52 protein-coding genes (1 of these 52 only partly in view) are annotated in these 57,671 nt (G+C 44.7%); all 52 read right to left on the bottom strand.

What is annotated here, in order from left to right:
- Nucleotides 1-1,096: the 5' portion of a preprotein translocase subunit SecA gene (gene secA, locus KQI79_RS03075; protein ID WP_216536756.1), read on the bottom strand. 1,415 nt of this gene lie to the left of the window's left edge; the window shows 1,096 of its 2,511 coding nt (coding positions 1-1,096); its start codon is at nt 1,094-1,096; its stop codon lies beyond the left edge, outside the window.
- A 325-nt stretch (nt 1,097-1,421) separates the two neighbouring features.
- Nucleotides 1,422-1,970 carry a ribosome hibernation-promoting factor, HPF/YfiA family gene (hpf, locus tag KQI79_RS03070; protein WP_216536755.1) on the bottom strand — a complete coding sequence of 183 codons (549 nt, stop codon included), beginning with the start codon at nt 1,968-1,970 and terminating at the stop codon, nt 1,422-1,424.
- Nucleotides 1,971-2,129: 159 nt separating this feature from the next.
- Nucleotides 2,130-2,327: a cold shock domain-containing protein gene (locus KQI79_RS03065; protein ID WP_216536754.1), complete on the bottom strand. Its 198-nt coding sequence runs from the start codon at nt 2,325-2,327 to the stop codon at nt 2,130-2,132.
- A gap of 138 nt (nt 2,328-2,465) precedes the next feature.
- Nucleotides 2,466-3,692, bottom strand: a complete 1,227-nt coding sequence (fliB, locus tag KQI79_RS03060) for a flagellin lysine-N-methylase (RefSeq protein WP_216536753.1) — start codon at nt 3,690-3,692, stop codon at nt 2,466-2,468.
- Nucleotides 3,693-3,716: 24 nt separating this feature from the next.
- Nucleotides 3,717-4,910, bottom strand: a complete 1,194-nt coding sequence (pseC, locus tag KQI79_RS03055) for a UDP-4-amino-4,6-dideoxy-N-acetyl-beta-L-altrosamine transaminase (protein WP_216536752.1) — start codon at nt 4,908-4,910, stop codon at nt 3,717-3,719.
- 33 nt (nt 4,911-4,943) lie between these two features.
- Nucleotides 4,944-5,891, bottom strand: a complete 948-nt coding sequence (locus KQI79_RS03050) for a dTDP-glucose 4,6-dehydratase (RefSeq protein WP_216536751.1) — start codon at nt 5,889-5,891, stop codon at nt 4,944-4,946.
- Nucleotides 5,892-5,910: 19 nt separating this feature from the next.
- A complete protein-coding gene (gene pseI, locus KQI79_RS03045) occupies nt 5,911-6,963 on the bottom strand; it encodes a pseudaminic acid synthase (RefSeq protein WP_216536750.1) in 1,053 nt (350 codons plus the stop codon).
- Entirely contained in the window at nt 6,960-8,039 is a 1,080-nt protein-coding gene (gene pseG / locus KQI79_RS03040) for a UDP-2,4-diacetamido-2,4,6-trideoxy-beta-L-altropyranose hydrolase (RefSeq protein WP_216536810.1), read from the bottom strand. Before pseG ends, pseI begins: the two co-directional genes overlap by 4 nt.
- Before the next feature lie 2 nt (nt 8,040-8,041).
- Nucleotides 8,042-8,767 (bottom strand): cytidylyltransferase domain-containing protein, encoded by a 726-nt coding sequence (locus KQI79_RS03035; RefSeq protein WP_216536749.1) that lies wholly within the window; start codon nt 8,765-8,767, stop codon nt 8,042-8,044.
- A gap of 24 nt (nt 8,768-8,791) precedes the next feature.
- Nucleotides 8,792-10,051, bottom strand: a complete 1,260-nt coding sequence (locus KQI79_RS03030) for an acyl-CoA reductase (RefSeq protein WP_216536748.1) — start codon at nt 10,049-10,051, stop codon at nt 8,792-8,794.
- Nucleotides 10,045-10,845, bottom strand: coding sequence for a hypothetical protein (locus tag KQI79_RS03025; protein ID WP_216536747.1), 801 nt, complete (start codon nt 10,843-10,845; stop codon nt 10,045-10,047). The genes KQI79_RS03030 and KQI79_RS03025 overlap by 7 nt, the downstream gene beginning before the upstream one ends.
- Nucleotides 10,842-11,954 carry a LuxE/PaaK family acyltransferase gene (locus KQI79_RS03020; RefSeq protein WP_216536746.1) on the bottom strand — a complete coding sequence of 371 codons (1,113 nt, stop codon included), beginning with the start codon at nt 11,952-11,954 and terminating at the stop codon, nt 10,842-10,844. Before KQI79_RS03020 ends, KQI79_RS03025 begins: the two co-directional genes overlap by 4 nt.
- Nucleotides 11,941-13,026, bottom strand: a complete 1,086-nt coding sequence (locus KQI79_RS03015) for an iron-containing alcohol dehydrogenase (RefSeq protein ID WP_216536745.1) — start codon at nt 13,024-13,026, stop codon at nt 11,941-11,943. The genes KQI79_RS03020 and KQI79_RS03015 overlap by 14 nt, the downstream gene beginning before the upstream one ends.
- Complete coding sequence (locus tag KQI79_RS03010; protein ID WP_216536744.1) at nt 13,023-14,483, bottom strand: class I adenylate-forming enzyme family protein; 1,461 nt, start codon at nt 14,481-14,483, stop codon at nt 13,023-13,025. Before KQI79_RS03010 ends, KQI79_RS03015 begins: the two co-directional genes overlap by 4 nt.
- A complete protein-coding gene (locus KQI79_RS03005; protein WP_216536743.1) occupies nt 14,483-14,737 on the bottom strand; it encodes an acyl carrier protein in 255 nt (84 codons plus the stop codon). Before KQI79_RS03005 ends, KQI79_RS03010 begins: the two co-directional genes overlap by 1 nt.
- A gap of 26 nt (nt 14,738-14,763) precedes the next feature.
- Nucleotides 14,764-15,303 (bottom strand): UDP-4-amino-4,6-dideoxy-N-acetyl-beta-L-altrosamine N-acetyltransferase, encoded by a 540-nt coding sequence (gene pseH, locus KQI79_RS03000; RefSeq protein WP_216536742.1) that lies wholly within the window; start codon nt 15,301-15,303, stop codon nt 14,764-14,766.
- 28 nt (nt 15,304-15,331) lie between these two features.
- Nucleotides 15,332-16,495 (bottom strand): glycosyltransferase, encoded by a 1,164-nt coding sequence (locus KQI79_RS02995; RefSeq protein WP_216536741.1) that lies wholly within the window; start codon nt 16,493-16,495, stop codon nt 15,332-15,334.
- Nucleotides 16,496-16,507: 12 nt separating this feature from the next.
- The gene (locus tag KQI79_RS02990) at nt 16,508-17,815 is read right to left on the bottom strand and encodes a glycosyltransferase (RefSeq protein ID WP_216536740.1); all 1,308 of its coding nucleotides are present in this window, start codon (nt 17,813-17,815) and stop codon (nt 16,508-16,510) included.
- Nucleotides 17,812-19,386, bottom strand: a complete 1,575-nt coding sequence (locus tag KQI79_RS02985) for a glycosyltransferase (RefSeq protein ID WP_216536739.1) — start codon at nt 19,384-19,386, stop codon at nt 17,812-17,814. Before KQI79_RS02985 ends, KQI79_RS02990 begins: the two co-directional genes overlap by 4 nt.
- Before the next feature lie 18 nt (nt 19,387-19,404).
- Nucleotides 19,405-20,454, bottom strand: a complete 1,050-nt coding sequence (locus KQI79_RS02980; RefSeq protein WP_216536738.1) for a glycosyltransferase — start codon at nt 20,452-20,454, stop codon at nt 19,405-19,407.
- Nucleotides 20,455-20,470: 16 nt separating this feature from the next.
- Nucleotides 20,471-21,565 carry a UDP-N-acetylglucosamine 2-epimerase gene (locus KQI79_RS02975; protein WP_216536737.1) on the bottom strand — a complete coding sequence of 365 codons (1,095 nt, stop codon included), beginning with the start codon at nt 21,563-21,565 and terminating at the stop codon, nt 20,471-20,473.
- Nucleotides 21,562-23,910: a methyltransferase domain-containing protein gene (locus KQI79_RS02970; protein ID WP_216536736.1), complete on the bottom strand. Its 2,349-nt coding sequence runs from the start codon at nt 23,908-23,910 to the stop codon at nt 21,562-21,564. Before KQI79_RS02970 ends, KQI79_RS02975 begins: the two co-directional genes overlap by 4 nt.
- Nucleotides 23,907-25,076 (bottom strand): acylneuraminate cytidylyltransferase, encoded by a 1,170-nt coding sequence (locus KQI79_RS02965; RefSeq protein ID WP_216536735.1) that lies wholly within the window; start codon nt 25,074-25,076, stop codon nt 23,907-23,909. Before KQI79_RS02965 ends, KQI79_RS02970 begins: the two co-directional genes overlap by 4 nt.
- Before the next feature lie 2 nt (nt 25,077-25,078).
- The gene (locus KQI79_RS02960) at nt 25,079-25,942 is read right to left on the bottom strand and encodes an N-acetylneuraminate synthase family protein (protein WP_216536734.1); all 864 of its coding nucleotides are present in this window, start codon (nt 25,940-25,942) and stop codon (nt 25,079-25,081) included.
- Nucleotides 25,943-25,962: 20 nt separating this feature from the next.
- The gene (locus KQI79_RS02955) at nt 25,963-26,973 is read right to left on the bottom strand and encodes a UDP-N-acetylglucosamine 4,6-dehydratase family protein (RefSeq protein WP_216536733.1); all 1,011 of its coding nucleotides are present in this window, start codon (nt 26,971-26,973) and stop codon (nt 25,963-25,965) included.
- Nucleotides 26,974-26,988: 15 nt separating this feature from the next.
- A complete protein-coding gene (locus KQI79_RS02950; RefSeq protein ID WP_216536732.1) occupies nt 26,989-28,848 on the bottom strand; it encodes a motility associated factor glycosyltransferase family protein in 1,860 nt (619 codons plus the stop codon).
- 13 nt (nt 28,849-28,861) lie between these two features.
- Complete coding sequence (locus tag KQI79_RS02945) at nt 28,862-29,446, bottom strand: DUF8042 domain-containing protein (protein WP_216536731.1); 585 nt, start codon at nt 29,444-29,446, stop codon at nt 28,862-28,864.
- A gap of 113 nt (nt 29,447-29,559) precedes the next feature.
- The gene (locus KQI79_RS02940) at nt 29,560-30,378 is read right to left on the bottom strand and encodes a flagellin N-terminal helical domain-containing protein (RefSeq protein WP_301287854.1); all 819 of its coding nucleotides are present in this window, start codon (nt 30,376-30,378) and stop codon (nt 29,560-29,562) included.
- Nucleotides 30,379-30,479: 101 nt separating this feature from the next.
- Nucleotides 30,480-30,899, bottom strand: coding sequence for a flagellar protein FliT (locus tag KQI79_RS02935; protein WP_216536730.1), 420 nt, complete (start codon nt 30,897-30,899; stop codon nt 30,480-30,482).
- Nucleotides 30,871-31,275 carry a flagellar export chaperone FliS gene (gene fliS, locus KQI79_RS02930; protein ID WP_253297928.1) on the bottom strand — a complete coding sequence of 135 codons (405 nt, stop codon included), beginning with the start codon at nt 31,273-31,275 and terminating at the stop codon, nt 30,871-30,873. Before fliS ends, KQI79_RS02935 begins: the two co-directional genes overlap by 29 nt.
- Before the next feature lie 37 nt (nt 31,276-31,312).
- Complete coding sequence (gene fliD, locus KQI79_RS02925) at nt 31,313-32,722, bottom strand: flagellar filament capping protein FliD (RefSeq protein ID WP_216536729.1); 1,410 nt, start codon at nt 32,720-32,722, stop codon at nt 31,313-31,315.
- Nucleotides 32,723-32,739: 17 nt separating this feature from the next.
- Nucleotides 32,740-33,105, bottom strand: coding sequence for a flagellar protein FlaG (locus tag KQI79_RS02920; RefSeq protein WP_216536728.1), 366 nt, complete (start codon nt 33,103-33,105; stop codon nt 32,740-32,742).
- A 22-nt stretch (nt 33,106-33,127) separates the two neighbouring features.
- Nucleotides 33,128-33,358, bottom strand: coding sequence for a carbon storage regulator CsrA (csrA, locus tag KQI79_RS02915; RefSeq protein ID WP_216536727.1), 231 nt, complete (start codon nt 33,356-33,358; stop codon nt 33,128-33,130).
- On the bottom strand, nt 33,358-33,804 hold the full coding sequence (fliW, locus tag KQI79_RS02910) for a flagellar assembly protein FliW (RefSeq protein WP_216536726.1): 447 nt from the start codon (nt 33,802-33,804) through the stop codon (nt 33,358-33,360). The genes csrA and fliW overlap by 1 nt, the downstream gene beginning before the upstream one ends.
- Complete coding sequence (locus KQI79_RS02905; RefSeq protein WP_216536725.1) at nt 33,801-34,256, bottom strand: DUF6470 family protein; 456 nt, start codon at nt 34,254-34,256, stop codon at nt 33,801-33,803. The genes fliW and KQI79_RS02905 overlap by 4 nt, the downstream gene beginning before the upstream one ends.
- Before the next feature lie 36 nt (nt 34,257-34,292).
- Nucleotides 34,293-35,198 (bottom strand): flagellar hook-associated protein FlgL, encoded by a 906-nt coding sequence (gene flgL / locus KQI79_RS02900; RefSeq protein ID WP_216536724.1) that lies wholly within the window; start codon nt 35,196-35,198, stop codon nt 34,293-34,295.
- 78 nt (nt 35,199-35,276) lie between these two features.
- Entirely contained in the window at nt 35,277-36,857 is a 1,581-nt protein-coding gene (gene flgK, locus KQI79_RS02895) for a flagellar hook-associated protein FlgK (protein WP_216536723.1), read from the bottom strand.
- 63 nt (nt 36,858-36,920) lie between these two features.
- Complete coding sequence (locus KQI79_RS02890) at nt 36,921-37,421, bottom strand: flagellar protein FlgN (RefSeq protein WP_216536722.1); 501 nt, start codon at nt 37,419-37,421, stop codon at nt 36,921-36,923.
- A gap of 9 nt (nt 37,422-37,430) precedes the next feature.
- Nucleotides 37,431-37,715 carry a flagellar biosynthesis anti-sigma factor FlgM gene (gene flgM / locus KQI79_RS02885; RefSeq protein ID WP_216536721.1) on the bottom strand — a complete coding sequence of 95 codons (285 nt, stop codon included), beginning with the start codon at nt 37,713-37,715 and terminating at the stop codon, nt 37,431-37,433.
- 78 nt (nt 37,716-37,793) lie between these two features.
- On the bottom strand, nt 37,794-38,210 hold the full coding sequence (locus tag KQI79_RS02880) for a TIGR03826 family flagellar region protein (protein WP_216536720.1): 417 nt from the start codon (nt 38,208-38,210) through the stop codon (nt 37,794-37,796).
- A 172-nt stretch (nt 38,211-38,382) separates the two neighbouring features.
- Nucleotides 38,383-39,198: a ComF family protein gene (locus KQI79_RS02875; protein ID WP_216536719.1), complete on the bottom strand. Its 816-nt coding sequence runs from the start codon at nt 39,196-39,198 to the stop codon at nt 38,383-38,385.
- Nucleotides 39,195-41,204, bottom strand: a complete 2,010-nt coding sequence (locus tag KQI79_RS02870) for an ATP-dependent helicase ComFA (protein ID WP_216536718.1) — start codon at nt 41,202-41,204, stop codon at nt 39,195-39,197. Before KQI79_RS02870 ends, KQI79_RS02875 begins: the two co-directional genes overlap by 4 nt.
- Complete coding sequence (locus KQI79_RS02865) at nt 41,201-41,467, bottom strand: helix-turn-helix domain-containing protein (protein WP_216536717.1); 267 nt, start codon at nt 41,465-41,467, stop codon at nt 41,201-41,203. Before KQI79_RS02865 ends, KQI79_RS02870 begins: the two co-directional genes overlap by 4 nt.
- Nucleotides 41,468-42,371: 904 nt before the next feature.
- A complete protein-coding gene (locus tag KQI79_RS02860; RefSeq protein ID WP_216536716.1) occupies nt 42,372-42,767 on the bottom strand; it encodes a hypothetical protein in 396 nt (131 codons plus the stop codon).
- Nucleotides 42,768-43,039: 272 nt separating this feature from the next.
- Complete coding sequence (locus KQI79_RS02855) at nt 43,040-43,765, bottom strand: response regulator (RefSeq protein ID WP_216536715.1); 726 nt, start codon at nt 43,763-43,765, stop codon at nt 43,040-43,042.
- A complete protein-coding gene (locus tag KQI79_RS02850) occupies nt 43,755-44,921 on the bottom strand; it encodes a sensor histidine kinase (protein WP_216536714.1) in 1,167 nt (388 codons plus the stop codon). Before KQI79_RS02850 ends, KQI79_RS02855 begins: the two co-directional genes overlap by 11 nt.
- Before the next feature lie 100 nt (nt 44,922-45,021).
- Nucleotides 45,022-47,757, bottom strand: a complete 2,736-nt coding sequence (locus KQI79_RS02845; RefSeq protein WP_483311363.1) for a phosphodiester glycosidase family protein — start codon at nt 47,755-47,757, stop codon at nt 45,022-45,024.
- Nucleotides 47,758-48,400: 643 nt separating this feature from the next.
- The gene (locus KQI79_RS02840) at nt 48,401-49,471 is read right to left on the bottom strand and encodes an efflux RND transporter periplasmic adaptor subunit (protein WP_216536713.1); all 1,071 of its coding nucleotides are present in this window, start codon (nt 49,469-49,471) and stop codon (nt 48,401-48,403) included.
- On the bottom strand, nt 49,464-52,577 hold the full coding sequence (locus KQI79_RS02835; protein WP_216536712.1) for an efflux RND transporter permease subunit: 3,114 nt from the start codon (nt 52,575-52,577) through the stop codon (nt 49,464-49,466). The genes KQI79_RS02840 and KQI79_RS02835 overlap by 8 nt, the downstream gene beginning before the upstream one ends.
- A gap of 275 nt (nt 52,578-52,852) precedes the next feature.
- Nucleotides 52,853-54,223 (bottom strand): HAMP domain-containing sensor histidine kinase, encoded by a 1,371-nt coding sequence (locus tag KQI79_RS27440; RefSeq protein WP_216536711.1) that lies wholly within the window; start codon nt 54,221-54,223, stop codon nt 52,853-52,855.
- Nucleotides 54,220-54,903: a response regulator transcription factor gene (locus KQI79_RS02825; protein WP_216536710.1), complete on the bottom strand. Its 684-nt coding sequence runs from the start codon at nt 54,901-54,903 to the stop codon at nt 54,220-54,222. The genes KQI79_RS27440 and KQI79_RS02825 overlap by 4 nt, the downstream gene beginning before the upstream one ends.
- A gap of 28 nt (nt 54,904-54,931) precedes the next feature.
- Nucleotides 54,932-57,475: a hypothetical protein gene (locus KQI79_RS02820; RefSeq protein WP_216536709.1), complete on the bottom strand. Its 2,544-nt coding sequence runs from the start codon at nt 57,473-57,475 to the stop codon at nt 54,932-54,934.
- Between the last annotated feature and the right edge of the window lie 196 nt (nt 57,476-57,671).

Genomic DNA, 57,671 nt, shown 5'->3' with positions numbered 1-57,671 from the left:
GGTACATGCGGAAGTAGTTCTGGAACGTAATCGTCGCGAGCGTCATGCTCTCGTTCTGCACATCGAGCTTTTCCTTCGCTTCAATCGCTTGATGCAGTCCGTCGCTGTACCGGCGGCCTTGCATAATCCGTCCGGTGAACTCGTCGACGATCAATACTTCGCCGTCCTGCACGACGTAATCGACGTCGCGTTTCATAATGACATGCGCCTTGAGCGCTTGCGTCACATGATGGTTCAACGTGACATGCGCGTGATCGAACAAGTTCTCGATCCCGAAGGCGCGCTCCGCTTTCGCAACGCCGGCTTCCGTCAGCGCAACGGATTTCACTTTAATGTCAACCGTATAATCCTCTTCCGGCTGCAATCGGCTGACGAAACGATCGGCCGCAAAATACAGCTCGGTCGATTTGGCCGCTTGGCCGGAAATGATGAGCGGCGTCCGCGCTTCGTCGACGAGAATGGAGTCGACCTCGTCGATTATGGCGAAATAAAGCGGCCGCTGCACCATCTGTTCCAAATACAATACCATGTTGTCGCGCAAATAATCGAAGCCGAATTCATTGTTCGTTCCGTACGTAATATCGCAAGCGTATGCCGCTTGTTTATCTTCATGAGACATGCCGTTCAGGTTTACCCCAACGGTCATGCCGAGAAATTCGTAAATTTGTCCCATCATTTGGCTATCCCGCTGAGCGAGGTAATCGTTGACGGTGACGACATGTACCCCTTTGCCAAGCAATGCGTTCAAATAAACCGGAAGCGTTCCGACAAGCGTCTTCCCTTCCCCGGTTTTCATCTCGGCAATTTTCCCTTCATGGAGCACCATACCGCCGATCAACTGTACGTCAAAGTGACGCATGCCGAGCGTCCGTTTCGACGCTTCGCGCACGACCGCAAACGCCTCAGGAAGCAAGTCGTCCAGCGTCTCCCCTTTGTCCAGACGCGCCCGGAACTCTTCCGTCTTCGCTTTCAGTTGTTCGTCCGAGAGCGCTTGAAATGTCGGTTCCATATCGTTGATCTGATCCACCGTCTTCATCAGACGCTTCACTTCGCGCTCGTTGGCGTCGCCGAAAATCTTTTTCACAATTCCTAGCATGGGTGTACCCCTTTCATGTTTCGTGCAAAAAAAGATGGTTTGCAATAAATTGTAACAGTTTATAAGGGTTGTCGCAACAACATCCCTCTATCACTAGCAGTCGATACATCCTATTATACGCTGAAAATGCGTGAAACGTTGCAGGAACTCACTGCCATTTCATATATACTTGACATCTATACGCGGAATCGGTTCAATGGGCTGTCAGATCATGCGAGGAGGAGACGTCGGTAGTTGCGGGAAAGCCCCTATTGCCCCCGAAAGCCGAAAAAAGCCCGGCCCCTTGCGGAGCCAAGCTTTGTAAGTATTATTTGCTTCTTCTTATTTAACCTTGTTCAATCAATCCGTATTTGCCGTCGTTGCGCTTGTAGACAACATTTACCTCTTGGGTATCGATGTTGGAAAATACGAAGAAGTTATGTCCGATCATGTTCATTTGCAAAATCGCTTCTTCCACATCCATCGGTTTAAAGTCGAATCGTTTCGTCCGGACGACCTCCAGACTGTCCTCTTCTTCTTCATACTGTACGGCGACGGAGCCTTCGTCACGGAAGAGCGTTTTCAAACCTCCGTCTTGTCTGAACTTGCGGTTCACTTTCGTTTTGTGTTTGCGGATTTGCCGTTCGAGCTTGTCAATCACAGCATCCATGGAAGCGTACATATCGTCGCTTTTCTCTTCGGCGCGGAGTATCACGCCTGGCAAAGGAATCGTTACTTCGACGCTATGCAGATCGCGAATTACGCTAAGCGTAACGTAAGCGTCAGAGGTAGGGGGCACTTCAAAATACTTATCCAGTCGGCTCAGCTTCTTGTCGACGTACTCTCTCAAAGCTTCTGTCACTTGGATGTGTTGTCCTCGAATACTGTATTTCATATGGCACTCCTCCTTTGGTACATCCATTATACCACACTCCGAGGAGCACTTTCAAAAGCAAAAAAATAAACCCCAAGAGTCGCTCCCAGGGTTCATGCTACCGAATCTGTTATGTTAACCATCGTACCATATTATGTAGGTCGGCGATTGCCGGGATGATTAGAGTTTGATTACGTTAGCGGCTTGTGGTCCGCGAGCGCCTTCAACGATATCGAACTCAACGGATTGGCCCTCTTCCAAAGTTTTGAATCCTTCGGATTGGATTGCAGAGAAATGTACGAATACGTCTCCGCCTTCAGCCGTTTCGATAAAACCGTAGCCTTTTTCTGCATTGAACCATTTAACTTTACCTTGCATGTAACACATTCCCTTCGTCTTCAAATGAAAGCAGGCCTTGGCCCACAGATTGAATATAACACCGCTTGTAAACGATGTCAATGACTTTGGCGGGAATTTTGTAAGGGGTTTCATGGATATGGCGTTATTTTGTATTTTCTAGCCTTTAATCAGTATAGACATCGTCGCCATCGAATCCAACCGATTCTCTTTCAAGTAATTCCGGTTCGTTTCAATATAATCTCTTGAATGCTCCACCGTTTTGGCAAGGGATTGAATTAACTTCACGCATATATCAAGGGTTAATCCTCGATGGTACCCCGCCATGCCTGCCAAGTGCATTTTTATTAAGGAAATGTTGACCACTAGTATAATGTAATCTTCAAATACAGAGCGTCCCGGCGAATAAGGGAATGTATTTTTAAACATGTAATTGACCGTATAGTTCTCAAGAATATATTCATGTTCTTGCATAAAAGGCTCGTAAAACCGCGTATATGCCTCTCCGTATTTTTGTTTTAACGATTCAATGTCCGAATCCTCTTTATAACCGATTCCTTCGAGCATTTCGTCTAGACATTCCTTATATCTCTGACCCGTACGCGAAGCTAGCCGCTTCTCATGCATGGCCAAAAACATCTTGATCTGCACATCGTGATGAACCGGGATTTGGGCGAACAGAGAATCGAATACGCCTTGTTGCAAGTAGTTCGAATAAGTTTGTATCAGCGATAAAATATGATCTGCACGATTTTGATCGAGGTATTCTTGTACTTTCTGCAAAAACAATCCAAGAATCCAAAATCGTTGTTCAAATGGATATTTTCTTGTTTGGATCAGTTCGATCGCAAATGACCGCAGCTTCGAAAAATACCCGATATGCTCCAGTTTCTTACCTCTAGCGTCAAAGTTGTCTACATAATTGTTATCGGCTATTTCGGTTTCATGATATATAAAACGTATGCCTTCCTTGTTTAGAAGCGCCAATCGTGCCGCCTCCGGGCAAGATAGCGTGGTGGAGATCTCCAAATTTCGATTGACAATATTTAAAGTACGGGGATATGTAGCGCATGTCTTTGATAAATACTGATCCCCCAGTTGACGGTGGATCGAACAAAGACCGCTATTTTCCAGAAACGGGCAACCTCCGTTATCTTCGTTAAGCTTGATCGTAGCATACGATCCGTCGAATCCGTTCTCTTGATTAACAATGTGTTGCTCCATTTTTTCAGAGAAATCGCCGTCTTTCAAATTCTTGTATAAATCATAGGTTGGACGATCCACAATAATCTTCCAAGAATAACAGCAAGAATCTTCGCAATCCTGACCGATACATCGGAAATCCTCGAAATATTCCGGTATCAGGGCTGTAAAAGTTTCTTTCATGATGGCTCCCCTTCCTTCAATTGACTAAAGTGCAATTTTAAACCGTGAATGAATCTTTAGTACCCCGTTAATAACATCTTCAACATCCTGCAATGACATTTTAGGAAAGAGAGGCAATGTTATCGCACTCTCATAATACTCTTCAGCTTTAGGGCATAATCCGCCCTCATATCCAAGCCTTTGATAATACGGTTGCAGGTACACTGGAATGTAGTGTACATGGACTCCGATGTTCTCCGCCTGTAAAGCTTGGAATATTTGTCTTCGATCTACTGTGAACCGTTCCGGCAACCATCGAAGCATATATAAATGCCAGCTTGATTCGGCCTCAGGATGTTGGAAAGGAACTACAAGACCTTCAAGTTTCGAGAATGCCTCATTATATTGCGCTGCGATTTCCCGTCTACGTTGTACAAAATTCTCCAACTTCGTCATTTGCGAAATTCCGAGAGCCGCCTGTAAATCAGTCATTCGATAATTATAACCCAATTCATGCATTTCGTAATACCACGGTCCGTCATCTTTGACCATCCTATCTGGATCCTTTGTCACTCCATGACTTCTGAACAGGAGCAGTTTTTTGTATAAATCTTCCCGATTCGTTACAATCATGCCCCCTTCCCCTGTTGTGATATGCTTTACAGGGTGAAAACTGAACATTGTCATATCCGCCAAGGTCCCTACTTTTCTCTTTCCGAAGCTTGCACCCAAGGAATGGGCGGCATCTTCGATAACGATCAAGTTATGTTCTTTCGCTAACATTTGAATACGGTCCATCTCTGCGGGCTGTCCTGCAAAATCAACCGCAATGATCGCTTTCGTGAGTTCCGTTATTTTTCCGGCAATTTCATCAGGATCAATGTTATACGTATTAGGATTAATATCCGCAAAGACTGGAGTGCCACCTTGATATAGTACACAGTTACTGCTCGCCAAAAACGTAAGGGGGGAAGTGATTACTTCATCACCAGCTTCTATACCAGCCGTATAACAAGCGCCATGAAGGGCGGCCGTTCCATTGCAGAAAGCGACGGCATACTTGGCACCTACGTAGGAGGCTATTTTTTGTTCGAATTCATGAATTTTAGGCCCTTGGGTAATATAGTCTCCCCGTAAAACTTCTACTACTGCAGCAATATCATCATCGTCAATCCATTGTTGACCATAAGCTAGTAGTTTCTCACGAATCGGTGAATTTCTTTGATGGGATATCGCCATAGTCAATCTCTCGCTTTCATGCGTTTTTGTGCGTTAAAGCAAGTTACTCTCTCTAATCCAGGATTCCGTACGATGAATTCCTTCTTCTAAAGTGACTTCCGGCTTCCAGCCGAGCAACTTTTGAGCTTTTTTGTAATTGCATAGCAGCTTCTGTATTTCACTTTGCGGGTGAATGTGCGTCACATGTTGAATACGCGAGACATCCTCAACAATAAGCTTTGCAAGCTCATTTATAGATATATCCCGTCCCAAGCCCGCATTCACGATCTGCCCGTTAACCTGATCGGAATAACCTGATTCAACCACAAAACGTGCGCAATCTTCGACATATAACAGATCGCGGGTTTGCGTTCCGTCTCCATAAATGTGGAGTTTTTTTCCGCTTATTTTATTTTTTATGAAAATCGCTACGACGCCGCCTTCCCCGCCCGTTTTTTGAAACGGTCCATACGTATTGAAAGGACGAATAACAACGGTAGGCAATCCATAAGCATGGTAATAGGACATGACCATGTTTTCCGCAGCAATTTTCGCTCCAGCGTAAGGGGATGCCGGTTTGGTCGGATGTTCTTCCGTGATGCCTTTCTCATCCGAGCAGCGGTCGTAGACCATACAAGTGCTCATAAACACCATTTTCGTCCGATGCTTCCGACACTGTTCCAATATATAAAAGGTTCCGATCGTATCGTTGTTAAATGTGGTTCGCGGGTCGTCGATCGAATCCTGTACATTAATGGACGCTCCCAGATGATAGCAAATGTCAAAACGATGCTGCGTGAATATGTCGGAAAGTAGAGCTTCGTCCAATATGGTTCCTTTTATAAACTGCATAAATCCGAGATGGCCGCGAAATTCCTCGAGATTGGTCTCACTACCGTTCGACAAGTCATCCAGAATCCAAATTTGATGCCCGTCGTCAAGCAACCGTTTGGCCACCCAACGGCCGATAAAGCCAGCTCCGCCAGTTAGTAATACCTTCATATTGAATATTTCCTTCCCTTTAAATTAAGTCCCAAGACAATGGAGTCCCTTTCTTTACATCTTGTTTGACGCGTTTTCCCAATATGTCATTGACATACTTCGTCGGCAAGCCAAGACCAGGACGAATGGATCGAACGTTCTGTTCCGTAAAAACATCCCCTGCCTTCATATCATGCGAAACGTATAAAGACCTGCGATGCTTCATCGACTCGCTCTCCGATTGCGTTGCACCGTATGTAATCTGTCCAATGGACAACCATGCCCGTTCCGTTTCTTCGACCAACATTTTCATTTCAGCCGGTTCCATTGAAAAGGCGGAGTCTACACCGCCATCTGCGCGGGCCAAAGTAAAATGCTTTTCAATGACGGTTGCCCCTAACGCAACGCTGGCCACAGCTGTCCCAACGCCCATCGTATGGTCGGAGAGACCGATTTGGCATTGAAACAGCGCTTGAATATGCGGGATTGTGGCAAGATTCGTATTTTCCGGAGAAGCAGGGTATGTGCTTGTACATTTTAAGAGAACTAAATCTTTACAGCCCGCATCTCTTGCCGCTCGAACGGTTTCATCCAATTCCGCGACGGAAGCCATTCCTGTTGAAATGATAACAGGTTTCCCTGTCGCAGCCACTTTACGAATTAACGGAATATCCGTATTCTCGAACGAAGCGATTTTATAGGCGGGAACATCCAGGGATTCAAGGAAATCTACCGCACTGGCATCAAAAGGGGTGCTGAAAGCAATGATCCCCAATTCCTTGCACCGGTCGAAAATCGGCTTATGCCATTCCCAAGGGGTGTAAGCTTCCTGATAAAGTCTATATAGGGAAGTACCCTTCCACAAACTGTTTGGATCCTCGATATAGAAATCCCCGTCGTGAATGTCCAGCGTCATCGTATCTGCCGTATAAGTTTGCAGTTTCAAGGCGTCAACGCCCGCTGCAGCCGCAGCTTCCACGATCGCTAACGCTCTTTCAAGCGAATGATTATGGTTACCTGACATTTCGGCTATTATGAAAGGACGGTGACCAGCCCCAACAATTCTAGCGCCTATTTGAATGTTAGGAATCAAGCTCGACTCCTCCTTATCAATTCTTCTACTACGCGATTCCTTTGTCTATCATTATCATTGTCCATAAGGTGCAAAGCCTTTTTACTCATTTCTATTAATTCTTGTGGCGATCGGATTGCTCTATTTATCATATCGGCCAGATGTTGTTCAGTAACATTAGCGTGCCATCCCATATTCCACAACGCTCCCATGGCGGCAACCGCAGAAGTAGAATCGCTTTGATTGTCTGCAACAACGGTCGCAATCGTAGGAACCCCCAAATAACAACGTTCCCACATCGTTATGCCGCCTGCTCCGAGTGAAAGATCCGAGTGGGCCATAAACCATGCCATATTGTCGATCTGACAATGATAATGGAAATTAGGAACATCATTGCATATACGGCGGATTTCATTTTTATGTGTGTTGGCTTGTCCGACGATAAAATCAACTTGGATCGAGGACAATGGTAACTCTTGTACTGCTCTTAATGCCTTCATGGTTTCATCCGTCGGGTCGCTGCCACCATAAAATATCATGATTTGACGTATAGTCCCGTCTCTTGGTTTCAGTCGCCTTTTTTCTGCAATAAATTCCTTTCGCAATAAGAGATAACGAGGTCCCAACAATTTGATGCAGGTTTCGGGCACTAGAGAAGCATAACGCATTTCCGGCTCGACATGAAAATTTTGATCCAACAATATATCGCACTCATGCCGTCGATTAGCCAAATCGTCAATGACCATTAATCGATTGACCCTTGGCCTTATCCTGCTCTCCCAGTCTTCATCTAACGAGTAATGATCGACTATAAGCCAATCGATTTCTGCATCTATTTCATTGATTATATTTAATGTGGCTTCCGCATCCGCTTTCTGCAAATCGAAGTTCGGATCATTATGGGGTATCTCATGACGAATCATTTTTACCGGATAACCCTTGTTTTCAATAAACCTGCGTAAGTTGCCCGCTTCTTCGCGACAAATAAAGATTATATTACCCCCGACCTCGCGCAGCTCCTCCGCCAGCATGAGACACCTCATGACATGACCTGAGCCTATTTGTACGGAAGCGTCCGTTCTTATTACAATATTCATCATCACAACACCGGTTTTTGCTCAATATGTGCATTAATTGCAGCGATTGCGGGATGTTGCAATAAAAATTCGATAACCTGTTGGGAAGGAACCAACAGATTATCCGGGAATTGGTTCGCTATCTTCTGGCACAATTGATAATCTTCTTCCGTATCTAATGTAATTCGAAGTCGGGGATATTGTTTGTTCGTCGGGACCTGCAGCTCCGTACTACTAAAATATTGAGGGAACTCATATGCATAATAGGTAACATGTTCACGATGCCGAGGCTCCTGCCCATCCACATACATTTTCTCCAACGCGGCAAAGGAAACCAGTTCGACCGCAAGACCGCGCGGCAGTTCCCCTTTCAAAACCACAATGTCCGAGGAATTCCGCAACATCGCCTCGACGGTTGCATTCGCCAAATCGATATCCACAAAGGGACAATCGGCCGTAACTCGCATGACATAGTTCGTAGAAAAACTGCGGGCACATTCGTAGTAGCGGGATAACACATCCTCCTCGGAACCTCGGTAGCACGGAACGTTTCGTTCCAAACACCATTCATAGATCTCGTCATCTTGTTCTGAACTAGAGGTAGCCACAATGACTTCAACCACGGATTTTATCGTCTGGCATCTTGATACAACGTAATCCAATACGACGGAAGACCCAAGAGGCAATAATACTTTTCCAGGAAGACGAGTCGAGCCCATGCGCGCTTGAATGATTGCAATGATCTTCATTTGCATACCTCTTTTCTTAATCGGCTATTCGTCAACGCGAATCCAACGCACTAATCGGTCTAGTACAAGCATTCCGTCCCAAGGAATATCGTATTGATGAGATTCGCCTATATGAACAAACCTGGAAACTCCGCTAAACCGTGATGCAAATACTAGGTTTTTCAGTTCGGCGGAAGGTAATTTATGTGATATCGTCTGAATCGAGTCTGGTAGAAACGGAACAATATCTTCCTCCCTTTCATAAGGAATCAGGCTAATTATTTTCATCCCGTGTCCCTTAACAGGTTCTAGGCGGTCATACAAATGCAATGTCCATTCCGTACCTTCTGAACAGACAATCTTCTCTCCACGTAATCGGGCGGCGGTGCGATAATGCAACACTTTGCTTGCCTCTCCCGTATCGAGCGGTTCAAAATATGATCGTTGGGCTATCTTACACATAGCTCTCTCTAAACCTTTTACCGCAAACTCCATGTGGCCATTCTTCACAAATACCGCATGCGGAGAGGTACAAGCAAGTTGGTTGAACAAGACGATATCTTGAGCCAGCTTATCCCAATCTACTAATTTCATTAGGTTGGTGTCAACAACCGAAGTACTTAACCTCGGCCCGAAAATGATCGTCTCGGAGTCCCATTTCCCTTGCAAGCCCGCTACCGACTCAACCGCTTCCTGACTCCCCCAAGCGATACGTACATCGCAATGCACTGCAATTTGTTCGTTGACCTCTTTCCATTCCCCGGGATAAGACAAGACGACGACGGATTCGGCCATCGTTTTCCCTACATCGCCGCACTTCGACAAATAATGTAAAAAAGGGGTGATCCAATCTTCCTGTTTACTGCTCAATTTCACGACTGAACCGTTCTTTGTTAAGATGGCCTGAAGCACAGAGATAATGCTTAGTATGGGAACATTCCCGGCGACCCAGTGGCCAACAACGCCTTTAGGCACGGCGATTCCTTGAAATCCCCCTAGATCGGCAATCTCGTCGAATGCACTTTCATGGCGCAGCCCGCGATGCAAAAATTGCCGCAAAGCATCGGAGCGAATAAAACTTAGCAGATAGGCCAGGCCGACGTAACGATATTTGGAGTACATCGGATGAGAAGGCATTGCCCAACTGCGATAAAGCTTGTCCATTGTACTCAACATATTGGCCGTACTGATAGTCTGCAACGAATTGGACCGATCAGTGAGAGTCAGTAGGAGTTCTTCCAATCGAGTGGCCGTAATTTCTTGAGGTTTCCCCAACTCCGAATAGTCATGTAATTTGATTACCATCCTAACGTCACACCTTCTACTGTTTCTAAAGGCCACCGAACGGGCCATTTCCATTCCCGCTCTTCGCTTAGCGGATAATAAAGCGGCTCGAGGGAATCCGGATTGGCGTTCTTATCGGCATAACCTTGGAGTACATCCCCAACTTCAACCGTTAAGTACCAAAAACTGTAGCCCTCCTCAATCTGAGCGCATGCTGACGGTTCCTCCCAGAGTATCATTTGAAAGTCTTCAGTGGAAAATAAAGCAATAATTTGTCCTTTCATTTGAATGCAATTATAAACCCGAGGACATAGATCCCAACGCCAATGTTGATAAACTTCCGAATAGCGGACATCTTCCTGATGAATTACACGAAACGGATAAGCACCAGATCTTTCCGTTACAGGTTTTTTTCCGGAAGATTTTTTCCAACAGTACCTACCGATCGTTTTCCAACCTAAAAACTTTTTAACCGTTCCCATCTTCTCGTTCGCAAAACTGACAATAACATCAAGTCCGGCCTGCCGAACCTCATGCAAAGCATGATTCAGCATTTGCGAAATTGGCGCAATTTGCCCATGCGATTTGGCGAAGATACCATCTACCGCAAAACCGGTACGTGCTGACGGTAATAACGGCATTTCAATAATGGAATAGTGAGCGACGATTTTCCCCTCTGTTTCGCCAATCCAAGAATAGCTGTCTGGAGCAAGCTTTTTCCATTGAAACATCTCTCTATCAAAAGCGAGTTTCCTTTCCATATACAATGCTTGTACTCCTGGCAAGTCCTGAGGTATATAAGGCCGGATATTCATCGTTTATTCTCCTCAACGTAAACGTCGCCGCATCCGCGCACCTCCACTTTTGGCGCACGTCCGACAAACTGAAACGCTTTACCTCGGCGACCGCAAGGACATTCATCAATACTTACGATTTTCCCGATGTCATCGGTAATAATGGAGTGATTCGGCGCTGATCGCGGAATAAGCGACATGAGTTGAATCAGTCCCGGTTCTCCTAGAGGTTGGGGGCTCAATGTATGCGGATTGCGAATGATAATCTCGGCATAGTACGGAACATGTTTATATCCCCATGGACAATCCGGATAAATAACTCCCGATTGTTCTACTAGTCCGTAAAAATCAATGACTTGTTGAGACGAGATCCCCCAAATAGTCGCAATCGTCTTGTTTAATTTTTGCTTATCAACGGCAATGTTATGTAATCTTTTCCACCCTCCGCTATGAATGAGAAAAGTACGGTTATCGAAATCAGGAAACTGGAAGCCCTTCTTACTCAATTGCTCGTGCGCCTGATACAAAATATATGTAAAACCGTAAGCGATAAAGTGTCCTTCTTCCTTGGCGCAACGAATTGCTTCTTGTAGCCTTTCTTCATTCAAGACTAACGCACCATCTACTAAATCCATAACGAAGAAGAAACGGCTGGCATATCCCATTAACGATAAAATAGCAGCGCCGCGTGCAGAAAGAGTTCGTTTTCCCCGCGCTGTCTCCATAGCATCGAATATAATGTACGGGCGTCGTTCAACACCGAGGAAGCTGTCAAAGATTATCTGTGCCGATTTTTTTTGCCTCGTAGCCGTATCTTCATCTACAAAAATTTGCGAAGGTATTCCTGATGACGTACTACTGGATTGAATCGCCTTTAGTTTGGCATCATCCGAAGCCTTCGTCTTTAATTCAAACTCCTTAAAAATCGATGTGGGAATATACGGGATATCCTCCAAATTTGAATACGGCGGGCGTAGACTAGTTCCATTTAGCAATTGGTCGTATTCTTTACAATATTGCTTATGCCAACGGGTTAGTTCGTTCATTTGGTCAAGCAAGAAGGTCTCTTTATCCGGTTGGCTAAGTTCGTAAGGATTCAATTCGTCTCTAAAAAAATTAAGATGCGACATAAAACCACCGTCCTAGCCAATCAGTCAATTCTCGACGAGAAATATATGCACAATTCGTACGGAAACAAGGATCCTTCATCATGTTCGCAATCAACAAGGACAACTCTCCTTCGTTAGCAGCAAACGGTTCCCACTCTCCTACTGTTTCTCGAACTCGTACCGTTATCCAGTCAACAAAGTCATCCTTATCGGCAAAACCCATTTCTTGCAACATTGTGTCATATTTAACCATCGCTTTATCCATATTAAGCGCAATAACGTGAGGTAAAACTTGAGCGCAAGCTTCCCCATGCCATAATTGAGAACTCTCCACCTGATGCGCCAATGCATGCGCGATACCGACCGAGGCGACGCTCTGCGCTTTTCCGGCTAAAATATTATTATAGAGCGCCTCATTAGCTAGCAGTTCATCTATTTCCTCATTTTTGGTTAGAAAATCTATTAATTTGACGGAACTTCGAAGCGAGTCTAAAGAAAGGCGTCGAGTCCATGGCGTGGCTAACGGGGAAACAGCGCTCTCCAACGCATGAACGAATGAATCCCATAAACCGTTCCACAAAACGCGAATCGGAGCATGCTGCAACGGTTCTGTATCCAACAGTACTTCATCCGGTAACAAGGAAGCATGAGCGAACGGGACTTTGTGGCCGGCAATGGTAAGAACCGCGATTTCACTAACCTCGCTGCCCGATCCCGCTGTTGAAGGAATAGACGTAAGTTTTGTATTGCTTAACGGATAGCCTTTTTCTTGTGGGATCCACTTTCTTTTTGAGAGTTCTGTTATTGCATTCTCATCCAGTTTTCCCAGACGTACAGCAAGTTTTGCGATATCTATTGTCTTTCCGCCGCCGAAAGCATATACATTTGAAGGTTGTTCCTGTGCCAAGATACCTTTTAGTTGAAGCAATGTATCCAGATCCGCCTTTTGTACTAAAAAATGCTTTCGTTCGGCTACCTGAGGATACTTGTGCAACAATGAAGGCGAGATAACCCAAAAAGGTTCGGGAAGGGACAGTTTTTTCGCTATCACTCCTCGTTCCATGCGTATTTGAGGCCACAAAACCATGCTCATAGTTTCTCTCCCTTCTCCCACAATGCCTTTGCTTGCTGACGTTTGAGCTTCCCGGTATCTGTGCGGGGTACCGCCGTCCATTGCTGAATCATTCGCGGAATTTTATAAAATTCCAATTCGTGTTTGCACATGCGTTTGATCTCTCCGGAAAGCGCAAAGTCTAACGTATACCCTTCCCTACAAACGACGACTGCTACAACTTTCTCGAATGTAAGCATATCCGATACGCCAAAAACGGCGCAATCTTCAACGGCTATATGTTTACGAATCACATTTTCCACTTCCGCTGGGTTGATCTTTAGTCCGTCAACATTAATTTGCTCTTTCAATCTTCCTTCAATATATAAAAAACCTTCCTCGTCAAACCGTCCGATGTCGCCTGTACCAAACCATCCATCCGGCAGGAAACTGTCCTGGTGATTTAAGTACCCAAGCATAACATTATTTCCGCGAATTTGAATTTCCCTGTTGCCCGGGTCAAGCCGAACTTCAACACCTTGCGGAGGTCGGCCGACGCTAGCCAATTTATCGAGATGCTTGCGATAAGCTATATAAGTGCTTCGGCTCGCTTCCGTCAAGCCATAGTACATATAGATTCGCGTCCTCGGCAATAGTTCCAACAACTGATACAACAAATTGACATCAATCGGCGCAGTATTAATTACAATATAATGTAACTGATCCTGAAGTTTTATTAGATCATTTCGATAGTACTCTACCAACATTCGAATAAGCGCCGGCGTAGCTGGCATACCGGTAACCCGATATTTATTCATGTATTCAAATAAACGCTGAGGCTCTCTGACAGAGTCAATCAGAACAAGCTCAGCGCCAAGCATTACATAACAATGGACATGTCCCAGACCAAAGGAATGAGTGAGTCGCAATGCAGTAAGCTCGCGGTCTGTTGACGCCATGTCCGCCCACTCAATAATTCGGCGGGTTGTGAACATTATATTTCCATGCGACAAAACTACGCCTTTAGGCATCGCTGTAGTTCCGCTAGTATACATAATCAATGCCGGCATTGAAGAGGAGAGCTTCCAATCCTCTTGTAAGGTCCGATTCATATAATCCGTTGGGTTAGGAAATGGTAGAATAGGAACCGATTCGCAAATCTCATCAAAAGATCTTTGTCGATTATGTATAAAAAGCGCCGGTTCGGCATCTTGTAAAATCTGTCGCAGGAAATGTCCTTTGCAATCGAAATCAACTGGCACCACAATCGCTTCAAGCATCCATACGGCAAAATACGCTACAAGATAATCCGCTTCATTCGGAAAGCATAAAACGATTCTTTGCCCCGGCTGCACATGATATATTTCTCGTAAATAACCTGCAAAACTTGCAGAGCATCGATAAAACTCTTTATAGGAATAGACTCGATCATCCGTGGTAAGAAAAGTTCGTCCTGGTTTGTACTCGGTTTGACGCTTCAACTCGTCCAAGATCGTCATTACAATTCTACACCTTTGAATCGCAAATACTTTATAATGTCGCCGATATTTTTGATTTCCGCAACCTCTTCTATTGTCATATGATGTCCGAATTCCTGATGGATAGCTACAGCCATGGATACTGTGGCTAAACTATCCCACCCTTCGATTTCATTAGGACCGTTGTCATCAATAAATTCTTCCTCTTCCATGACAAAGATGTCTATGAGCAAGTTTTTTAATTTCAATAAATTATCAGATGAAGTTTGAGTCATTGGAAATCCTCCGTTTCAGATTAAGGTTATTCTTCAAAGCAGCCTTTATAAGCACCAAAGCGTTCCTTTTGTACTCTCCAATCCCTGTCTAACAACTCGTATAAATAAACATCATGGTATCTGTCATTTTTATAAACATGCTCTTTATAAACGCCTACTTCACGACAGCCATGGAATTCATGCATTTTTCTTATATTAATATTTCCCTCCATCACCATACCTGTTATTTTCTTCAAACCAAGCTGATCGAACACATAATTATAGATATATGGAGCTATCATGCCTCCGATCATTCTATAGCTGCTCTCTCCGATGTAATATCCCCAACTGCAACGTTTATTCCGAAGATCAATCTCATTTAATGAGACTAAACCAATATGCACGCCATTTAAGGCTGCAATCCAATATTTACTCGTTTGATCGTTAGAGATACTTTGAAACCATTGTAATTGCTTCTTTATATTATATTCGATATCTGTAAACATATATTGTGTTACTTCCGGCCTTGTACGCCAAGTTAGCACTTGTTCAAGATGTTCCTCTTTAAATTTAATAAAATGTAACATGCGGGCTCTCCGTAGGATATGTGTTCTACTATATTCCTGTAATATTAAAGGTGTGTAATAAAGTATCTCGTAAAAGTCTTTCCGTAAATACTGTCTTAACAGGTTTAGAATTTATCAGATCTAAATTCCTTTTTGCGTCTATATATTCGTTATTTAATTCCGAAGCTATTCTAAACCATTTTTCAGCTTCGTCGTAACATCCATTCAACGATTCCAGGACACCAATGTTATTAGCTACAGCAGGATTAAGTCTGTCTATTCGGGATGCAGCTAGAAAACAGTGAAAGGAATCCTCATATTTTTCCATTTTATAACAATAAACTCCTTGATAGAAAGCGAATTCTAATTGACTATGTACTGGGACATGATCGTCCACATACTTTTCCGCTTCCTGAAGGTACATCCCGGCCAGGCGCAGATGTCCTTTAAACAAAGAAAAAATACTCAAAGTCAAGGCAACATCGAAATTCCCGTATCCTTTTTCCAATAACAAAGGATAAAGTTCCAATTCGTTGTACTGCTCCAATACATCCAATGCATTTCTGCGAATGGCCGTATAATTTGCAGACGTATTGGATTGATGAACTCTATATTCTATTAAACATGAAGAAATATAGGTGAATTTATAATCATTCATGAGCATTTTTAATGCAATATCATAATCTGTAGTCCCACCGCTGATCGGGTTAAGATTAAAATCTTTTTTATAGCGAAAAGCCATTGCGGAACCAAGAAAGTAGTTTCTTTTCAATGACTCGAGCAAAATATTACTCTCGTCAATATGTAATGGCAACACCATTTTCTTTCCAATTGGATTTCCGTTTACGTCTATCATTTCATATGACGACATGATCAATTCTGATCCATTTTTGAAAGCATGTACAGTTTCCATTAGCCGATGTGGAGAGGCTCTATCATCCTGATCCATCAAAACAACATATTGACTTTGGGCTTGCTCCAAGCCGGAAGCAATCGCTTGAGATATTCCACCATGCTGCCGAACGATTAATTTCAGTCTAGGGTCTTTTGCAACATACTCCTGAATCATTTTTACAGATTCATCAGTGCTTCCGTCATCGATAAATATGAGCTCGAAAGACGGATAGGTTTGTACGAACCAACTTTGAATATTATCTTTCAAAAACTTAGCCCCGTTATAGACTGGTGTGATGATACTTATCAATTCATTCATTATTCTCTTATCCTATATTGCACGACTTAATATAAAATCTCTTTCCTGTAAAAAACCGTGCTTAATTAATTCTTCAATAATCTCATTCTTGTATGAAGATCCGATAATGATAAATGGAATATTATTCCCCCCATTTTCAAAAATAGAGGTGGGGTGGATCACTTCTATCCCATCTAATTGACTTCCTGTTTTATATAAATCATTGTCAATGAATTTATCAATTGTTACCCCAAGTTTTTCGTAATATTGTTTCGTCTTTTTCCCTCCATCTCCAGCACCCCAAATATATATATTTCTTTCAATATGATCAATAGGAAGAACATATTCAAAATAAGAATTACTCTTTAGAAATGGATTTGTGCTAAAAGCGCCATTAGCTCTATAATTTACCCTTGCTCTCTTCGTAATTTTTTCACCCGAATTATAGTACCCGTAACTCCAAAGAATATGACCAAGAATAGTCTGTCCATGTAAATTTAATTCTTCAATATATTCATTTTTCATCCGGTAAATAATATGAGTGGAATCGGGTACGTATTTTTTTGTCATTGTCTCATTCGCTCCCGAGTCAAACCCGGAGAAATGATAAAAATATAGCGGACAATTATTTACTGTAATTTTATCCCCTTCTTGTACAACGGCTCTCCTTGATAAATTCCAAGGTGCAACATTATATCCTGGGTGTCTTAAAATGTACACATCAAAAAAACAAGGAGCCAGGTCAATCCATTTCTGATCTGTAAACTGTCCTTTATCTTTCATATCATCGTAACAGAATAAAGCTAAACGTTTAGCCCACCATTCGATAAAGTTATAAGAAATTTCATTCCTTCTGATCGCAAGAAAACCTAAATTAAACACTCCATGTTGTAAGGAATTCATTTCATTATCCATTATCGCATCTACATTATCATTTTCCTCGTGATCAATCATATGAGGGGTGAGCACAATTGGATGTTCTGTGAGTATTGAGAGTAACTCCTCCAAGCTATTGTAAACTTTTATGTCAGGGTCTAGGTATATAAAATTTTGTTCCAATTTATACTTATCCAATAAGTATTTAAACATTTGGCCTTTGACGGCTGTAGCCGCCTCTACAACATCGTACTTAAAGATATATTTATCAAAATCCTCAAAACCCATTTCTTTTGCCAATATAACCTCATCAAAATGATTTAAAAAAGGAAGCATTTCCGACGTTATTTCTCTTTCCACCAGAAAAACAATAAAAGTAGCGTTTGAATTATAATTCTTTACTGATTTTGCAAGAACAGAAGCTTTTGGAATATAATTACCACATATTGAAGTGCAAATAATCATAATAAGTCTCCTTTTAAGGCTATCCTCGTTAGTTCTTCTGCCTTAAGATATATTCTATGTCTGTTACCTTGTAATTCTTTTAATAAATCAAGAATCTCCTTAGCTGAACCAGCCTGAAGAATCCAACCTCCTCCATTCTTTCTTAACCTTTCCGCAGGGGCGCCAATATTAAATGTTATTATTGGGTAGCCTGCTGCCATGATTTCAGAAGTAGTATAATTAAAGGTTTCTGGGCACACAGATGGAATTATCACCAAAGAGACCTTGTATTTCTGTAATAGTTCTCCCATCACTTCTCTTTTATATTCTCCATGAACAAAAAGTTTTTTATCAGGACTTTCGTACGTCACGTTATGCAGTTGAGTTGTACCTATCACCCTAATGTTAATAGGAAGATTTTCATTTAAAATATAGTTGTATAATTCATACAAGATTTCGCTTCCTTTGGAGGGGCCGATACTTCCTACAAATCCGATATTTAACTCTTTTGAATCGGCGTATTGCTTTTGGTATGAATATGGAATTTTAATTCCTAATTCATGTTCTTTAACTGTAATGGGTAGCATTGGGTAGTATTTCTTAACAATTTCTTTGGCAGTTTCACTCGGTGCAATGATCTCATCCGCCGACTGGAGAAATCCGAAGAACTTTTGACGCCATGATTCTATATGAATCTCCAGTGAAGAAATATTAATCACCTCTTCACTAATTAAACCCTGTGATATACACTGCTTGCATCTAATAATATCTGTTTCCGCATTACAATATTTATGTTCATAATTTAAAAGGTTATAACTAGGACAAACGCAAAAATAATCGTGAATAAAGAATGTATATTTAACCTTCGAATCAATTATTAGATCCATAAAATACTGTGGAAAAGAAACTAATTGATTAATGTACATCATATCAATTTGTAAAAACATCAGCGCTTGGTTAAAAATCCCTTGATCTAGTTTACTGATATGAATTATCCATGCCTTATTTTCGTTACAATTAAAAATTACAATATAATTTAGAAAAATATTAAGAGTATACACCCGTTTATTCTCAAATTTTAATCGTTTTATTAAATGATCTTGATAAACCTGCGTTCCCCCACCAAATAAATGGTTTATTAATAAAAAACCTTGTCTCGTGTCCTTCTTAGTGCTATCGCCAAAATGTTCCTGAAGCATTTTTATTTTAGTCGAGCTATTCAATTCTTTAATATTTTGACTTAGCAATTTATTAATTGAAAATATTCGATTTTCAAATATATCAACTGAAGTACCAAAATTTTGTATCGAAACAGGTTCAAAAAAGGATATAATTTTTCTTTCGGGCACATGTAATGATATAAGTTGTTTTTTAATTTTCTTATAGTATTGACTAGCAATTATAAGAAAGTCATAGTCGTCAATTAGATCAGGGATTTGGGATGGCGATACAATTGGAACATTATCAATATAGCTTCCAACGATTGATCTATTGTTATCGACAAAACAACCTATAGTAACAGAACTTTCATTTAAAACCGCTCTAACCTTCCGAGATCCACTACCAACACCAAATATCATTAGTTTATACATATGTCCCACATCCACTTTTCAATAAAATAACCGCAGAAAGTGCTCATTTTCGCTCAATTCCATATCCTTAAGTTGTTGGGATATTCCCTCATATTGCATGCTAGCAATTAATATAATATAACTTTTACTATTTATATCTAACAAAAATCGTGGCGAGTGAATGCTAACCCCATTAAAACTTCCTCCCCATTTTGATTCAGAATTATCTAAAAAACATTCCACCTCTAGATTATCATTTCTCAGAGCATAGAAAAGCATTTTACCGTTTCCTCCAGCTCCAAAAATAATAATTTTTTTACCTATTATTTTCTCTTTAATACCAGTTAATAAACCTGATGAATTTTGTAGACATGTAGATAGAAAAAGAGTTTTATTTTTTAATAAAAACGTTCTTTTATCTTGTTTTAAGCTCTTAACCTTATCACTCATTTCAAGAAAATAATGATATATTTTGCATTGCTTAATGAAAGAAATAGTATACTTACTTAGAATCACTTGTATAAGGAATGAGTACTCAAACAATGAGTCGTAATATTCATGATCAAATTTAAATTTCTTGAAGACCCTATTTCTAACCATAAAACATGATTCAGAGCATTGTAAAACTAGTTCAGAATCATTTGGTGAATTTTGATATAATTGCGCATAATTGATAATTTCGTTAGTAACATCAGTACTCAGTTGATGACAACCAAATATAAATCCATCTAAATATACTTGATTGAAATTTATAAAATCAGTTTGATTTGAGATTAAGTATGAATCAAGATTCTCAAAAAAATCATCGAAAAAAAAGATATCACTATGAGTAAATAATATAAACTCTCTCTCCGCAAGTTCTTGCCCTAGGTTATAGAGTAAACCTTTTGAGCTAACTCTTTCCGAGGTACTAATTATTTTCGATACCCCATGTTTTTGAGCAATGAGAATGGAATTATCTTTGGAGTTATTGTCTATAAAAATAATATCTAACTCGTGAAATACCTTTTGTTGCTTAATACTCGAAAACAATCGATCTAAATATAATTCTGAATCTTCATTGATTATAACTAAAGATATATCCTTCATATTTCTAAATTATCCCCTAATTTAAACTACTATATATCAAGTCTATTACTCTATCTATTGCTCTTCCATCATTTAAATAATTTATATATTTTGCCGCTTTCTCGCTATTCGCAACCAGAAGGTCTGGTTCATATATTAATCTTTTCAGCTGACTAGCTATTTCACCTTTCTCATATGCACCAAACGCAGCTCCCATTTGTACAAATGGCAAGAATTCACGATCTTCTGATAGATTAATAAGTAGAAGCGGTTTCTCAAGAATTACACAGTCTAACGCAGTTGTAGAAAAGAAAGTAATCATTCCATCGCAAACAGAAAGCAACTCTTCAGTATCGTAATATCTAACAATAATACAGTTTGGTTCTTCAATCGTTTTTATAATTGATGAAACTTGTTCCATACTTTGTCCAGGATGTACTTGAAAAATAAAATGGCAGTCAGAATATAATTTTGATAACTTTGCTACTTCAGTAAATGCTATAGTGATTTCTTCTAATGATGGACAATTCATTGCACCTACATACTGGGTAGTGAAAACTATCCACTTTTTTCGAGAACAGATACCTAACTTTTCACTAATAATCTCTTTGCTAGAGCATAAATTACGTGTCCTATCAAAGTTAACTCCGCCTGTCAGAAAAATTTTTTCAGGGTCTACCCCGTGTTGTACTAAAAACTGTTTCGTATGTTCCCCCCATGCTGCGAAATAGTCCCCTTCAAACGGGGCAAACGCATGCAAAGAATATTTATTAGGAGTACCATGTTGAATAACTAAAGTGGTAACCCCCATTTGAAAACAGTATCTCACTGCATTACGAAGTATATGATTTACTTCTACAGCCATAAATAAATCTGGCTTAATAGTATCAATCGCGTTAATTAATGGTTCTAATCCCCATCCAAAATCTAGATCCATGCTTCGAGGGACAACTGAAAATTCATCAAGCATAACAAAATCAATCTCATTTTCTAGGGCAATAGCTTTTTCTTCGCTAGTCATTATCAATGTAACCAACGAAATTTTACTATCTTCTTTTAATCTTTTTATAATAGGAATCATTTTCTTTAAGTGTCTTTGTAAATATGTGAATACAAGTACTTTTTTTTTCATAGTACTTTTTCACCTAGATTAAATTGTTTTAAAACTCGTTCAATCACTTCCATATTATTCAAAGTTTTATTGTATAATCTTTCTTGGGCATCTTGTATTTGCAACTTCTGTTTTATTAAATCGCAATTTTTAACAAAATTATATATTTGTACAGAAATATTTTCTGATTGAACATCAATTCCCCACTCAGGATGATTTATATCATCCAAGAAAAACTGAAGTTTGTTATGACTAATGATAGAAAGTATCGGCACTCCTAATCCAAAAGGAATCATTTGAGCATGCCCCCTCATTCCGATACAAAGGTCAACACTTTCATAATATGTAATAATTTCTTCTGGAGTTACTTGATTAAGATCTACTTCAGTTAAATCCAGCCCCTGCCCTAAAAACCATATCCTGCTTTTCTCGTCCAATTCATGATGATGAAAAAGAATGACTTCCCAACCATCTTCCTTAATCATTTTGACTGCAGTAGAAATTTCTTTAAGAATTTCTTTCTGCTTTTTTCCAAATCTCAAAAAAGGTCTGTCTAAAGCGATATTTAAAGCTATTTTCTTAGTAGAACAGGGTTTTATCCTCTGTTCAACACCATCTATTTTGTTGATAAGAGTCGTAGGGCAGGGTTGAAATGTTAATTTGGGCCATAGCGTTTTAGGTACATAATTTTTAATCTCTTCCAAACTACCATAATTTCGAACTCCAAAAAAAATGCATTTTCTCAATAGAGTAGTTATATTATTCTTAAATATAGGCTCAAAATCCGGCTGACCTCTAAATCTGTTATAGCCAACAGCAAATACAATAATAGGTATTTCAATTAATTCTAATAAATCGGAAGAACAAGCCCATTGCCACCCGGATAAAGGATTTGGATTCGTATCAGATAAAAAAACCCCACCTCCACCAATAATTAGTGCGTCTAAGTTATTAATTTCTTTAATTACTTCCATTGACACAGGTTTATGTATGTCAATGAGTTTAAAATCAATGTTATCGATTACACGTTGAAATACTTTTCTAACATAAGGAAAAAGCAAGGTATCCCCAGCGTTAGTATTCCTATGAATTCCCACATGACCTATTTTATAAACTGGATGATACGAAGAGGAGCTAACTGCAACTCTATCTGCATTTATTTTGTATGGGGAAGACTGTGCTGCCACAATATTTTTTATATATTGAGGTTTTTCGTACACCACAGCTTTTCTATATTCAGATTTAGTACCTATAATCCATAAAAATCCGAGCTCATTATAGCCTGAATTAATAACTTTAAAACCGGCTTTCTCTAAAAAAGCTCGCAGCACCTTTTCGGAGAAGGTATTTATATGTACATCCCAAAAAAAATCATCAATTAAAGTATGCATTCTATCTATACCCGGACATTCTATAAAGATGTAACCGTTTTTCTTTAATAACTTGAAAGCTTTCCTTAAAAATAAATCTACATCATTCACATGTTCAATTACATGAAAACTACAAATCATATCCACTGATTCATCTGGTGCTGTATATTCTTCCCATGTTATTGATAATACATTTACTAGATACCTATCTTGTGAAGAGATAGCATAGTTAATATCTGGTTCAATCCCGGTAACCTCCCAGCCGAGGGTCTCCATAATTTGAAGGAAACTACCCGTTCCTGATCCTATTTCGATCATTTTCTGTCCATTTCTTAAATAGGAATCTTCAGGTATTAATCTTTCCAAAATCTTATACCTCTGATAACTTTGCTTCTCAGCCATCTTATATTTCTCTTCATCAGGAATTTCAGCTTTTCTTGAAATCCTGGAGAAGTCACCCATGGCGTAAAGCTTGTTATGCTGTTCTACTCCCATTCGAGGATATGTAAAAACGAATCCGCAATTCATACAAACGTAATTAAGGACGATGCTATAATTTCTTGCTCGGTAATACAGTAAATCGAATTCAGATTCTCCGCATAAGTTACACTTATGTGTTAATAAGCCCTGTTTGTTTTTCTCATTAATTTCGGACACAAAACGTCCTTGAAAATTATATATATCACTTCCGATTTGGTCCCAGGTTAAAATCTTTTTATTACTCAAACGATAGTGATCAATCTGAGCTAGAATCTCATTTTGAAATGAATTTAGCAACAATAGAACTATATCGTCTTTTTCCAATATATTTAATATTGAAGGATTTTCAATAGTATATCCATCTAATTCTTTCCCCCATTTATTCTGATTATTATCAATAAAACAATAAATTGGAAACGAAATTATCTGGGTGCACTTTCTGTAAAATTCTCCGGTTCCCCAAACTATTACTTTTTTATTGGCAAAATGAGGGTAAACATCTAAAAAATCAATCAAGATCCTTTCACTCCTATCAAAAGTTCTACCACTTCTCTTACAGCACCATATCCCCCGTTAACAGAAGTAATATAATCTGCTGATTGTTTTACAACTTGCATCCCATCATTCACACAACAACCTAGGCCAACAGATTTAATTACCTCTAGATCGTTGATATCATCACCGATATAAGCAATTTCATCATGCGTAAAATTATACTTATTCATAATATCTTGAAGAAGTTGAGCCTTATTTTTGACTCCTAAATGTATCTCATCAACCCTCAGCTTCATTGCTCTTCTTTTAACTAAATCCCGAACTTCACCAGTAATAATTCCTGTTATATATCCGTATTCTTTTAGAATCTGAAACGCCATGCCATCTCTGGTGTTAAATTTTTTCAATTCATCGTTTTTTTCAGAATAATACATACCACCATCAGTTAAGACACCATCACAGTCAACAAATAATGCTTTAATTTTTTTTATCTTTTCTTTAAGCTCAATTTTATCGTTTTGTCGATTTTTTAATAATTGTTCTATTATTAACCAGTCTAACGGCTCGTCCAGTTCAAGGAAAGTTTCTTGTGCCATTTCAATCATACTTATCTTGCCTGATATGCGAGTTCCCGTCTTCATAAGTCGCTGTTTAGATGTAATATAAAACGCTCCATTTTCAATCATATATCCTTTAAATTCTTGTCTCATTGGTCTACATGCCGGATTATAATTTTGGGGTATTGCAAGTGTTCCCTCTATATTCCAAATAAACCTTTTCTGCCATACTCCCGATAATACACTGTCAACATCATTTTCATAATAACGAGCAATTCCCCTGCTTAAATCATGTGCTGTTATTAAAGGTGAAGTAGCTTGAATAAGTACTATATTGTTAAAGTTATAGTTCTGCGAAAATTCTAACATAACAGATTCAGTTGATGCAGTATCAGTACTAACTATTGGTGAACGGCCTATTGCAGAAACCTTTGGATGATTATATTTTAATACGCAATTCTTTATTTCATCATGATCAGTGCTGACAAAGACATGATCAATCTCTTGACATTCAACGGCCGCATCAAGTGCCCAATATATCAACGGACGATTATTTATCAATTTTATATTTTTCATCGAAATAGATTTACTACCACCACGGGCTGGAATCAAAGCAACTGTATTATACATAATTAACCTCTATATTTAAGTTTATCTCTTTGAGTTTTCTCAATATCAAGCAGTTCTTCCTTTTTATAATGTAGGGCTTTATGTACAGCATCCAAATCCCTGTTTAACTTCCTAAGACCGTCTGGCTCTAAAGAAGCGGCATGATCCGTACCTTTCCAAGTACGATCTAAAGTAAAATGTCTTTCAATTGTTGTGGCCCCGAGCGTATATGCTGCAATGTCGACAGCAATCCCTAAATGGTGCCCTGAAAATGCAATTTCTTTCACAACTCCAGAATAGTTATCTTTTAACCGATTAATTTCTAATAGACATATATCCTCGAATGGAACAGGATATCCAGAGGTACAGATATAGAGGACAACGTCTTGAGTTCGTTTTTTGGATTTTATAAGATCTATAATCTGTTTTTCTTCTCGACGAGTTGTCATACCGAGCGATATATGAATTTCACCTAGGAAATTGTCACATATCCACTCAAGCATTCGGAAGTGATTATTACAGGCAGATGGAATCTTTATCATTTTCGGATTTATAGAAGCAATCTCCTGTGCCGAAGTCATATCCCAAACAGACGAACTATATTCTACCCCATATTCTGTACACCAGTTTTTCAATTGTTTATGTTCTTCCAGAGTAAATTCGAGAAAATCTCTGTGTTCACCATATGTTTTTCCATACGAATGTTGTGGATTAGGGTGTGGCTGATTATATTGAAACGATGTCAATAGTTCTCTATTGTTTCTCTTTTGAAATTTCACAGCATCTACTTTACAGAACTCTGCTGCAATTTTAATCATTTCTTTTGCAATTTCTATACTCCCTTTATGATTACAACCTATTTCTGCTATTAATCTTGGCTCATTCATAATGTCTCTCCATTATTCATTTATATTAATGCCTCATTTAGTAACCATTGTGTTAAGGTGTTTTTGTCAATCAGTTCAATCGAAACCGCTGAGTTTACAGTTGATCCCATTGTAATATGTCCTCTGTGAAAATACTCAGACTTCACACTTTCGAAAATGGAAGGAATTATGTACATTTCATTTGTTTCCGACGCGATACTATGCTCATCTGATGTCATTAACTCTTCGAACATTTTCTCACCTGGCCGTAAACCGATCTGATCAATTCTTATCTCTTTTTGTAAACCATATTTTTGGGCTACAACTTCTACCATTGCTTCTGCTAAATCGCCCAGTCGAATTAATGGCATTTTTAACACATATACTTCGCCGCCCTTAGCCATAGAATTAGCCTGAAGGATTAGCGTTATGGCTTGTGTGGGTGTCATCATAAAACGAACCATATTCGGATCAGTAACCGTAACCCTTTGTTCTTCAAGAATTTGTTTTTTGAATAATGGAATCACCGATCCTCGAGACCCCATTACATTGCCAAATCTTACAGAAGAGAAGATCGTTGCCTTAGGCCCTTTTTGATATTCAGCTGCAGATATAAGGCGTTCCGCCATTAATTTCGTGGCGCCATATGTATTTGTCGGCGATATCGCTTTATCCGTGCTTGTGAAAAGAACTTTCTTGACGCCTGCCTGAATGGCTGCTTGGATGACATTCTGCGTGCCAATGACATTCGTTTGCACCGCCTCAAATGGGTTATATTCGCAAAACGGCACATGCTTCATCGCGGCAAGATGAAATACGTAGTCAATGTCTTCCATCGCCCGTAGAAGGCGTTGATAATCTCGTACATCCCCAATAAGAAATCTTAAATGGGTTGCATGGGCATGAAAGTCAATGCTCATCTGGTACTGTTTATACTCGTCCCGGCTAAAAATGCGAATAACTTTTGGTTTTTCTTCAAGCAATCTTTTGGCTAGATGGTAACCAATCGTGCCGGTTCCACCAATAATTAATATTTTTTTATCCCGATACATATGAAGCTCGCTCCTTTATGCCATTGAACGATCCATTCGTTGAATTGCCTTATTATATATCGCTTGGAGTTTCGGAATGGTATCACGTATTTGAGCAACCAATGGTCCGAGAATATTGCAGATCAGTTCTGATTTCCTGATTACATTTTGTTCCCGAACTAATTCAGGATGATGTCGGTCAAAATATTTCAGTTCATTATGCAACGCAAATTGCAAAATATGCTTAAATACGTCATGCTCTGCAATACCAGCCCAAATTTGCTCGATCTCCCATATCATTTTCACGCACTGATTAGGCTTCCTTCTGCTCAATTCTCTTAACTTTCCCATTTTCTTGGCTATGCTTTCCAACTTATGCTTCATTACAACAAAATCATTATTTACGGATCGTATGGATTGAAACATCTCGGAAACGCGTTTTTTATTGTATGGTTCAAGATGATTTCCCATCTTTTTGATAAACCAATCTGATTCGATATTTCGATGTTTCAAGCTATTGTAAACTTCTTCAATAGGCATCCAAACAGTCCGTTTGATGCTAGCTCCATGTTTCGTCGTATTAATAAACTCATGATCAGGATAGAGTCTAAGCAAATCTTCAATGTCTTGTAATGTAATTTTCATTTTCAATGTCGTAGGGTTGATCCCGCCTAACACATTTTCTACAGATTCTGTAGCTGTCTCCAAGACTTGATCGACATATTTCTGTGAAATGTGAGCCGCACCGGGTGCATACATTTGATTCAACGGATAAGACAGATCCTGTCCGGCTAAAATGATTCGTTTACACCCTATATAGGCAGCCGCCTGAATTGCCGTACCCGTTACAGAGTGCGTCCCCCAAAAAGTTGGGTCGTCTTCTGTCAATCGCAGATGGTATTGTGAGATCGTATCGTCCTTAAAGAATGCATGAATCAAATATTTATGCTTATGCTCAATAATTTTATAGTTAATATAAGGTGTATATAGGAACGGGAGGTGCGCAATATCGAGATTCTGAAAGGCAACAAGATTCGGATCGCCTCCGTCCATCGATACGATTAAATGCGGCGTTATATTATGCTTCAAAAGAATTCGCAAACTCGTTCCGGCAGCAATGATCAGAGAATGATCTTTCAACTTGGCTAAATAATGAAGGTCCTGTTGCAGCGATGGACCCGACCCGACAATAACTGCCGATAATTCAACACATTGATCTTTTAATCCGCGCAGTGAATAGGAATAAGCGTTTTTAGTCAAGTTATTCAATATATTCTCAGGCCATTTATAATTAAAAGATGCGTTAACAGCAATGCTTGAACGATAATTTAATATTGATTTCTGAGCATGCTGCTCGAATTCTTCAAGGGAAGTAGGAAATATTTTTTGATAGGAAGGCAGCACGACATAACCGAAATCGCCGGTAACCTGAGCGCATATTCGATAAAACAATTCTTCCTTCGTATCAAAATCCTTGCCTACTCCAAAAAACTGAATCTGTTTATGGTTCAACAGTTGTAAATCAATCGCCTCTATTGCAGCCAATAATATATCAATTTCCGGTTCGTAAAGATAAATCATTTTGTCCGGATACCGATTTATAAATTGTTGCAAATGATAACCAAATCCAAGTCCATACATAAGAATATATTTAACGTTACAGATTTGCTCATGAATGGATTCAAGCCATCGTTCCACTTCATGCTGCGGATTATATTTACTGTAAAAGGAAAGTTCATGCCCCGCATTGTTGCGGACAATGAGATTCGGCGACCCGCATTTTGACGCTAAGATTTCGTATTTATTTGCATCAAAATGCAATCCGTTCACTTTTGTGTACACTTGATTAAAATTTTCTTTAAGAAAATCTATATTTACGGAAGTTCTGTCGTTCATACCATTTCCTCTCTCAGCTTATGATGTCATTCAAATGTTCGAAGAGCGGTTTCAATTCATATTTGAGTACATCACCAACGCTAATATAGTCTTGAGTCTCGAGTGCATCGTTAATCGCAGGAAATTGAATGGATAGATCCCTCAGGATCTGTTTCAATTGATTACATAAGGATAACCGCTCGTCTAGTTGTTCCATATCTTTAACGCATAAATCAATAGCTTGGTATACCCAGTTCATTCCTTCCACCAATTGCGTAAACAAATCCCACGTTTGTTCAGTAACTTCTTCATAATATAACTCAGCGATTGAATCGGTGGCTTTAATTAATTTAGGTAAGTAATTTTGCAGTTCTTGCAATGACTCCTTCATCGCCTCTCGCTGAGTAACTGTAACAACTCGCATTTCTTTGACTTCCGAAAAATTCCGTTCCATATATGTAACCAATGGATCTTTAATGATTTGACCATTAACAGAAACTTCTTGAATAATATCTTTATTCTGTAAACAATCAGACAAGAATTGTTGCCAGAAATCGGCGAAATCGGGGATTGAAGCGATTTTATTTGCAATCAGAGCATCATTGACAATAATATTCATAGCATCAGCACCTTCTAATAGCATTTACCTTTTATATCGGTTTTCGCGAAAGGTTTTATTAATGCAAAAATCCCCAAACCTATAAGGTTTGAGGATTTCCGTTATGTCAATTATTATCCAAGAAGTTTCAGTACGCTTTGTGGAGCAGAGTTTGCTTGCGCCAACATAGCCGTACCAGCTTGAACCAAAATTTGATTTCTGGTGAACTCAGTCATTTCTTTCGCCATATCAGCGTTGCGGATACGCGATTCGGAAGCAGCCAAGTTCTCAGCGTTTACGCCTACGTTATTGATCGTGTGCTCAAGACGGTTTTGAACGGCACCCAACGTAGAGCGATTAGCAGAAACTGTGTCAATTGCAGTTTTAAGTGTAGCGATAGCATTTTGAGCTGCAGTGGAAGTACTGATATCCAATTTCTTAGCAGCACCAAATAATTTTTCTGAATCTGTCTGTTTCAAATCAGCGCTGATTAACACTTTATCAGCTCCGACTTGGAAATCGACTTTTCCATCTGCTTTCATCAATTCAATGCCGTTAAAGTTAGTGTTTTGTGCAATGTTATCGATTTCTTTAATCAGTTCATCAACTTCCGACTGAAGCTTAGCACGGTCATCTGAGTCATAAGTACCCGTAGAAGCTTGGTTTGCAAGGGTGTTCATACGTTGAAGCATGGAATGAATTTCAGTCATTGCACCTTCAGCGGTTTGCAACAAAGAAATGCCGTCTTGCGCATTGCGCAACGCTTGGTTGTAACCGTTGATTTGACGGCGCATTTTCTCGGAAATCGCCAAACCTGCAGCATCGTCTGCCGCACGGTTAATGCGGTAACCGGAAGAAAGCTTTTCCATCGTTTTGCCCATTTGCGTGTTGTTGAAACCGAGGTTGCGATGAGCATTGATCGCAGATACGTTCGTGTTAATAAACATTGACATTTAAATCATCCTCCGTGATTTTATTATTGGCCGCATCCTTGCGTCCTCATTACATATTATCGGAAGTTCTCTGCTTATTTTTAATAGAAATACATATTTTTTTATTTTTTTTCGTCAAAATATAAGGCTATCTGGTCAGCGCTATCCATTCCATAGTAAGCATTCCGCACGGTTTGTTGTTCCTTCACGGATTTCATAGAAGTTCTAAGTTCATCATAATGACGTTCCAATATTCCTCTAAGCAACTTTTGACGATCGATAATTTCTTTAATGATCGATTTGGTTTCTTCGACTCGATCATCAACATTCATTACTGCGAGATCTTGCGTGCTTAACATAGAGTTGAGATGGTCAATATGTTCTTGTATTGAAGTAAATCGGTCGGATAAATGATTGTACTGCTCGATTTGCTCGTCTATATTACCTGCGACAAAAATCTGCATTTGTTGTTGGATAATATTCAGCATTTCAACAAAACATTGATGTCTGGATTCATATAGATTGGCCGACGGTTTTTCCAAGGGTAACATCCTTTCCGATCTGTTCCCATGCTGACTGTATTTCTTTTAACATTTCTACAACTTCAGTTAGCGGCTCTCCATCTTTCTTGATATTGGATTGAATCAATCGATCGATCATGTATAAATAAAGATTTCTCAAGTTTGCAGCGATTTCACCGCCCTCATCCTCATTCAAGCATGCCATTAATTCAAAAATAATATCCTGTACACGAAGAATGTGAAAATGAGCATCATTGAAATCGTTACTGTTTAAAGCAGTTTGCGCTCTCTTCGTATATTGAATTGCACCACTATATAACATGGAAATTAATTTATGGGGAGATGCGGTTTCGTATTTATTTTTTTGATAAGCCTGATACCCGGTTTGATTTGTCATCAACACTTGAGCTCATCTCCTTAATTGCTTATGAGAGCTAATTCTTTTTCGTCAATGCGGCGAGTTGTCCGTTCATCCAATTTTGTTCCGATTGCAATTTAGAAAGTGCAACCTCCATAGCGATAAATTGTTTTCTAAGTTGGTCTTCTTTCATTTGCAAACGCTCATTCATTCGATCCATTTGGTCGGATATAAATGATACTTCGCTGTCATATCCTTTCAGTTTAGAGGCAAGAATCCCGGTAGTGCTCCGTGTCCATTGCTGTAGTTCATTCTTCAAGATATGAGCGATTCCATCCTCATTACCCGATTCGTCATTATTAAACATTTTAATGACTTTTTCAGGTTCTTCAAGAAAACTCTGTTTGAATTTATCTTTATCAAACGTAATTTTACCTGTCATTAATGTCGGATCAGTTATCCCCTTATCAATTTCTAGACCGATTGATGCCAGCGGAATCCTCTCACCTTGAATATTCACTACGCCATTCATCCAACTGGATAATCGGCTGTCCAAATCGCGCAAAGTCGTATCGCTTTGCAATTTAGTTCCTTTTTTCAAAAAACCGCGTGTAATATCTATTACTTCATTATAAGCTTTAACAAGCGTCTCAACCTTATCCGCAATCTTATTAACATCAGGTTTTATATTGATAGTAGAGTTGCCCGTATCCACTAATGTCAAGGTTACGCCTTGAATAATATTCTTCACTTCATTGCTGCTTTGAGTAAATTCAATGCCGTTCACTTCGAATATCGCTTCATCAGGAGCCTTGCTATTTCCAGGTTTTGTGACCCCAAGTTCAGCCAATAAGCCGTTGTCCTTGATATATACTTTTGTGTCCCCTTTTGCCGGCGATGTTGGTAAATCTCCAAATACAATTTCATTCGCTTTCCCTGTACCCGTGGCAGTTAGAATCAGTTTTTTTCCTTCTGGAGTATCGACCACAGAGGCATTAATCCCTTTTGCTTTGCCGTTGATCTGATTTTTGATATTGTTCATAATCTCGCCTTTGGTTGAACCAACGGCTTCAATTTCAAAAGTTTGGCCCATATATTGAATGGAAATCTTCTTGTCTGTTGATGATACGGTAGAATTAAGGTCTGTCACACCATCCGAATAGACGACATGGGAGGTGGCCAATTTCTTAACATTTAATAGAAATGTCCCCGTTGAACCGGCATCGCCTGCCGTTACTTGCGCAACCTTATCGTTTGAACTTGTTGCCGTAGTTCCTTTAAAATCGGCATTTAGTATTAAATTTGATGCCGTGTCCCGAAGCGCTGCCAATTTAGTATTTAAATTTCGGAAAACAGCCTGTTTATCTGTAATCGTTTCTTTGCGAGTTTCCAAATTTTTATAGGGTATTCTCTCCAATTTCATCAATTGTTCAATGATCGTGTTTGTGTCCAGCCCTGAAGCGAGACCGCCAAGACTAAATGACATGTATTTCACCTGCTCTCTTATAGTTTTTTATCTATAAACATTCCAATAAGTTCTTTCATTTTAATCGACAAGTCGATCAAAAACTCCGGAGGTAAACTGGTTACAACCTCCTGCGTCTCCGTATTGATAACTTCTACGAAGATTTGTTCCGCTTCATCGTTGTACTTAAAGCGAATCATTTTTTCCGTTGCCTTGATGGATTCGTTAAGCTTTTTTAGCTCTTCCTCCAGTTTTTTCATTTCCATTTCATTTAACTTTTTCAAGTTAAAATTCCTGGGGTAAGAATTTTCATTTTTACTCTCTACGGCATTTGATACAGATGGTGTTAGTCTCGTTGGTTTCGTTTCAATGCCAATCGACTCCATGCGATGAATACTATTCATCATCATCCCACCTATATAATGATTATGATTTATACTGTTTCAACAATTGAACCATCTGATCGGGTTTACCCGAATGTCCTGCACTCATGTTTTCGGCCATAATACCTTCGTACAGTTCATGACGCAGGATCTGAACATTTTTGGGTGCGACGAAACCGAGCTTGATATTTTCTCCCTCTATCCCAAGTATCTGAACTTCTATATGATCACCGATCATAATCCTCTCCCCAACCTTCCGTTTCAAGACCAGCATTAGGAGCCTCCCCCCCTTGACAATGGCTGGCGAATAGGATAATCCTGATCGGTGATAATGAATTGGCAGCCGGTTTGATGTTTGGGACATAATAAAATCGGAGCTTTTAAATTTACGTATAGTTGATCCTCAATAATATTAACAATTAGCATGATATCGATTTCGCCAGGATCCTCGGCTTTTAAGACAGATACTGTCTCTTCATCGATATGGAAACCGTAATTTTGTACAGCATTTTCCGCGGGTAACAATATAAAACTTAATTCTTCGTCAACTGCATGTAAAATAAGAAATGGAGAATCATCGAAAGGAACTAAAGCATATTCTCGATGTTCTTGCAAACCGACTATTCCTTTCTCGAAAAAATACAGTTGATTCGGATTGACGGTTATTTCGCCGTAACTAGCACTTCGGATGACAAACTCCTGTTGTTTATTCCTTGTCACTTGAGCGGACCACCTCTCACCTCAACGTGAATTTCCGGTGCATATATGCGGAAGTTGATGAACACGCCTTGGCTTGGCGCAGCTACGAGTTGTACATTGGCTTGTCCTTGGCGCATATACCGTTCCGTAGCGATATTGCCGAACACACTTTTCTCCTTGGACGATATGTTAGCAATACGATCTCCGTCTCGTGCTTTTTGCGCAACATTGTCCATCAACTTTCCTTGTTCTTGATGTGCTATTTCCCTTGCCACCGTCGATGGACGAAGCAAACCGAGATCTTCCCAAACATGAGTCCAATCCGTTTCCATTTCCGCCGATCTTGTTTTGATATATAGTTCAGCGGGTACGTACCTCGCATCTGTTTCATATATTTCAATTTTGCGAACGGGCGCATCCGCCATATGTAATGGAGGTCGTACAGAGATTCCGTTTGAAATCGAGTTTATCATTCATCATCCCCTGCCTATAAGCAATTAACCGTCAAACTATCGTATAAAGTCGATCAAGGTTGTTTGCATAATGCGCGCACCGGTAGATAATGCCGCCTGCAGCACTGTTTCCTTCATTTTCAAATCCGTAACTGCTTGAGGAATATCGACATCCGCTACCTTTGCCCGCAATTCTTTCAAATTGACTGTTTCGTCCATGATCCGATTTTCCATCAGTTCAAAACGATTCATGCGAGCACCAATTTCAGACCAGCTTACGGCAATATGATCGACCGCTGCGTCAATTCTGGCAATATCATCAGCCAGTAGATCCTGTTCGTTATTGTTTAGATGCGAAATAATATCGTCCAATACCTTAAAGGTGTTATTAGGATTTGGATTGGCTGCCGAATCTGCCGCTCCAAATATCACTTCTCCGGTAATGCTAACCGGAACGGTGACGGAAGGACTGACATTAAGAAAGTATACTCCTGAATCGGTCGTTTCTCCCGCGGCTCCATTAACAGTATACGGAGGTTGATCCGTTTTCTGCCCGTTAAATAAGAATCGTCCGTTATAACTGCTATTTCCGATCATGACCATTTGTTCTTTCAACTGCGTCATTTCCGCCGCTATTATTTTCCGCGCTTCATCTGTGACGGTTCCTGTTGAACCTTGCTGTACAAGAACACGTGCTCGTTTCAGTACGTCCGTCGCCTGCTGCATCAACGAATCCATCGTGCGCAGCATGCCGCTGCCGGTTTTGACGTTCTCCATGAACTCGTTGCTGCGCAGCAGTTCCGTGTCGTAACGCATTTGATAACCGATGCCGACGGGGTCGTCGCCGGGGCGGTTGATGCGTTGGCCTGTGCTTAGCTTGTTGTTTTTGTCCAGCAAATCGGCATTAATGTTGCGCAGATTGCGCAGCAATTGAATATTCTGCATTTGACCTGTTACGCGCATTTTACACTACCTCCTCAAAGTTTTGTGAGCGATGCTTCATCGAACTAACAGCGACAAAACTCGCATCGGAAGCGTAATCTATCTGCCTACGATACCCATTTGATTAATGATGCGGTCCAGCATTTCGTCCACTGTCGTCATGTTGCGGGCCGCTGCGTTGTATGCGTGCTGAAAGCGGATCATATCCGCCATTTCTTCGTCGAGCGAGACGCCGCTGACCGATTGGCGCCGCTGCAGCAGCGAATCGACCAGATTTTGCTGATTCTCCATATTTCGCGTCGTATTGGCGGCTCGAACGCCGAGGTCGCCGGTTACGGCACGAAAGTAATCGTCAATCGTACCCTTGGACAATGTCGTCAAGTTTTGCGGGTATTCGAACGCCTTATCCCGCAATCCTGCCAAGGCATGCGCGATATCGCTGTTTCCTTTGATCGTCAAGTTATCGCCGTTATTGTTCGTCTCGTATTTGCCGGCTGCCGCGATTTTGCTCGTGTCATTCACGATCACAGGGTTGACGCGAATATTGTTTATGTTGAACGTCCCGCTTCCGTCCGATGTTGTAAAGAACGGAATTCCCGATGTCGCCGGGTCGGACAAACTGTAGCCAAGCTCATGCAGCCCGTTGAAGCCGTTCACTTCCAGTTCGATCGGCGACTTGACGCGGCTGCCTGCCGGAATGACCGTTCCCGCCGGAATCGTCGTGCCGTTCTCCAACTCTACATCGTTCTTAGCGGTAATGTCTTTTGCCGCCACATAGCCGTTTTCCAGTCTGACGGTCACTTTCCCGGTCACCAGCGATTGAACCATCGCATTCAATTGATTGCGAACGGTATCCACCTGAGCTTGCGACTGGACGTAGCCGTGAAGCTGTCCGGACGTGGCCGTCGCCGCATTCGCATCCGTAAGCTGCGTCGCATTGTCCCCGTTCACCACTTCGACACCCGCCGCCACAATAGTCACATCGCCGTTCGGCGCTTCCGTCACCTGAATATCGACGATCGTCGAAAGTTTATCGATCAGCAAATCCCGTTGGTCCCGGTAATCGTTGGCATTGTCGCCAAGCCCCTCCGCTTTGCGGATAATGCCGTTAAGCTGAGCGATATTTTGCGCCAGATCGTTTGCTTCGTTCACTTTCTTCGTAATGTTGGCCTGCAAGTCATTCGTAACATTTGTGAGCGACTCGTCCATATGGCGCAGCGTATCGACCATGTTGACGGCCGAACCGACAACGTCGACGCGCGCGCTCAGCAAGGCGGGATCCCGGTTCAACACTTCCCAGGAATTCCAGAACTTATCCATGACGCCGCGAATTCCGTTATTGGACGGCTCGTTCAATATCCCCTCGATCGAACGCAGCGTCGAATCTAGAATGCTCCAGGAGCCAAGCCCTTGATTTTCCCGACGGAATTGCATATCCAAATAACTGTCCCGAATCCGGGTAATGCTGTCGTATTGTACCCCGGTACCGATCTGGCCCGGCGCACTGCTCTTCGACATGCCGATCGCCTCGATCGGGCGCGTAGCCGAGACGTTAACGCGCTGTCTCGAATAGCCTTCCGTATTGGCGTTCGCTATATTGTGCCCGAGCGTCTGCATCGTCGTCGTTTGTACGAAGAGCGCTCTCTTGCTCGTTTCCAAACCGTGAAAAGTAGATCGCATGTTGTTGCCCCTTTCCGTTGCGCCTTCCTAAAGCGCTAAAGTATCTTGCCCTCGTATGCCAGGCTACGCCCTCGTATCCAGCCAGCCGCTGCGATTGACGACAGGCGCTTGCCCGGTCGGATTATGGTAAACCGCTTCGTCTTCCGGTCCGCCGATCATGACATCGAGCGAAAAAGTAACAAACGACAGCGATTGTTCGATCAATTCCTGATTATGCGCGTTCAGCCGTTTCATACGCTGCAGCGTGTCGCCAAGCGATTGCTGCGCCTCCGTCAATGCCTTTTTCTCGTCCGGATGGAACACCAGCCGCAATAGCTCCGTGATCGTAAGATTGAGATTGGATTTAATCCCTTTCTCCCGCAAAAAATCGTATACCGCCTCCTGGCGCTGCGCCTCGGCTTCGGTAATCTGCTTCAGCTTCTTGGATTCCTGCTGCATCGTCTTCGTCAATTCGTCAATATCGTTGTGAATAATCGCTTGCTTCTTCCGTTCGCCGATTTCGATCATGTCCACATGCAAGTCATTCAAACGCTCCAACGTTTCAATTAAAGATCGAACCGTCACTTGGATCACCTATTTCCCCGGAGTTTGCTTAAAATACGGGAGAAGCTTCTCCGCAATTTTGTCTGCGTCCACATAATACGTTCCTGTCGCAACCGCTTCCTTCAACTGTTCAATCCGCTGCGCGCGCTCCGGATCCTTCACCCGGCTTTGTGCATCCAACATTTCCTTCGCCTCCGACGAAATGGACACCTTATCGCGCTGCAGTCCCTTTTTTCCCAAATTGCCTTCGCGTGATTCTATATTTCGCATATACTGATTTAACGCTCCGAGTCGTCCGATATCGTTAATTTTCAAAACGTTCACCCCACTCCAAATAAAAAACCGATAATCTTTACTAAGTTTATCGGTTAGTTGTTTATAATACTTTATAGTTTAGCGATCTCTGTATTTATCTACAACACTGTAGGCGTGATTTCCATTATGCCCCTTCGCATTTCGATCTTTAAGCTTCTCATCTTCCGCCAAATTGGAGATGTCTCTCGCAAGCCTTCCTCTGCAGGAGTCGCACATATGCCCCTCGCGGATCGGAACTCCGCAAATTTCGCATGGGTACGTCAAGTTCGGCGCGTTTTTCATCGAAATTCGCCCTTCGCGGACAAATCTCGTAATTTGCCGCATCGTCACGCCCGTCGCTTCCGAGAGCTCCTGAATGGTCGCTTCCTTGTTCTCGCGCAAGTATTTGACGCATAATTCGTATTCCGCTTCGATTTCGCGCAAACAAGCCGGACAAAGGTCTCTGAAGTATTTGGCAAAAATTTTTCCGCAGCGCGGACAGTTCTCAACGTTCATCACCGACAACCTCCTACATTTCCTTCTTTCCACATTTATTTCAATCCACGCATCCGCGAGGAATGCGCCTTCCTCCGATCACTGAATATATCTATTTTACCATTTTCCATGGTATTTCACTAGAACGATATAGTACTATTATCGGTTGAAAGAGAGGAATTATTTACAATAATTACGAGCGCGCCCACGTTAAACAATAGACTTCCATTCTCATCTCCGGAAACCCGGCAAGGCCCGGGATCGTCCGAATTTGCCGCGCGCATTCGTTCACCGTGCTGCCGGTCGTATAGACGTCATCTACCAGAAGAATTCGCAATAGAGGTTTGTCCTCTGAGCGACGCGAACGAGCCAATTCGGCAATCTGCGACAGCGCGGCCGAATCCGGCACGAACACGTCCTTCAAATCCCGGATACGCTCCCCGCGCGCTTTGAAGCTTTGTTTGGCCGTATGCCGCGCGCGCCGAATAAGCGGGTAAACGGGCAGCCGATGAATGGCGGCGAGCCCTTTGGCCAGCTGTTCCGCTTGATTGAATCCGCGTTCCGCCAGCCGAGCTTCGCTGACCGGAACGAACGTGACGCAATCGAATATCGCATCGTCATCTGCCGCGGCGTCGTTCATACGTATCTCATTCAGCATGCGGACGTACGCTTGATTCAACATATGCACGAACAATCCGATGTATCGTTCATTCCCTCTATATTTATACTGCGCGAGCCATTCCTTCATATGAGAGTCGTATTGTACGGCACTGCGGTTTTGAATAAAATAGGTGGAGTCCTGCGGACGACGGATACAATCCGGACAAGGCACATGGCGTCCGCAAACAGTACAGTTGACGCGATCGATCCACGGAATGACGGAGCCGCAGCCGTCGCATATGCCGTAGAATAACGAAGCGGCGCTTTTGCCGCAAATCATGCATGGATGTTGGCGCGCCCGCAATAAGGTGTTCAGCCAACGCCAACGTTCTTTCCATCCTCCAATCATGACGAACCGCAGCCTCCTCCCTCGGCAACTCCCTCCGCCCTTGTCTCCCTCTGAAAATATCCTTCCCGACGCGCCAACCGGTTCATCGCTTGAATTTGCCGGATGGCCGACATCTGGGAGCGATTTTTGTATTCAGCGCAAAAATAGACTTGCCCATACGGAGCGTCTTTCGACCGGCCGGCTCTTCCCGCCATTTGCACCAAAGAAGCGGAGTCGAACAAGGAACTGTCCGCGTCAAGAATGAATACATCGCTCCGCGGAACGGTCACTCCCCGTTCCAATATCGTTGTCGTCACAAGCATGCGCGTTTCTTTGCGGCGAAAACCGAGGACCTTCTCCGCGCGCTCGACGTCCGCGGAGGAGGTGCCGGCAATCGGAATATCGGCGAAATACCGCCTTAATAAACGGACGAGGGGTTCTGCATGTTTAATTCTTGTAATAAAAACGAATATTTGCGCTCCGCGGTCTAAAGAATGTTGCAGCTTTCCGATCAAATTGGAGGGGAGCGTATTCCGCTGCAAGTAATAGTGAACAGGTTTGATCGGTAACAACCTCGGAACAGGCAGCGGATGGCGATGAAAGCGTACCGGCACCTTGGCATGCTGCAGACGCCCCGCCCGCACTTTCCGCTGCATCGGCTCCGGCGGCGTCGCGGACAGGAAAATAAATTTCCCATCCGGCTTGCAAGCTTTGGCCGCCGCATATTGCAACTGCTCATTGTTATGGTACGGGAACGCGTCCAGTTCGTCGATGATCACCAGGTCGAATTTTTGCCAGAACCGCATGAGTTGATGCGTCGTGGATAAGACGATCCGACCGTCGGTCCATCGTTCCTCGCTCCCGCCGTACAGCGTAACGAGCTTATCGGCGGGAAACGCTTGCTGCAGGCGCGGCTGCAGCTCAAGCACGACATCGCGGCGCGGGGTCGCGATGAGCACTTGCTGTTCCCGCTCGAGCGCATACGCGATGAGCGGGAAGATCATTTCCGTCTTTCCTGCGCCGGTCACGGCCCAGAGCAGGAAAGACGGCACCCCCGCCGCCGCACCGCCGGCGGCGGGGGAAGCTGCAGCAGCGCACGGCTGCTGCAGGAAGGCCAGCGCAGCGCGCGAAGCGGCGTGCTGCGCCGGGCTGAGCCGCCACCGGGCCTGCGGCTCGGCGGCGGCACGCGGCCGCGTGCCCGGGGCGGGCGCATGCGAGCGGCCGGTCCGGCTCGCCCCATGCAGAAGCGGCGAGCAGAAGCGGCTCCGCCCCATCGTGAGGCACGCTTCGCAATACGCGCAGTTCGCGCTGCCGCATGACGCGCAAGCCGTACGATGATGCTGCGCCGCTCCGCTGCCGCAGCGTCTGCAGCGCAGTTCCCCTTGGCGGCGCAGCCCCGGAAAGCGCCGCGCCGCCAACTTGTAAGCCAGTCCGCTCGCCAAATCCAACTCCCCGCGCACATAAGCCAACTGCGCCAACGTACGCCAATAGTCGACTCCATGTTCAATATCGGTGCCGCCTAACATGTCTTGAAGCTCATGCGCGAACAACGCCCTCCCCCGTATCCGTCTCGCCATGCGTTCCGCTTCAGAGTTCAAACGAGACCAAATTTCGTTGGTCTGCAGACCGCAGCGACCTTGTATCTCCCCAAGGAACATCCCCGCCTTGACGCCCACGTTCGTCCCGCTCCATTCCCAAACCGAATCGCCCCTTCCCGCGATCCCTTTCTCAAATACGACAACCGGTTCGTTCCGATTGTCCCCCTCCCAACCAGTATCAAAATCTTTCAAATCGGTTTTATAAATCTTCTGCATATACGCCAACCACTGTCCCTCCTTCCAGCCATCCATCTTTGTCTCGCTTTGAAATTGCGCGACGATGTAATTGGCCGCGCCTAGCGGCACGGTCTCCCGAAACACGACCAACTTCCCCCTCTCCGCCCAATAAAACAAATCCACGCGCAAATCAAGCGATAGATATGCCTCCCACTGCTTTTCCGTTTTCACCGTATAAAGATGAACTCTCATCGCTTTCCCCTTCCCTTCTGATGCGGTACGATCCGAAAACCGACGGCCCTAAGATTGGGGCGAATCGCTTCCAAATCTCCGTGACTCGCCATGCGCTGCGACCATTTCAATGCGGTACGGCGGTTTACGCCGAACGCTTTTGCCGCATCTCCGGAATTCACATCCCCGCCCTGACGATGGGCCAGCCTTAAGACGGCTTGTCTCCTGGCCCTTAAAATCCTTAAAAGGATAATCCGCCTGCAGCCCGTCAAACCGATAATCAAATACCGGCCCCCAAACATGCTCCAAGAAGAGCTTCTCCGCTTTCCCCAGTTCCTTTCTGTAGGTAACGCCGCGCTTCGCATGTTCCGCGTACCGCTCCGCATAACGCTCAACTTCGATTTGCAAACGAATTCCCCCGTTTCCTTGTCCGGAACGCCAAAAAAGCACACCCTAGCCGGCGACCAATCGTCGCTAACTGGGGTGTGCTTCACGCCCATTCCTATTGCTTTGCCTATATTATAATTGACCTAACCAAGTCATGCAATAGTTTCTGCGATCTTGTTGTTTCCTGCGCCTTAGTACCACTAATCTTGCATCGCATGTAATACTGCGTTTTGAGCCGATGGTTCGCTCGAAATGAGCAAAGTTAACGGATTTTGAAGGCCTTATTTTGTCCAATAACGCTGTTTTAGCGGAGTTAGCGGATTTTGAGGGCGTTATTTTGTCGAAACTTCGCAAAACCAAGGATTCTTAGGCCGATCGCGACAAGTTAACGGTTCGAAAATCCGTTAATTCCAAAAAATCGACTGGAACTTGAAAAATAAGACCTTGGAAATCCGTTATATTTTCATGGCCCCTACATCCCTTATGTGCGAATCGAAATTCGTTGAAAAGATAACTTCGTTCCCAGACCCTGCACAATAAGCGCAATCCGCAAGATACTAGACTCCAATCGGTCCTTAATAAGGAAATTTCGTTCCAAAATGCCCATTCGATCTACCTTAAACCTATAGAATGTCGCCAATACCCGCCAGAGGCACATAGTATGCAATCGTGTGTCAACCAAGGAGCGACAGCGTAATGATGCCACAATAGTCGGAACTTGGCAAATATGCCAAATTGAACGATGCAATTGCAAAGTTCATTCATTCGCACTTAACTCGTCCCTGCAACCGTTTTCCAAAGCTAGAGCGCACACGGCAGCTTGGACCAGTCCTCCCGATGGTTGAGCCGAACCGTTATGGAAGATTCATCCGAATCTTCCGCTAACCGATCCGTTGTATATAAAATAGCGACATTCGAATCGCCGTTTGCAGCTATTCGTTCTACGATGGGAATCGTATCGTCATGCGAGCCTTCATCGAGCACCGTAATCTTTATTCCGATTCCCTTCATCCGAACGTACCATGCGAGAGCGCGAAATACCCATTCCACGTGCTGTCCGCTATTGTTCGTAATCAGTATATAATGTTTGCCCGAAGGTTGGCCGGTACCGTTCTTTTTCCAAAGCGCATGCGCGGCATGAACCACTGCGATCGCCGACCCGTAACAGACGACAATCCAAAGCAACGCCTGAAGCATCGAGGCTCACCTCCCTTTAGCACCAATATATGCGACAATCGGGAGGCTGGTTCCAAACAGGCGTCCTCACGGAAAAAGCGCAAAGACAGGCGTCCTGTGCCGGAAAAGAAAGGATCGGAAAGACCAAACCCGGTCGGTCGCTTCGCATAACGATCGCGATCCGCCCATATTCAGCCATATTAATAACAAAAATGTAACCAGTTAGGCACACGTATCCGTATAAATTTCATTTTCAATGAATAGGGCGATTCCAAATTCAAATTACGTTTGCCTTACAACGTAACCCAACCCTGCTTAATCGAGTTGATTACCGCTTGCGTGCGATCGTCAACCTCCATTTTCTGCAAAATGCTGCTGACATGGTTTTTGACTGTCTTTTCGCTAATAAATAAATATTCTCCAATCATCTTGTTGCTTTTGCCTTCCGCCATGAGACGAAGTACTTCGGCTTCGCGCCGCGTCAACGGATTGTCCTCGGTTGCGATGAATTTCACTCCGGTATCATGCGATCCCGTGTTGTTGCCCATGACGCCGATTTCGTCAAGATAAGTCATGCGACGGAGCTGTTGAATCAGCTTGCCCGTCACCTTCGGATGTATGTACGCGTGTCCGGCGGCAACGGATCGAATGGCCGTGATTAGCGACTCGGCCTCCATATCTTTCAGCAGATATCCCGAAGCGCCTTTGCGCAACGTTTCGAATACATAGCTCTCGTCATCGTGAATCGACAGAATCAATACCTTGACCTCGGGAAAAATTTCGCGCAACCGCTCGGTGGCGACGACCCCGTTTTCTACCGGCATGTTGATGTCCATCAAAACGACTTCGGGCTTCGTATGATTGCAAAATTCCAATACTTGAATTCCGTTGCCGCATTCCCCGATCACCTCAAGGTCTTCTTCCATATTCAATATTCGTTTTAAACCTTCGCGAAACAATTGATGATCGTCTGCGAGCAAAATTTTCAATTTGCCTCTGCCTGATATTCTATTCTCCATCCTCTAGCTCCTTTCGTTTCTCAACGTTCGTTGGAATAATGAAGATCACTTTGGTGCCTTGATTTTCAGCGGACTCAATCTCCATTCTGCCTTCCAGCAATTCGACCCGCTCGCGCATGCCGATAATGCCGAAGGACTGAATTTTCCCTTCCAACATCTCCACTCGAAAACCGCGGCCGTTATCTTGAACTACAATTTTAATCATTTGCGCCTGATAGGTGATATCCAGCGAAATGTAAGAAGCGTGCGCATGCTTCAAAGCATTGGTAAAAGCCTCCTGCACCAACCGGTACACAGCGGCTTCCATTGCGGATGAAAGGCGAATTTCTTTGCCCTTGACTTCAAATGTGGTGCGAATTTTCGACTTGTCTTCGAAATCTTGCACATATTTGCGCAGCGCAGGCATCAATCCCAAATCATCCAAAGCCATCGGACGAAGATTGAAGATTACTTTGCGTATTTCCTCCAGACTATAACGAACTTGGGATTTTAGATCTACTATTTCGTGCTGGACCATGTCAAAATCCTTCTTTGCGAGCATTCTTTCGGCAATTTCGGTCCTTAGCACTAGATTCGCCAGCGATTGGGCCGGGCCGTCATGAATCTCGCGCGCAATCCGTTTGCGTTCTTCTTCCTGGGCCAAAATAATTTTCAGCCCGATCAACTGGCGGTTTTTGGCTGATTCAAGAATTCGGGTCACTTGATTGAGATCGCCTGATAAATATTCCAACACGACATTAATTTGCGAACCGATCGTTTCGGCCCGCTCGATGGAATTTTCAACGTTGCGTACCCGCTTCTGCAGATCGTCCCGCCGCGCCCGAAGATAGACTTCTTTTTCCCGGTATATCATCAGGTCGAGCTGCAGTTGCGTCGCCTTTTCATACGCTGCCTTAATGTCTTCTTCCGTATAACGGACGAAATCCCGGCTCACCTCGGTCAAACGGATCCGAGCGCGCCGGTATTCGAGTTCCAGCTTGTCCACCTTATCTACTGTTTCGCTAGTCTCCTGAAATACACTCTGCAGTTCTTGATTAAGCGATCGCATTTCCGCCCTGGCGTTATCCAATATTTCGAAGATTTGATATTTGCTGTCTTCCATAACGTTAATGGCATTTTTAATAACGCGATCGATGACATCAGCTTGGTATTCCACACGGTCTGCTCCATTTCTACAGAGTGTCCGTCCGGCCGGGAGGACAAACGTCTCCCTCCGCCGAACGGACCGCTAACGTTGATACTATCATAACATATTATCAGTTGATCGTAATGGACTTGCTTTCCGGTTCCCAAGTAACTTTCAATCCCAACTGTTCGGACACCAACCGCAGCGGAACCAGCGTACGGCCATCCCGTACAATCGGCGACACTTCGGCCGTTTTGCGCACGCCATTTGCAATATATTCCTTCTGATCCACCCGCAGCTCGATCATTTGATTTCCGCGCAATACCGTAATCCCTTTCGTCCCCGCGTTCCAATCGGAACTTCCGCCAAATTCGTCGAGTATCATGCGAATCGGCACATACGTCGTTCCATCCAACTGAATCGGAGCAACGTCGGTCTTCTTGTTGTTGCCGTCGATCGAGACCGTTTTTTGATTCAACTTCAACTGCATGACCGGACGCGGCAACTTCAATTGATCGGATGAAATTGGAGTCCTAAATATAATATTGTCAAAAGCGAGTTCTCCCGTCAAGGCGCGTTCGTCTTGACCCTCCTCGACGTTGACCGGATAGATCCGTTTCAGCTTCACAGGATAGCTCAAATTATGTTGCGTTAAATCGGCCTCCAGCGTCTGCCAACCGGTCCAATCGATATATTTGGCCAAGTCGACGTAGACGGCGGAGCCGTTCGCGTCGGTCAGTTCGGCGCGCAGCCAGTTCAAGCTTCCGTCGCCCATCACGTCGATGCTCATCGAGCTTGGCGTGCCCGGAATGTCTCTGCCATTGGCGCCGTTAAATTCGGCATAGGCGTACATTTTGCCCGATCCTTGCGTCATATCGTATTTCAGTCGAAGCACACTGGACGACTCTCTACCGGGAACGCCCTTCTCAACAGTAGCTTGCCCCGTGACTTGGGAAGGCGATCCGTTAAACTGGATCGGATAATTGACGTTCTCGAAATCTTCCCACATCATATCGCTGTCCCCCGTCAATGTCAGCATCGTGCTGAATCCGTCGTATCGGGCGATGGCGTAGCCGGTCGAAGCGTTCGGATTGACAGAACTTACCGTTAACGTGTTCTCGCTCACCGAGCCCTGGAAGCCGACAAACTCCCATTGCATCGCTCCGGAAGGCGCGGTCAACACGCGTCCGTCTTTCAACGTTACCGTGACCGGAACGGAAATTTGCGCTCCCTCTTTGAGAGCCCCGGCTTGCGTGCTGATCGCCATTCGATCGATTTGCGCGCCGCCGATCACTTCTACATTAATGCTTGCCTTGGCGCTGCCCGATTTTGCCGTAATTTCCGTTTTGCCCGGCTTGACCGCTTGCAGCGTTTGTCCGTTCCATGTCACGAGCGGATCTTTCGCGCTCCATGACGGCTGCAGGCTGCTCGTATCCACCGGGTTATAGTAGGTGTCGTAACCTTTCATCGCATAAGTCGCTTGTTGCCCGACGAAGAGCACTTTCTCGCCGGAAATGGCAAGACCTTTCAGTTCGCCTTGCGGCGCCGTCGTATACACGCCCAGGCCGTTCACGACCCGGCGCTGCTGCGTACCGTACTCGGTCAAATGCGTCAGCTTCGGATCGAATTCGCCGAGCGGACGCGTCGCCATCGTCGTCGAGCCGCCGCCGTCCAAATTGACCGCTTTCCAAACGCCGATCGAGACCATAAAGTTTTGCAATTCCTTTAACGTCATGCCACTGCTTGTATCGTTTTTTTCAACAGTTAAAATATAGGCTTTCTTCTGATCTTTCGAATAACCGACAGCGGTGCGCGCACGCGCGCTGGAACCGCTGATCGAACTCGTCGAGCGCGTATATCCGGACGGTTGCCCGTTCTCTACCAAAATCGTATGCCCGCCGATCATCATTTGGAACGAAGAAGGATCGACTTCTGCCTGCGTCGTCTTGGACTTTAACCCGTAATCCGCGCGGAGCTTCTGCCCGACTTGCAAATGATCGCGCACGAAATTCGCAGCCTGTCCGTGCGTTCGCAAAATATAACCGTTCTCCGGAACAGCCATGGCAAATCCGCCTTGGTCTGAGATTTGCGTAATGACGCCGTCCTCTACCAGCACCTCGACCGGCGACGCCGCGCTTGCTCGCGGACGCTCGATTTCCTTCCATGCGCTTGTATAAATATACATCGCGTTGGCATGGCTGTAATCTTTATTCGGTTCTGTCGTGTAGGCGGCCTTGTTGATGCCCGTCAGCGGGAACTCCGCTCCGTCCTCCGCCGTAACCGTTCCATGAAATTCATATTGATCGATAACCGGAACCCGGTCTTTCGTCAGCCCGAACGCATACATGCCTTCCAATTGCGACGGACTTGACATGAGATCGCCTTGCGAAATTTGCGCCCCCATCGGCACGCCTTCGGAATTCATGTTGAAATAGTCCCCGTTGACCCCGGCGACGGCTCCCGTCTCTTTCGCCATACCGGTCACGGACTGTACGGTCGTGAATTGATTCCCCTTGCCGGTCATGACGTCCAACTGGACGTACGGGTTGGTGAGATCGATTTCAATCACGTCCACTTGCGACTGCACCGTTTTGTTGCTTCTTGTCGATTTCCATTGATATTTTACTATTTTTGCGCCGGCCGTTAGCATATCTTCGCTCAACTTAGAGACAACGGGCCCCGACGCGGTCGAAGCGACCGTTACCGGCTTGTCCGCCGGCGCCGCGCCAACATGCGGCGCTCCGCCTAAGAGCGGCTGCAGCAGCAACGCACCCGTTATAGTGACAATCACAAATTTATTTCCCGCTAACCGAACGATCCAACGTGCCTTCTGATGCTCCCGATTCATTTCTCGCAACTCTCCCATTCGCTATCCTCGGCTAGTTATAGCCTATGAATCTATTTTTACATTCCCTATTAATAGACTCATTTTTTAGGAAAAAGTTACGCATTTCGCGTATTTTTGCAGATATCGAGAAGAAGGCATATGTCCGTTAACAGCCTACGAACCAGCAATCCGACAACTTGCCGGATACGACGTTTCAAAGTTTTTGTGCGACGCTTAAACATTTTCATGGCTTGCAAAGCCAATGAAGCGTTTTTTCGGCCCTTTGTGAAAATCCCCCTCGTTCAGAAAGAGGGGGATTTCAGGCAGAGCTTGATGTGATCACTGGTGAAGTCTTTTCCTGAAACGCTGACTTTGTCGCGGAAAAACCGTCTATGGTTTGGTATGTGATATCACTATTTATATTTGAGTCTACTGAATGAGGGGGATTTCAATAGAAGGGGGAGAGGGAATTGCCGGAATCGGCATAATTGAAAATTGGGAACGAATATACCTTCGTTCCCAGAGTAATGTCGAGGCGCTGACGAGAAACGCCAGCGCGCGCTCGTATAGAAAACGGCGGCAGGCCCTGTCCGCAACACAGCGATGCACGCGACCCATGCTGCCGCGGATCCGACGATAGGTTCCAAAGCCGGCTCTTGACCGGCGAAAACCGGCGGGGCCGTTACGGCGTCGTGTCTTGTATAATATCCGCTTCCTGCCCGTCTTGAAGCTGGTGTTGACCGGAAATAACGACTTGTTCCCCTTGTGTCAAGCCTTCAAGCACTTCCTGGAATCCCTCGTTCAGACGTCCCAGCTTCACCGCGCGTTTTTCCACTTTGCCCTGAGCGTACACATATACGAATGTGTCGCTCTCTTCACGAACGATCGCGGTAGACGGAATCGTCAGCACTTCCTGCTCCGCTTCTTCGGTCAAGCGGAGTTGAACTTTCGAACCCGGTTTCAGCGTCTTCTCCGTATTCGCCGCTTCCAATTCCAGCGTATACGTTCTCGTCTTGGTATCCATAATATCGGCCAGGAAAACGATCTTCCCTCGAACCAACAGGTCCGGCCGATCCGCCTCGTAAAAGGCCAGTTCTTGCTTGCCGCGAATCAACCCAACGTTCTCTTCGGTGATATTCGCGACAATTTTCGCCGGATCGAGCTGCTGTACTTCCCCAACGACTCCCGGCGAGAGCCACATTCCTTTTTCCACCCCAAATTCCGTCAGAATGCCGCTTATGGATGCCGTCACTTTGTAGTTTTCAAGCGTGCGCTGGATTTCCTTCATGCCGATTTGCGCCACTTGAATTTCGTCTTCGAGCGGACGCAGCGCTTCGGAGTCGTCGGGATTAGCCCACTTTCCGTTCTTTAAGTTTTCCTGGGCGCTGCGCAGCGTCAATTCCGCCTTCTGCTTCTGCAACAGCGTATCCGCAGGATCGAGTTCAAATAACAATTCGCCCTGCCTTACATGATCGCCGCGTTTCTTATAAACTTTCAACACTTCGCCGTTCGTTTTTAACGCAACTTCGCGTTTGGCCGACGGAGCCACTTCGGCCACCACTTCCACCGGCTCGCCAATGCTTCGCGTCTCGACAGCGCCCGCCCTGACCATAGGTTTCTGCGGAGCGTTCGCGGTTTGTTCGGCCTGCTTGTTCGCTTCGGAACCGCCGCCTGCGCATCCCGCCCCCAGCAGGGCAACCAGTGCGATCGTCGCGGCGCCGAGCAAACGCTTGTGCCAACCCCTATTATTCATCGATCATTACCCCTTTCAACATGTCGTCGGACGAATGCGTCTTTTCTCTTCTGCCGAACAGTCGCGCCACCCGATTTTTAAACGATTCGATCAGTTCGTACACGACCGGTACGACGACCAATGTTAATATTGTCGACGATGTCAAGCCGCCGATGACGACCACCGCCATCCCTTTCGAAATGAGCGTTCCGCCCTCGGAAATGCCGAGCGCAAGCGGCGACATGGCAACCGCCGTAACGACCGCCGTCATGACGATCGGACGAAGCCGGACGGCTCCCGCCTCTACAAGCGCATGGCGAACCGTATAGCCTTCCTTGCGCAACTGCTGCGCCCTGTCGATCAACAGAATTGCATTGGTCACCACGATCCCGATCAACATCATAAATCCGATCAGCGATGTAATATTGATCGATTCGCCCGTCACGAACAGTCCGACCAATCCCCCGATGACCGCAAGCGGCAGCGAGAACAAAATCGCGAACGGCGCGCTGGCGTTGCTGAACGCTACGACCATAATGAGATAGACGATGAATACGGCCGCGCCCATGGCGACGAATAACTGCGAGAAATTTTCCCCGATATCGGCATTGACGCCGCCGACTTCGCGCGATACGCCGTCCGGTAACGGTACTTGATCAAGGTCAATGGCAACTTGCGAGCTAATACCGCCTTTGTTCTGACCTTCGATTTTGGCGGAGATGGTGACCACCTGTTCTTGGCGATCCCGGCTAATGCTTGCCGGCGCTTCCACCTCTTTCAGTTTCGCAATGTCATCCAAGTAAACGACGGCTCCGTCGGCTGTCCGGAAAGTGATTTTCCCCAATTTGGCCATCGTACCCATATTCGATTTGTCGAGCTCCAACGTCGTTTTATACAGAACATTATCCAATTTCAGATCGCCGATATCGTCCTTTAACAGCCAGCTTCCTACGGTTTGCTGGACCAACGCGGCATTAAGACCGTATTGTCTTGCCTTGTTCTGGTCGACCTCGATTTCCAATTCCTTCTTGGCATCGCTCAGCGTATCCCTCACTTCCTTCAGTTCCGGATACTCCTTTAGCTTCTCTTTTATCATCGCCGCTGCCTCCGTGAGCAGTCGTTGATCGTCGCCTTTTAGCGAATATTGGAAATCGGCGCCTCCGCCTCCGCCGCCTTCCAACGTCCTCGCTTCCAATTCCGCGCCTTGGGGCAGTTCGGCCATCAATCTGGTTTTATAGTGTTCCCTGACCTGCTTGACTTCGCTATGCTCGTTTACTTCCGTATAAATTTGCGCCCTGTAAGGCAAAGGATCGGTCCCGTCGTTGTATCCCACAAAGGATTGAACAAACGTAAACTGCATGTCTCCGTTTTCGTCCTTCGCGTCCTGCAAAATTCGCTCCATATCTTTCACTTTGGCGTCGGTTGTTTGCAGCGAGGTTTCGTACGGCATTTTAATAGTATAGTAGAAAGCGCGCGGCTCTTCGTTTTCCGGCATCAGGGTAATCGGCAGAAACGGCACCGTCCCCACGATCGATACGATAAACAAACCGCCTGCGATAAGCAGCGTCAAAAACCGATGATTAAGCGTCACTTCTAAAATTTTACGGTACGTATGTGTAATTCGGCCTTCCTTATGTTCCTCATGTTTCATTTTGCCGCTCCGCAATACAAGCAGTTTGGCCAACAGCGGAATGACCGTCAGAGCGACCAGCAGCGAAGCCAGCATCGCGACGGCCAGCGTGATCGCGAACGGACGAAACATTTGCCCCGCCATGCCGCTGACCATACCGATCGGCGCGAAGACGCCGACGGTCGTTAATGTTGAGGATGTGATCGCGGAGGCGACTTGTACGGTCGCATGTTTTATAACCGATTCGCTGCGTTCCTCTACTTTCTGCAAATGAGAATATATATTCTCGATGACGACGATACTGTCGTCCACGACGCGCCCGACCGCAATAAACATACCGCCAAGGGTCAATATGTTCAGCGTAATGTTCAAATAATTCATAACGAGCAACGTGATCAAAATCGAGAGCGGGATCGAGACGAGCACAATTAACGTCATCCGCATGTTGCGCAGGAAAAGCAAGATCATCAGCGCAGCCAGCAGCGCGCCGGTGATGCCTTCTTTCAGCATGCCCTGGATCGATTTTTTCACTTCCGTCGAGGAGTTGTAGATCGTCTTGAACACGATGCCGGGATGCTTGGTTTGCCAATCCTCCGCCAATTGCAAGGCGTTGTCGGCAAATTCCACAGCGTTCGCGTCTTTCGTTTTATACAAAATAATGCCGATAGAAGGCTTATCGTCCATTCTGGCCACAAAGCCCGACTCCGAAATCGCCTCGATTTTCCCAAGCTGCCGCAGTAAAACCGTATTTCCCGCGCCGGTCGTCAAACCGATATTTTCCAGGCTGTACACGCTGTTAATGTTGCCCTTGACTCTGGCCATTAAAGTGTTGCCGTTCATCTCGACGGAACCGGCCGGAGCGCTCGTCAACACTTGTTGCAGTTCATTGGATACTTGCGGGGGAGTTAACCCGTACGCGGCAAGCTGCTCCGCATCCAGTTTAATCCGCAGCGTCGTTTCCCGCGAACCGATCTCGTCCATATGATCGAAACCGCTGAGCGCCTGGAATGCGGGCTTGATTTCTTTCGCAAACCATTGATCCAGTTCCGACTGGCTCATCCCGCCGTCCGCTGTAATGGATAAGTATAACGACGGAATGGAGGCCAATCCGAAAGTCGCCACCTTGGGACGGCTCGCGGAATCGGGAAGCTTGACTTCCTGCAGCAAGCTGTCGATCTCCGTCTTCTTCTTCTCCGGGTCAGCCTTCTCCTTAAGACTCACCGTAATGGTCGAGAAATTATCGCTCGACGTGGAAGCGACCGACTTCAAGCCGTCCAGACCGGCTATTTTTTTCTCAATCGGCTTCGTGACTTGCTCCATCACATCCTGAGGCGGCCCCGGGTACTGGGTCGTAATAAAAACCATCGGTACCGAAATATCCGGCATCAGCTCGGTTTTCAAGCCGGATGCCGCATAGATGCCCCCGCCGAACAACATCACAATGGCGATGATGACGGCCGCGGCCTGTTTCATCGAGATGCTGACAAGTTTGTTCATCGTTTCCCTCCTTTTCGTCCGTTCAATCCAACTCTTGCACGTTACCGCCGTAAGCGAACCGGATCGAACGAACTTCTCTCTTTATAAGATAGAGTAAAAGGGAATTATGAACTGAATATGAACAAGAGGTGTAAAAACAGTGCGGAAAAGATTTTTTCGAGGATACGGCGAATTCTTTCGATAGGCACGCTTACGGCGCGAAGCTGACGGGACGGCGAATCGAACGTCCGCTCGCCCCGTCGCGCAGCTTGCGCGAGTTGGTGGAAAGTATCTTCCTATAAGATCTTCGCCCGGCAATCGTACGGAAGAGTGACGGTAATCGCCGTTCCTTTACCGACCTCGCTATGTAGACGAATCGTCCCGTTATGAAGAAGAATGATTCTTTGCACGATGGCAAGACCGAGTCCGCTGCCGCCGATATTGCGGTTACGCGACCGGTCCGCTTTGTAGAACCGCTGAAATATGTACTTCTGGTCATCGGGGGAAATGCCGATGCCGGTATCCGCGAATGTGACGGAGACGAGCCGTACATCCTGACGGATGCGGATGGAAATCTCTCCGCCCTCCGGGGTAAATTTGATACTATTGCCCAACAAGTTAATCCATACTTGACCAAGTTGATCCCGGTCCGCCGTCAATTTGACGGTCGGCAAATCGAGGTCGACGGCGATCAGTTTGGCAGACCATTGCGGCTCACAGGAAACGACCGCTTGGCGGATCTGTTCGTCCAGACGGTACGTCTCCGGCTGAAAAGGATGATGGTCGGAATCGAGCGAAGCCAGCCGGAGCAAATTATCGCTTAGCCTAGACAGCCTTTCCGTTTCCGACAAAATAATATCCACATAACGATCGCGGTCGTTCTTCACAAGCCGATCGTTCTTCAACGCCTTGGCAAAACCGCCGATCGAAGTAAGCGGCGACTGGATTTCATGCGACACGTTCGACACGAAATCCTGACGAATTTGCTCCATCTGCTTCAGTTGGCGCCGCATATCGTCGAAGCTTTGGACGAGCACGCCCAACTCATCCTTGCGCTTGACTTTGAGATCCGAATCGAAATCCCCTTTGGCCATGCGCCGGGTCGCTTCGGTCATTTTGCGGAGCGGTCTGACCAGAAAAGTAGCCTCGATGACGAAAAACAAACTGCCGGCCGCCAGTACGATCCCCAGCATCGTTAGAATAATGTTGCCTACCGTATTGTCATCCTTAAACTCATCCGCCGGCTCCACGAACAGTGCGTACTTCCGATCTCCATCTCGAAAACCCAGTCCGACAAAAACACCCTCTACGCTCTTGCCGCGAACGGTCTCGCCGTTGAGCGCTTGCCGAATCTTTTCCCGATCTATCGGAACGCTGGATCGATTTTGGGTACCGTAAGTTTCAACTTCTCCTTCATCGGTAAATACGCGCAAACTCATTCCGTGCAATAGTTCTTTGACATCATCCATCAGCAGTGCCCGATTTTCCACCCCGGCGCGTTCGTAGACATTGATCAGCCCTTGCCCGAGCGTAACCATAGAATCTTGAACTTTTTCGTCCAACGCTTTCTCATACATATACCCTGTCAGAACGGCAGCCGCGATCAGGCTCACGATGACAGCCGCCAGAAACATAAGGACGATCCGGATGTATAAGGATTTGATCACGCCGTAACCTCCAGCCTGTAGCCGAGCCCGTAGACCGTTTCGATGCGAAAAGGCTGAGGCGCGGCCTCGCCTGCAAAACGTTCCCTCAGTCGCTTAATATGTACGTCTACCGTCCGGTCGTCTCCCTCGTAGTCCATGCCCCATATATCTACAATTAATTGTTCCCTCGTAAAAATTTGTCCGGGATAGCTTGCCAATTTAAACAGCAGTTCGAATTCTTTGGGAGGCAGCGAAGACACTTCCGATCCGCGGATCACTTTATGCGTTTGTCTGTTCAGAATGACATCGCCGATTTGAATTGTTTGCGACAGGGCGATCCGGTAACGCTTCAGCAGCGCCTTCACCCGAACGACCAGTTCGACCGGATCGAACGGCTTCACCAGATAATCGTCGGTGCCAAGATTGAAACCTTTCACCTTCTGTCCGGTTTCCCCTTTCGCCGTCACCATCAGCAGCGGAATGTCCGGATAGCTGCGCCGCAACTCGCTGCATAATTGCCATCCGTCCATGATCGGCATCATAATATCCAACACGACCAGGTCGATCGACGCGCTTTCCATGACGGACATCGCTTCCGCCCCATTCTCGGTCTGGATCGTCTCGAATCCTTCATTGTTCAAAAATAAACACATCAGCTCGCGAATATGCGCATCGTCATCGACGACCAAGATGGTTGCCATCGTTGCTGCCTCCCTCAAGATCATTCTATCAATCTATTCGTTCGTAAAAATAGACTCCATTATGTGCGATCTTCCTTTTTTGTCCTTGAAAACGATCGTGCAGCACCACCTGATAATTCCCGCTGCTCTTCTCGTCAAATCTTGCGCCGTCGAACACGACAGACATCGATTTATTGCTGCCAAGCGCCATTTCCTTCTCAAACTCAATCTCTTTCTCGCTCGAATGTCCGCCCGAATCGATCAATTCGATGACAAGTCTATGTTCGTAGTCTCCCATCTCATACTGCAAATCCCGATCCAACTGGTAAGTAAAATTAATTTTGGCCGACGAACCTAGCAGTTCTCCTTTCAATTGGGTAATCGAGAACTTGTACGGATAAATCTCCAGTCCGGCAAAGCCGGATTTATATGGATTCGTATCCTGCGCCAGTTCCAGAGCGGCGGCGTTTACGTACCCGGTCGGCAATTCCTTCGCCAACGACATCCTTCCCTCCGCTACGCCCTCGCCGACGATTAATTTCATATTGCCGGTCGTAACATGCTTCGGCACCTTGGTCCATAGAGTAACAAGCTTCACCCCTTGCGGGCTCGTCGCATAATCCGCCTGCGTCACATTCGCCTGATAATACAAGCCGTCTTCCGACATATAATAACCGACGAGTTGCGAAAGGTGGGCCTGCCGCGTCTCCAAATTTTTCATTTCCAAATCGGTAGCGATAATGTTCGAACCTGCGCCGGGATACAGAACCGACTTGCGCGCTTTGATTTCCGCCTGACGGCCTGCCGTTGCGATCGTATACGTTTCGCCGTTGCCGACGACGGGGATTTCGCTCATTGAACCGGTATGGATAAAATCTACCAGCGGGTTAGGCGTTCCCCCAATTTGTTCGAGCAGCCCGATTTGCAATTGAGAGTAATCCAAATTATGCGGAACATGGGCAACAAGGTACAAGTCTACTGCGCTCTTCGGAGCGAGAACGTAATTGGCATTGCTCGGCACCAGATTGGAGCCTTCCGCTTCGGCTCCGTCCAGTTTGAACAATCCTTGCATTTTCGGCAGTTCTACCGCTTTCAGACCTTCGTTGTTCACCGCGATGCGGGCCGCTACAAGATCGCTGTCCACCCAGGGCAAACGTTGAACGGACATCAGTCTCATCGTATAATTGCCCTGCTTGCCTGCAATCGTGTACTTGGCACCGAGCGAATCGGTCATCGGTTGTACGTCTGGAACGCGAAAGACGGCAATCGGATACGACAGTTCGCCGCGCTGTTGAGTCGGTAGCATCGGTTCGCTTATGGAAAGCGTCATATGCCGGACCTGAGCGGCTCCGGGAATGGTTGCGGACAGCGTTAAATTTTTCTCTTCAAGCGGCTTTAATGCAACTTCGTTCAAAGCGGCGGTTGTAATCGGAAAAGAAATTCCGCTCTCTCCTCGTACCGTAAATTCGTAATTGGGCAATTTTACGGTTTGCGCGCCGGCGTTGCGCAAGTTCAATTGGAGGGACAGCACATCGTCCTCGGCTCCGCGATGCAGACGCGCCGAGGTTAGTTTCGCCGTTACTTTGTTGCTGCCGACCGCTATTTCTTTAGCCGCATAATTGTCGGCCGCGTATGCTTCGAGCGACGGTTCCGGCAACGAGAAGGTCGCTACCGCGTATGTTTTCCCCGCCGCCTGTTCTCCGCCGTCCTTCCGGATCACTTGCAATTGCAAACGTTCCTTCATCGCGCTGGCAGGAATCTTCGCCATCATACGGAGCGTCTTCTTATCGAGCGGCTGAAGCGTGTATTCCTCGCTTGCCGCATCCGGCTGGAGCGGATAATTGGCTCCGTTCGCCGCACCAACGACGAACTTGAATGGCGGGTTATCTGCCGCCTTGGCACCGCTGTTTTCAATTTCAACGGCAACGGCCGCCATATCGTAGTCGTCCAAACGATATGTATAGAAATGTTCGACGCGCAGCTTCAACGGCAAATCGTTGTATTTTACCGTCCTGGCGTTGGGATAGGGGGTTGCCGCGTTATAAGATTTCGGGATGGCAAACGAACCGATTACTTGCTCGTACCCGTTTTTGCCAAAGTCCCATTTTACGACCTCAATCCGCAGATCGCCCAGATTGACCTCCTTGCCAAGGTTGACGTAGTATGTGATATCCGTTTGCGATTGAGGCGCCAGCCGTTTCTTGACCTGATCTGCGCCAACCAACTTGGAGGGCAGCACAGCCCCGCTTGTCGTCTTGACTCTCGACCAATAATCGTGCAGTTGCAATTCCTTGGCCCCGTTGTTGATATAAGTTAACGTATACGCCGCGACATTCCCTTCATCCTGCCGCAATAGCTGAATATCCGCCAGCTTGGCGCTAATATTCGCCGATAATGTCACGGCAGGCAAAGAAAGGTTCGCCTTTGCGGCGTCGGCCGTTTTGCCGTTCGCTTCCCGATTTGCGATTTTTTGCGAGGTCCCGTTCGCAGCCGATCCGGTCTTCGTTTCCTCCGCGTGCGCCGCCATAGGCGCCATCTGCCCGATCAGCAAGGCGCTTAGCGCTGCGAACAATATTCCTTTTATTGCTTTCATCTGTGTACTCCTCTCCTCTTTTTCTGTAAATAAACTTGAAAGATTCGTTCGAGGTCAGCGTACCGAAGGAATATGAACAGAGTATGAACAAACCGGAAATGAAACTATTGCTTACGAAACCTGCAATCGTTATTTGGGCAAAAATGGAGTTTCCATATTTTCTAGCGAAACTAGACATCGCTATTGCCCAAAAAAC

The sequence above is a fragment of the Paenibacillus sp. MSJ-34 genome (assembly GCF_018918005.1).
Classification (GTDB): domain Bacteria; phylum Bacillota; class Bacilli; order Paenibacillales; family Paenibacillaceae; genus MSJ-34.
This window is presented reverse-complemented; position numbering and strand designations above follow the sequence as displayed.

Coding starts and splice junctions, on each gene's coding strand:
- hpf (WP_216536755.1), bottom strand. CDS start 1,970: ATGAAATACAGTATTCGAGGACAACACATCCAAGTGACAGAAGCTTTG.
- KQI79_RS03065 (WP_216536754.1), bottom strand. CDS start 2,327: ATGCAAGGTAAAGTTAAATGGTTCAATGCAGAAAAAGGCTACGGTTTT.
- fliB (WP_216536753.1), bottom strand. CDS start 3,692: ATGAAAGAAACTTTTACAGCCCTGATACCGGAATATTTCGAGGATTTC.
- pseC (WP_216536752.1), bottom strand. CDS start 4,910: ATGGCGATATCCCATCAAAGAAATTCACCGATTCGTGAGAAACTACTA.
- KQI79_RS03050 (WP_216536751.1), bottom strand. CDS start 5,891: ATGAAGGTATTACTAACTGGCGGAGCTGGCTTTATCGGCCGTTGGGTG.
- pseG (WP_216536810.1), bottom strand. CDS start 8,039: ATGAATATTGTAATAAGAACGGACGCTTCCGTACAAATAGGCTCAGGT.
- KQI79_RS03035 (WP_216536749.1), bottom strand. CDS start 8,767: ATGAAGATCATTGCAATCATTCAAGCGCGCATGGGCTCGACTCGTCTT.
- KQI79_RS03030 (WP_216536748.1), bottom strand. CDS start 10,051: ATGGTAATCAAATTACATGACTATTCGGAGTTGGGGAAACCTCAAGAA.
- KQI79_RS03025 (WP_216536747.1), bottom strand. CDS start 10,845: ATGAATATCCGGCCTTATATACCTCAGGACTTGCCAGGAGTACAAGCA.
- KQI79_RS03020 (WP_216536746.1), bottom strand. CDS start 11,954: ATGTCGCATCTTAATTTTTTTAGAGACGAATTGAATCCTTACGAACTT.
- KQI79_RS03015 (WP_216536745.1), bottom strand. CDS start 13,026: ATGAGCATGGTTTTGTGGCCTCAAATACGCATGGAACGAGGAGTGATA.
- KQI79_RS03010 (WP_216536744.1), bottom strand. CDS start 14,483: ATGACGATCTTGGACGAGTTGAAGCGTCAAACCGAGTACAAACCAGGA.
- KQI79_RS03005 (WP_216536743.1), bottom strand. CDS start 14,737: ATGACTCAAACTTCATCTGATAATTTATTGAAATTAAAAAACTTGCTC.
- pseH (WP_216536742.1), bottom strand. CDS start 15,303: ATGTTACATTTTATTAAATTTAAAGAGGAACATCTTGAACAAGTGCTA.
- KQI79_RS02995 (WP_216536741.1), bottom strand. CDS start 16,495: ATGAATGAATTGATAAGTATCATCACACCAGTCTATAACGGGGCTAAG.
- KQI79_RS02990 (WP_216536740.1), bottom strand. CDS start 17,815: ATGATTATTTGCACTTCAATATGTGGTAATTATATTCCAAAAGCTTCT.
- KQI79_RS02985 (WP_216536739.1), bottom strand. CDS start 19,386: ATGTATAAACTAATGATATTTGGTGTTGGTAGTGGATCTCGGAAGGTT.
- KQI79_RS02980 (WP_216536738.1), bottom strand. CDS start 20,454: ATGAAGGATATATCTTTAGTTATAATCAATGAAGATTCAGAATTATAT.
- KQI79_RS02975 (WP_216536737.1), bottom strand. CDS start 21,565: ATGAAAAAAAAAGTACTTGTATTCACATATTTACAAAGACACTTAAAG.
- KQI79_RS02965 (WP_216536735.1), bottom strand. CDS start 25,076: ATGTATAATACAGTTGCTTTGATTCCAGCCCGTGGTGGTAGTAAATCT.
- KQI79_RS02960 (WP_216536734.1), bottom strand. CDS start 25,942: ATGAATGAGCCAAGATTAATAGCAGAAATAGGTTGTAATCATAAAGGG.
- KQI79_RS02955 (WP_216536733.1), bottom strand. CDS start 26,973: ATGTATCGGGATAAAAAAATATTAATTATTGGTGGAACCGGCACGATT.
- KQI79_RS02950 (WP_216536732.1), bottom strand. CDS start 28,848: ATGAACGACAGAACTTCCGTAAATATAGATTTTCTTAAAGAAAATTTT.
- KQI79_RS02945 (WP_216536731.1), bottom strand. CDS start 29,446: ATGAATATTATTGTCAATGATGCTCTGATTGCAAATAAAATCGCTTCA.
- KQI79_RS02940 (WP_301287854.1), bottom strand. CDS start 30,378: ATGTCAATGTTTATTAACACGAACGTATCTGCGATCAATGCTCATCGC.
- fliS (WP_253297928.1), bottom strand. CDS start 31,275: ATGACAAATCAAACCGGGTATCAGGCTTATCAAAAAAATAAATACGAA.
- fliD (WP_216536729.1), bottom strand. CDS start 32,722: ATGTCATTTAGTCTTGGCGGTCTCGCTTCAGGGCTGGACACAAACACG.
- KQI79_RS02920 (WP_216536728.1), bottom strand. CDS start 33,105: ATGAATAGTATTCATCGCATGGAGTCGATTGGCATTGAAACGAAACCA.
- csrA (WP_216536727.1), bottom strand. CDS start 33,358: ATGCTGGTCTTGAAACGGAAGGTTGGGGAGAGGATTATGATCGGTGAT.
- KQI79_RS02905 (WP_216536725.1), bottom strand. CDS start 34,256: ATGATAAACTCGATTTCAAACGGAATCTCTGTACGACCTCCATTACAT.
- flgL (WP_216536724.1), bottom strand. CDS start 35,198: ATGCGCGTAACAGGTCAAATGCAGAATATTCAATTGCTGCGCAATCTG.
- flgK (WP_216536723.1), bottom strand. CDS start 36,857: ATGCGATCTACTTTTCACGGTTTGGAAACGAGCAAGAGAGCGCTCTTC.
- KQI79_RS02880 (WP_216536720.1), bottom strand. CDS start 38,210: ATGAACGTTGAGAACTGTCCGCGCTGCGGAAAAATTTTTGCCAAATAC.
- KQI79_RS02875 (WP_216536719.1), bottom strand. CDS start 39,198: ATGATTGGAGGATGGAAAGAACGTTGGCGTTGGCTGAACACCTTATTG.
- KQI79_RS02870 (WP_216536718.1), bottom strand. CDS start 41,204: ATGAGAGTTCATCTTTATACGGTGAAAACGGAAAAGCAGTGGGAGGCA.
- KQI79_RS02860 (WP_216536716.1), bottom strand. CDS start 42,767: ATGCTTCAGGCGTTGCTTTGGATTGTCGTCTGTTACGGGTCGGCGATC.
- KQI79_RS02855 (WP_216536715.1), bottom strand. CDS start 43,765: ATGGAGAATAGAATATCAGGCAGAGGCAAATTGAAAATTTTGCTCGCA.
- KQI79_RS02845 (WP_483311363.1), bottom strand. CDS start 47,757: ATGGGAGAGTTGCGAGAAATGAATCGGGAGCATCAGAAGGCACGTTGG.
- KQI79_RS02840 (WP_216536713.1), bottom strand. CDS start 49,471: ATGAATAATAGGGGTTGGCACAAGCGTTTGCTCGGCGCCGCGACGATC.
- KQI79_RS02835 (WP_216536712.1), bottom strand. CDS start 52,577: ATGAACAAACTTGTCAGCATCTCGATGAAACAGGCCGCGGCCGTCATC.
- KQI79_RS02825 (WP_216536710.1), bottom strand. CDS start 54,903: ATGGCAACCATCTTGGTCGTCGATGACGATGCGCATATTCGCGAGCTG.
- KQI79_RS02820 (WP_216536709.1), bottom strand. CDS start 57,475: ATGAAAGCAATAAAAGGAATATTGTTCGCAGCGCTAAGCGCCTTGCTG.